The sequence below is a fragment of the Buttiauxella noackiae ATCC 51607 genome, assembly GCF_001654865.1.
Taxonomy (GTDB): Bacteria; Pseudomonadota; Gammaproteobacteria; order Enterobacterales; family Enterobacteriaceae; genus Buttiauxella; species Buttiauxella noackiae.
This window is the reverse complement of the sequence record NZ_LXEO01000064.1, coordinates 1-57,671: the sequence shown is the minus strand read 5'-3', so window position 1 is coordinate 57,671 and position 57,671 is coordinate 1. Positions and strand designations below refer to the sequence as shown.

At 49.1% G+C, this 57,671-nt stretch carries 57 protein-coding genes (1 of these 57 running past the window's edge); 26 read left to right on the top strand and 31 right to left on the bottom strand.

Going from position 1 to position 57,671, the window contains the following annotated elements:
• The 11 genes from M979_RS19540 to M979_RS19490 form a co-directional block, all read right to left on the bottom strand.
• Positions 1 to 1,414, bottom strand: partial view of an autotransporter domain-containing protein gene (locus M979_RS19540; protein ID WP_167350286.1) — the 5' portion only. The gene continues 1,343 nt to the left of window position 1, outside the view; 1,414 of the gene's 2,757 nt are visible here — the first part of the coding sequence; its start codon is at positions 1,412 to 1,414; the stop codon falls past the left edge of the window.
• 328 nt (positions 1,415 to 1,742) lie between these two features.
• Entirely contained in the window at positions 1,743 to 2,201 is a 459-nt protein-coding gene (locus M979_RS19535) for a GNAT family N-acetyltransferase (RefSeq protein WP_064556109.1), read from the bottom strand.
• Positions 2,202 to 2,297: 96 nt separating this feature from the next.
• Positions 2,298 to 3,419 carry a DUF4056 domain-containing protein gene (locus tag M979_RS19530; protein ID WP_064556108.1) on the bottom strand — a complete coding sequence of 374 codons (1,122 nt, stop codon included), beginning with the start codon at positions 3,417 to 3,419 and terminating at the stop codon, positions 2,298 to 2,300.
• Positions 3,419 to 4,552, bottom strand: a complete 1,134-nt coding sequence (locus M979_RS19525; protein WP_064556107.1) for a BamA/TamA family outer membrane protein — start codon at positions 4,550 to 4,552, stop codon at positions 3,419 to 3,421. The genes M979_RS19530 and M979_RS19525 overlap by 1 nt, the downstream gene beginning before the upstream one ends.
• Complete coding sequence (locus tag M979_RS19520; RefSeq protein WP_051880773.1) at positions 4,552 to 5,526, bottom strand: porin family protein; 975 nt, start codon at positions 5,524 to 5,526, stop codon at positions 4,552 to 4,554. The genes M979_RS19525 and M979_RS19520 overlap by 1 nt, the downstream gene beginning before the upstream one ends.
• A 47-nt stretch (positions 5,527 to 5,573) precedes the next feature.
• Complete coding sequence (locus M979_RS19515; RefSeq protein ID WP_064556106.1) at positions 5,574 to 6,710, bottom strand: BamA/TamA family outer membrane protein; 1,137 nt, start codon at positions 6,708 to 6,710, stop codon at positions 5,574 to 5,576.
• Entirely contained in the window at positions 6,710 to 6,892 is a 183-nt protein-coding gene (locus M979_RS19510; protein ID WP_064556105.1) for a hypothetical protein, read from the bottom strand. The genes M979_RS19515 and M979_RS19510 overlap by 1 nt, the downstream gene beginning before the upstream one ends.
• Before the next feature lie 459 nt (positions 6,893 to 7,351).
• Positions 7,352 to 7,564 (bottom strand): transcription antiterminator/RNA stability regulator CspE, encoded by a 213-nt coding sequence (gene cspE, locus M979_RS19505; protein ID WP_034461105.1) that lies wholly within the window; start codon positions 7,562 to 7,564, stop codon positions 7,352 to 7,354.
• A gap of 308 nt (positions 7,565 to 7,872) precedes the next feature.
• The gene (locus M979_RS19500; RefSeq protein ID WP_064556104.1) at positions 7,873 to 8,709 is read right to left on the bottom strand and encodes a shikimate dehydrogenase family protein; all 837 of its coding nucleotides are present in this window, start codon (positions 8,707 to 8,709) and stop codon (positions 7,873 to 7,875) included.
• A 59-nt stretch (positions 8,710 to 8,768) separates the two neighbouring features.
• Positions 8,769 to 10,085: an MFS transporter gene (locus M979_RS19495; protein WP_034461101.1), complete on the bottom strand. Its 1,317-nt coding sequence runs from the start codon at positions 10,083 to 10,085 to the stop codon at positions 8,769 to 8,771.
• Positions 10,086 to 10,160: 75 nt separating this feature from the next.
• Positions 10,161 to 12,026 carry a bifunctional sugar phosphate isomerase/epimerase/4-hydroxyphenylpyruvate dioxygenase family protein gene (locus tag M979_RS19490; RefSeq protein ID WP_064556103.1) on the bottom strand — a complete coding sequence of 622 codons (1,866 nt, stop codon included), beginning with the start codon at positions 12,024 to 12,026 and terminating at the stop codon, positions 10,161 to 10,163.
• Between the two features lie 193 nt (positions 12,027 to 12,219).
• On the opposite strand from M979_RS19490, the gene yghU reads away from it, so the two are divergent.
• Positions 12,220 to 13,086 (top strand): glutathione-dependent disulfide-bond oxidoreductase, encoded by an 867-nt coding sequence (yghU, locus tag M979_RS19485; protein ID WP_034461097.1) that lies wholly within the window; start codon positions 12,220 to 12,222, stop codon positions 13,084 to 13,086.
• 146 nt (positions 13,087 to 13,232) lie between these two features.
• Complete coding sequence (locus tag M979_RS19480; protein WP_034461096.1) at positions 13,233 to 13,625, top strand: hypothetical protein; 393 nt, start codon at positions 13,233 to 13,235, stop codon at positions 13,623 to 13,625.
• Between the two features lie 102 nt (positions 13,626 to 13,727).
• Here M979_RS19480 and M979_RS19475 read toward each other — a convergent pair whose 3' ends face one another.
• Positions 13,728 to 14,129 carry a Spy/CpxP family protein refolding chaperone gene (locus M979_RS19475; RefSeq protein WP_064556102.1) on the bottom strand — a complete coding sequence of 134 codons (402 nt, stop codon included), beginning with the start codon at positions 14,127 to 14,129 and terminating at the stop codon, positions 13,728 to 13,730.
• A 324-nt stretch (positions 14,130 to 14,453) separates the two neighbouring features.
• On the opposite strand from M979_RS19475, the gene M979_RS19465 reads away from it, so the two are divergent.
• Positions 14,454 to 14,837, top strand: a complete 384-nt coding sequence (locus M979_RS19465; RefSeq protein ID WP_064556101.1) for a hypothetical protein — start codon at positions 14,454 to 14,456, stop codon at positions 14,835 to 14,837.
• 339 nt (positions 14,838 to 15,176) lie between these two features.
• Here the strand turns inward: M979_RS19465 and M979_RS19460 are convergent, their stop codons facing one another.
• Together M979_RS19460 and M979_RS19455 are read right to left on the bottom strand one after the other, a co-directional pair.
• Positions 15,177 to 15,719, bottom strand: a complete 543-nt coding sequence (locus tag M979_RS19460; RefSeq protein WP_034461091.1) for a YfaZ family outer membrane protein — start codon at positions 15,717 to 15,719, stop codon at positions 15,177 to 15,179.
• Positions 15,720 to 15,897: 178 nt separating this feature from the next.
• Positions 15,898 to 16,527, bottom strand: a complete 630-nt coding sequence (locus tag M979_RS19455; RefSeq protein ID WP_034461090.1) for a winged helix-turn-helix transcriptional regulator — start codon at positions 16,525 to 16,527, stop codon at positions 15,898 to 15,900.
• 447 nt (positions 16,528 to 16,974) lie between these two features.
• On the opposite strand from M979_RS19455, the gene M979_RS19450 reads away from it, so the two are divergent.
• The 4 genes from M979_RS19450 to M979_RS19435 all read left to right on the top strand — a co-directional run bounded on the left by M979_RS19450 (position 16,975) and on the right by M979_RS19435 (position 20,442).
• Entirely contained in the window at positions 16,975 to 17,304 is a 330-nt protein-coding gene (locus M979_RS19450) for a DUF3302 domain-containing protein (RefSeq protein WP_034461088.1), read from the top strand.
• A gap of 16 nt (positions 17,305 to 17,320) precedes the next feature.
• Positions 17,321 to 18,460: an HlyD family secretion protein gene (locus M979_RS19445; RefSeq protein WP_064556100.1), complete on the top strand. Its 1,140-nt coding sequence runs from the start codon at positions 17,321 to 17,323 to the stop codon at positions 18,458 to 18,460.
• Between the two features lie 26 nt (positions 18,461 to 18,486).
• Positions 18,487 to 19,398 (top strand): DMT family transporter, encoded by a 912-nt coding sequence (locus M979_RS19440; RefSeq protein WP_064556099.1) that lies wholly within the window; start codon positions 18,487 to 18,489, stop codon positions 19,396 to 19,398.
• Positions 19,399 to 19,476: 78 nt separating this feature from the next.
• Positions 19,477 to 20,442 carry a GGDEF domain-containing protein gene (locus tag M979_RS19435; RefSeq protein ID WP_034461085.1) on the top strand — a complete coding sequence of 322 codons (966 nt, stop codon included), beginning with the start codon at positions 19,477 to 19,479 and terminating at the stop codon, positions 20,440 to 20,442.
• On the opposite strand, the gene yghX is transcribed toward M979_RS19435, so the two are convergent.
• From yghX to M979_RS19405, 6 genes are all read right to left on the bottom strand, one after another.
• Positions 20,439 to 21,326, bottom strand: coding sequence for a YghX family hydrolase (yghX, locus tag M979_RS19430; protein ID WP_064556120.1), 888 nt, complete (start codon positions 21,324 to 21,326; stop codon positions 20,439 to 20,441). The two genes, M979_RS19435 and yghX, sit on opposite strands and share 4 nt — an antisense overlap.
• A 144-nt stretch (positions 21,327 to 21,470) precedes the next feature.
• Positions 21,471 to 22,358 carry a DMT family transporter gene (locus tag M979_RS19425; protein ID WP_051880769.1) on the bottom strand — a complete coding sequence of 296 codons (888 nt, stop codon included), beginning with the start codon at positions 22,356 to 22,358 and terminating at the stop codon, positions 21,471 to 21,473.
• Between the two features lie 162 nt (positions 22,359 to 22,520).
• Complete coding sequence (gadC, locus tag M979_RS19420) at positions 22,521 to 24,041, bottom strand: glutamate/gamma-aminobutyrate antiporter (RefSeq protein WP_064556098.1); 1,521 nt, start codon at positions 24,039 to 24,041, stop codon at positions 22,521 to 22,523.
• 186 nt (positions 24,042 to 24,227) lie between these two features.
• On the bottom strand, positions 24,228 to 25,619 hold the full coding sequence (gad, locus tag M979_RS19415; RefSeq protein WP_157093275.1) for a glutamate decarboxylase: 1,392 nt from the start codon (positions 25,617 to 25,619) through the stop codon (positions 24,228 to 24,230).
• 44 nt (positions 25,620 to 25,663) lie between these two features.
• A complete protein-coding gene (gene hdeB / locus M979_RS19410; RefSeq protein ID WP_034461081.1) occupies positions 25,664 to 25,969 on the bottom strand; it encodes an acid-activated periplasmic chaperone HdeB in 306 nt (101 codons plus the stop codon).
• A 15-nt stretch (positions 25,970 to 25,984) separates the two neighbouring features.
• Positions 25,985 to 26,587: an HdeD family acid-resistance protein gene (locus M979_RS19405; protein ID WP_034461080.1), complete on the bottom strand. Its 603-nt coding sequence runs from the start codon at positions 26,585 to 26,587 to the stop codon at positions 25,985 to 25,987.
• Positions 26,588 to 26,818: 231 nt separating this feature from the next.
• Here M979_RS19405 and M979_RS19400 point away from each other — a divergent pair, with 231 nt between their 5' ends.
• Entirely contained in the window at positions 26,819 to 27,451 is a 633-nt protein-coding gene (locus tag M979_RS19400; RefSeq protein WP_064556096.1) for a YfdX family protein, read from the top strand.
• Positions 27,452 to 27,515: 64 nt separating this feature from the next.
• Here the strand turns inward: M979_RS19400 and M979_RS19395 are convergent, their stop codons facing one another.
• From M979_RS19395 to M979_RS19385, 3 genes are all read right to left on the bottom strand, one after another.
• Entirely contained in the window at positions 27,516 to 30,758 is a 3,243-nt protein-coding gene (locus M979_RS19395; protein WP_064556095.1) for an ATP-binding protein, read from the bottom strand.
• Between the two features lie 4 nt (positions 30,759 to 30,762).
• Positions 30,763 to 31,377 carry an acid-sensing system DNA-binding response regulator EvgA gene (gene evgA, locus M979_RS19390; protein WP_064556094.1) on the bottom strand — a complete coding sequence of 205 codons (615 nt, stop codon included), beginning with the start codon at positions 31,375 to 31,377 and terminating at the stop codon, positions 30,763 to 30,765.
• Positions 31,378 to 31,720: 343 nt separating this feature from the next.
• Positions 31,721 to 32,494, bottom strand: coding sequence for an SDR family NAD(P)-dependent oxidoreductase (locus M979_RS19385; RefSeq protein ID WP_064556093.1), 774 nt, complete (start codon positions 32,492 to 32,494; stop codon positions 31,721 to 31,723).
• Positions 32,495 to 32,681: 187 nt separating this feature from the next.
• Between M979_RS19385 and M979_RS19380 the strand changes: the two genes are divergently transcribed.
• Positions 32,682 to 33,590 carry a LysR substrate-binding domain-containing protein gene (locus M979_RS19380; protein WP_034461075.1) on the top strand — a complete coding sequence of 303 codons (909 nt, stop codon included), beginning with the start codon at positions 32,682 to 32,684 and terminating at the stop codon, positions 33,588 to 33,590.
• Between the two features lie 40 nt (positions 33,591 to 33,630).
• Here M979_RS19380 and M979_RS19375 read toward each other — a convergent pair whose 3' ends face one another.
• The 5 genes from M979_RS19375 to M979_RS19350 all read right to left on the bottom strand — a co-directional run bounded on the left by M979_RS19375 (position 33,631) and on the right by M979_RS19350 (position 40,259).
• Entirely contained in the window at positions 33,631 to 34,956 is a 1,326-nt protein-coding gene (locus M979_RS19375; RefSeq protein ID WP_064556092.1) for a PTS sugar transporter subunit IIC, read from the bottom strand.
• Positions 34,956 to 36,347 (bottom strand): glycoside hydrolase family 1 protein, encoded by a 1,392-nt coding sequence (locus M979_RS19370; protein ID WP_064556091.1) that lies wholly within the window; start codon positions 36,345 to 36,347, stop codon positions 34,956 to 34,958. Before M979_RS19370 ends, M979_RS19375 begins: the two co-directional genes overlap by 1 nt.
• A 9-nt stretch (positions 36,348 to 36,356) precedes the next feature.
• Positions 36,357 to 36,671 (bottom strand): PTS sugar transporter subunit IIB, encoded by a 315-nt coding sequence (locus M979_RS19365; protein ID WP_034461072.1) that lies wholly within the window; start codon positions 36,669 to 36,671, stop codon positions 36,357 to 36,359.
• 331 nt (positions 36,672 to 37,002) lie between these two features.
• Positions 37,003 to 37,896, bottom strand: a complete 894-nt coding sequence (locus tag M979_RS19355) for a diguanylate cyclase regulator RdcB family protein (RefSeq protein WP_064556089.1) — start codon at positions 37,894 to 37,896, stop codon at positions 37,003 to 37,005.
• Complete coding sequence (locus M979_RS19350) at positions 37,893 to 40,259, bottom strand: dynamin family protein (RefSeq protein ID WP_064556088.1); 2,367 nt, start codon at positions 40,257 to 40,259, stop codon at positions 37,893 to 37,895. The genes M979_RS19355 and M979_RS19350 overlap by 4 nt, the downstream gene beginning before the upstream one ends.
• Positions 40,260 to 40,766: 507 nt before the next feature.
• Between M979_RS19350 and M979_RS19345 the strand changes: the two genes are divergently transcribed.
• Both M979_RS19345 and yjdN read left to right on the top strand, forming a co-directional pair.
• Positions 40,767 to 41,102: a zinc ribbon domain-containing protein YjdM gene (locus M979_RS19345; RefSeq protein WP_064556119.1), complete on the top strand. Its 336-nt coding sequence runs from the start codon at positions 40,767 to 40,769 to the stop codon at positions 41,100 to 41,102.
• A gap of 111 nt (positions 41,103 to 41,213) precedes the next feature.
• A complete protein-coding gene (gene yjdN / locus M979_RS19340; RefSeq protein ID WP_064556087.1) occupies positions 41,214 to 41,651 on the top strand; it encodes a VOC family metalloprotein YjdN in 438 nt (145 codons plus the stop codon).
• 117 nt (positions 41,652 to 41,768) lie between these two features.
• On the opposite strand, the gene M979_RS19335 is transcribed toward yjdN, so the two are convergent.
• A complete protein-coding gene (locus M979_RS19335; RefSeq protein ID WP_064556086.1) occupies positions 41,769 to 42,983 on the bottom strand; it encodes a phospholipase effector Tle1 domain-containing protein in 1,215 nt (404 codons plus the stop codon).
• Between the two features lie 192 nt (positions 42,984 to 43,175).
• On the opposite strand from M979_RS19335, the gene phnC reads away from it, so the two are divergent.
• The 14 genes from phnC to phnP all read left to right on the top strand — a co-directional run bounded on the left by phnC (position 43,176) and on the right by phnP (position 54,147).
• Positions 43,176 to 43,958: a phosphonate ABC transporter ATP-binding protein gene (phnC, locus tag M979_RS19330; RefSeq protein WP_034457016.1), complete on the top strand. Its 783-nt coding sequence runs from the start codon at positions 43,176 to 43,178 to the stop codon at positions 43,956 to 43,958.
• A gap of 34 nt (positions 43,959 to 43,992) precedes the next feature.
• Positions 43,993 to 45,009: a phosphonate ABC transporter substrate-binding protein gene (gene phnD, locus M979_RS19325; protein ID WP_064556085.1), complete on the top strand. Its 1,017-nt coding sequence runs from the start codon at positions 43,993 to 43,995 to the stop codon at positions 45,007 to 45,009.
• Positions 45,010 to 45,127: 118 nt separating this feature from the next.
• Positions 45,128 to 45,910, top strand: a complete 783-nt coding sequence (gene phnE, locus M979_RS19320; protein WP_064556084.1) for a phosphonate ABC transporter, permease protein PhnE — start codon at positions 45,128 to 45,130, stop codon at positions 45,908 to 45,910.
• Positions 45,911 to 45,926: 16 nt separating this feature from the next.
• Positions 45,927 to 46,652 carry a phosphonate metabolism transcriptional regulator PhnF gene (gene phnF, locus M979_RS19315; RefSeq protein ID WP_064556083.1) on the top strand — a complete coding sequence of 242 codons (726 nt, stop codon included), beginning with the start codon at positions 45,927 to 45,929 and terminating at the stop codon, positions 46,650 to 46,652.
• Positions 46,653 to 47,114, top strand: coding sequence for a phosphonate C-P lyase system protein PhnG (gene phnG, locus M979_RS19310; protein WP_034455025.1), 462 nt, complete (start codon positions 46,653 to 46,655; stop codon positions 47,112 to 47,114).
• Entirely contained in the window at positions 47,111 to 47,695 is a 585-nt protein-coding gene (phnH, locus tag M979_RS19305; RefSeq protein WP_064556082.1) for a phosphonate C-P lyase system protein PhnH, read from the top strand. The genes phnG and phnH overlap by 4 nt, the downstream gene beginning before the upstream one ends.
• Positions 47,695 to 48,759, top strand: coding sequence for a carbon-phosphorus lyase complex subunit (locus M979_RS19300; protein ID WP_064556081.1), 1,065 nt, complete (start codon positions 47,695 to 47,697; stop codon positions 48,757 to 48,759). The genes phnH and M979_RS19300 overlap by 1 nt, the downstream gene beginning before the upstream one ends.
• On the top strand, positions 48,752 to 49,600 hold the full coding sequence (locus M979_RS19295) for an alpha-D-ribose 1-methylphosphonate 5-phosphate C-P-lyase PhnJ (RefSeq protein ID WP_064556080.1): 849 nt from the start codon (positions 48,752 to 48,754) through the stop codon (positions 49,598 to 49,600). Before M979_RS19300 ends, M979_RS19295 begins: the two co-directional genes overlap by 8 nt.
• The gene (gene phnK / locus M979_RS19290) at positions 49,597 to 50,355 is read left to right on the top strand and encodes a phosphonate C-P lyase system protein PhnK (RefSeq protein ID WP_064556079.1); all 759 of its coding nucleotides are present in this window, start codon (positions 49,597 to 49,599) and stop codon (positions 50,353 to 50,355) included. The genes M979_RS19295 and phnK overlap by 4 nt, the downstream gene beginning before the upstream one ends.
• A 131-nt stretch (positions 50,356 to 50,486) precedes the next feature.
• Complete coding sequence (gene phnL, locus M979_RS19285) at positions 50,487 to 51,188, top strand: phosphonate C-P lyase system protein PhnL (protein ID WP_064556078.1); 702 nt, start codon at positions 50,487 to 50,489, stop codon at positions 51,186 to 51,188.
• Entirely contained in the window at positions 51,178 to 52,314 is a 1,137-nt protein-coding gene (phnM, locus tag M979_RS19280; RefSeq protein ID WP_064556077.1) for an alpha-D-ribose 1-methylphosphonate 5-triphosphate diphosphatase, read from the top strand. The genes phnL and phnM overlap by 11 nt, the downstream gene beginning before the upstream one ends.
• Complete coding sequence (phnN, locus tag M979_RS19275; RefSeq protein WP_064556076.1) at positions 52,314 to 52,847, top strand: ribose 1,5-bisphosphokinase; 534 nt, start codon at positions 52,314 to 52,316, stop codon at positions 52,845 to 52,847. Before phnM ends, phnN begins: the two co-directional genes overlap by 1 nt.
• A 105-nt stretch (positions 52,848 to 52,952) precedes the next feature.
• Entirely contained in the window at positions 52,953 to 53,411 is a 459-nt protein-coding gene (phnO, locus tag M979_RS19270) for an aminoalkylphosphonate N-acetyltransferase (RefSeq protein ID WP_064556075.1), read from the top strand.
• Positions 53,389 to 54,147 (top strand): phosphonate metabolism protein PhnP, encoded by a 759-nt coding sequence (gene phnP / locus M979_RS19265; protein WP_034455034.1) that lies wholly within the window; start codon positions 53,389 to 53,391, stop codon positions 54,145 to 54,147. The genes phnO and phnP overlap by 23 nt, the downstream gene beginning before the upstream one ends.
• Here phnP and M979_RS19260 read toward each other — a convergent pair.
• Both M979_RS19260 and yjdP read right to left on the bottom strand, forming a co-directional pair.
• Positions 54,131 to 54,742, bottom strand: a complete 612-nt coding sequence (locus M979_RS19260) for a hypothetical protein (protein ID WP_064556074.1) — start codon at positions 54,740 to 54,742, stop codon at positions 54,131 to 54,133. The two genes, phnP and M979_RS19260, sit on opposite strands and share 17 nt — an antisense overlap.
• 236 nt (positions 54,743 to 54,978) lie before the next feature.
• Positions 54,979 to 55,320: a DDRRRQL repeat protein YjdP gene (gene yjdP, locus M979_RS19255; RefSeq protein ID WP_064556073.1), complete on the bottom strand. Its 342-nt coding sequence runs from the start codon at positions 55,318 to 55,320 to the stop codon at positions 54,979 to 54,981.
• Between the two features lie 536 nt (positions 55,321 to 55,856).
• Here yjdP and M979_RS19250 point away from each other — a divergent pair.
• Positions 55,857 to 57,635, top strand: a complete 1,779-nt coding sequence (locus M979_RS19250) for a sodium:solute symporter family protein (RefSeq protein ID WP_064556072.1) — start codon at positions 55,857 to 55,859, stop codon at positions 57,633 to 57,635.
• Positions 57,636 to 57,671 lie beyond the last annotated feature (36 nt).

Below are 57,671 nucleotides of genomic sequence, written 5' to 3'. Positions count from 1 at the left end.
CATTAAGTATGCCGCTATGGCTCTGTGAATAATCGCCTTTCACTTTCAGTGAGCCGTTGGATAAATCTATCGTCCCATTGTTATAAATCGAACTCACTGAACCAGAACCCGTTAACAACCCTTCTGGGGAAATGTTCACCGAGCCACGATCAATACTGCCACTAACCCATAGAGTGCCCTGATTAATCGTGGTCTTACCGCTGTAGCTGTTATTGCCCGCCAACTCCAGAATGCCGTTACCGTTTTTAATCAGCCCCGCATCACCTGATATATCGTTACTGAAGACGTAATGCGAATCGGGTACTTGAGCATTAAAGTCGCCAAAGAGAGAAGAAAACAGCATTGGGCCATTTTCTGCACGCAGAGCATTTAACTCACCCCAACCATAGGTCGCATTGTAGGGTGTCCCCAGTGGTGAACCATCAGACAGATAATTTGCCGTCGTTAATATTGTCTGTTTTACCTGCTTTGCGGTCATCCAGGGATATTTTTGCCATACATTTGCCGCCGCAGCCGTAACTTGAGGTGCGGCACCTGAAGTACCGTAGAAATAGACATAACCGTTGTTCTTATCGTTCAATAGTGGCCCAACAACATAATCTCCAGCAAGACACCAGGCCGCCGCCCTTCCGCATGCATTACTGCCTTTAATGACACCGTTTTCATCATATCCGCTATAGAGTTGCTTATTACTATCAAGCCCTACCACCGTGATTAATCCATTTTCTATCGATTTATCAATCAATGGCGTCAGGTTTTCTGATGAAGGGTTGTTAAGGAGATCATTTCCGGCAGAAAAAACTATTAAGCCATCACTATTTATCAGATATTTTAATACAGCAGTAATAGGTGAGCTCGCATCATATTTATTATAACTCCCCCATGAAGCATTAAATAAATTGACTCCATGATGCTCATGCAGGTCCATTATTGCGGCAAGTTGGTCATCAATGATTGAATGACCAAGAGGGTCATCGGTCGTTTTCGCTTCATAAAGCTGAACGTTCTGGCTACCAACATATGTTCCACCACTCCCGGTACTGGCAAGGATTTGAGAGACATAGCTTCCATGTCCAGAAGCATCCATATCAGCCAGCGCCAAAGATGCCGTAATATCCTCTGGAGTGAATGCACCTGAACCAAGATTCTTCCCCTGGCCAATATAATGCAAAATAATTGCAACCTTACCGGTTATATTGCTGAGGTTTTTATTAACACCTGAGTCCAGCACCCCAACTTTGACTTTATTATTATTTGCTCCCGGAGTTGGTACATCGGGTTTTATAGCAGGAGTATTTAACGGACTTTTTATTGTTTGAGGAGAGCCTGAACCGCTACCACCACCGCCTCCACCACATGCCGTTAACAAAAGAGGAATAAATAGTGCTATCTTTTTTAACTTTAATATATTCATTGTCTCAGTAATGTCTTTTTTTGGATATTTATTATGAGCTTTACGTGGACAATAAACATTACTGAATAGCTGTGTAAAAATCAAACGCATTATTGAATGGCCAACCGTTAAAAATATCAATTAGATTTATATAAATAGATAAATGCAATATTAATATTCTTAGAGAAAAAATATCACGATTAAAAAAATCTTGATTACTGAAAGAAAAATAAGATGAAGTAATTAAGCCAATAAATTAAAGGGAACATCGAATAATTCGATATTCCACTAAGACGTGCAATTTCAAAATAGTGGCTCAGGCCAAAATGGGTAGCCTTAGGTTAATCCGCTACAAAACCAACGTCATAAAGCGGCTATTCGGGTCGAGTTGATAATCAGCAAACGGTTCACAATCGACAAAGCCATGCTTGAGATAAAGTTGATGGCAAGCAGCAAAACCCGGCTGGGTCCCGGTTTCTAAGCTCAGACGCTGGAAGCCACGCTCACGCGCAACTTGCAAGATATGCAGCAAAAACTGGTTCGCCACACCACGACGTAAAAAGTCCGTCGCGGTACGCATTGATTTCAATTCACCATGCCCATCATCGAGCATTTTCAATGCACCAATTCCGGCTAATTGTTCCCCCTCCCACGCAGACCAAAATGTCACTGCCGGGTCACGGAGTTTTTGCACATTCAGCGCGTGGCTGCTTTCTGGCGGTGATTGTTCCAGCATCCCGGAAATATGGTAGGCCACGAGTGTCTGCACCGCCGGATGCGAAAGGTCGTCAATTTTGATTACGAACATACGAGATTTCCAAATGTTGGGTAGAGAGCAAGTAACATATTTGCAACATCAAAACGAACAATCACCTGTTCGTCCAATAACGATTACTTATAGCTCTCATTTCTTCAGTTGCTGCAGCTGAATCTGATCGGCGTATTTGGCTTGCTCTGCCAGCGCTGAAAACTGTGCCGGAAGATAAAAACTCTCCGGTACTTTAAGCCCACGCATATCGCTGCCGGTGTGGATTTGCAATTCTCCCAGCTGGCTTATCGTCACCCCTGCAACGGCAGCAGGCATCACTAAGCGGTAGGGCTTTGCCTTTTCAAATGGAACAGGAGTCGGGTAACGGTTCTCGCTGAGATCATAGTTACGGTTGAGCACCAAAAATTTATCCGGCACCCGCCGCTTGCTGTTCCACCAGTCACCGTCCACTTCGCGGAATTTTCTTTCTGATTCTGCTTTGCTTACCGCGCCAAGTTGCACCAACGCCTTGTGTAACGCCTTATCTATCGCATGATCGTAAGACTCAATTGACCTGGCGTGTCCGTGCAAAATCACGTTTATCGCAAGCCGTGCGCCCAATAAATTGGAATAGAGATCTTCGGGTGAAAAAGCAGATATCTCCTCAGAAAATCCTGGAACCGACTGAAATCCATACCACTGAGCAATCTCATGCCATTGCGCTAATTGAAAAGCGAGATGCCCCGCAAGCCAGGCGGCAATCGTATAACGTTCAACCATGGACGCAGGTGGATTAAACGCATGAAGCTGAATGCGTCGGACACCCAATTCTTCGCTATAGAACAGCCGCCAGTCCTGGCCAAGCCGTGAGTAGATCTGCGTGAAAAGGTAGAAGGTATTATCAGCAGTATCACGCACATGGGCGATATCAATAAAACCTCCACGGCGAGTGTAAATGAGGCCACTTTTCTCCTCACTCAAACCAACAATATTTTTGACAGCGCCCAGGGCGCTATCGTTGTAGCGATGATGCCCCAGGGTGGTCAGTGTCAGAATATTACCAATCTGGTAGACCGGAATGGGTACACCGATGGCTCGTACTTGCAGGTCATATCCAAAGGCACAGCAAGGCCGTAACGACTCAGGAGCAGTGAGCTCTTGTGTTATCGGCCACACTCGTCTCGCCTTCTCAATAGGCAAGATATCTGCCGATTTTGGTGACGCGCCAAAACTCAGGGATGCCACACCAAGCAGCAGAGAAAGGATCCAGCGCTGCATTAAAATGCCTCCGCAACTTGAAAGTAAAACCCGGCACTCTCTTTGCCAAACCCCAGATCGAGGCGAATATTCATGTCAGGCTTAACCTCGAAACGGTAGCCCGCACCTATAGTTGGCAATAGCGGATGGTCGGAAAGATTTTTCGGCGTGTCTCCCAACGCCCCGGCACCAACCCATAAAACATAGCCGTGCCGCCAGTTGAGTTTTTTACGGTATTCCAGTTGAGTACTGACAACGTCATTATCGCGATAGCGTCCCTGGTAATAGCCGCGCATACGGTTGTCATCTCCCGCCTCAGATAAGCGATCCCATGGTACATCGCCACGTGCAAACCGCCCCCAAAGATCAAACGCCAGAACATCCTGATCGTTGAGAGGGAAGTAGTAATTATATTGCAGTTGCAAAGCGGTGAAGTGGCTATCCGAACCAATAGCAGGATCAAAAAGGCTGTACTCGGCACTGAAAAATTGCCCGTGTCGTGGGCGCGTAATGACATCCCGCGAGTCAAAGTTGATATTTACCGTGACCCCAGAACTTAGCGTGTTGCCACCCGCGTCATAATGCGAAAAGTTATCGCCCGGGTGAGGATCTTTGATGCTTTTGGCATCAAAGGTTGAAAGATCCCATCCAAGACCTGCATACAAATTACCAACGACCTGGCGCATGATCTGTGGATGAAGACTAAACGACTGCTGAGTATATTTTTGCTCGTTACCTTGCGCCGCGCTATAGCCGATTCCCCAAAAACCAGTGGGGATCTTCGCAAGCGATCCATCAATAAACAGCCGCCATTCATCGCCCGTAAAGAAGGTGTAATTCTTCATGCCAAGCCCTAACGCGCCGCTAGTACTAAAAAAACCGGTAAACGACACTGACGAGTTTTGCGTGACATGATCGTTGGGATCAACGCGGTACACTCCCGCGATGGCAGTTCCCAGGCCAAGTTTCAATTCCGGGGTATAAAACGGCCCGGGCAACACGCTCCAGTCAATGCCTTTACCTGGATCATACTCATTATCAGCCCCTACCTTTCCCAGGAAACCGTCAATCTCCTCGCGCGTCATCGCAACCGCCTCAGTCGGTGTATTTATCAGGCTTAATAAGCCCAAAAATAGCGCGCCACGTTTATTCATTAGAATCGATATTCGCCTGCGATAAAGAAGCTATTTCGTTCGTTAAAACCAATTTCCGTCAGCAGGTTAAAGTTTTGAGTAAGTTCATATTGCGCGCCAATCAACGTGTTCCATGGCGAAGTAAGATGCTGTTTAACGTCAAAGCGCCCATCGTCATCCTTATTCACCGAATTGATAAGCGGCTGAAGTTCGGCGGGCATATGCAAGTCAGACAGATTGCCTTTGAACTCCTGCTGAACGTCCTGATACATCGCCCCTATCCACACGCTTAAATGGGATGGGCCGGAAATTTGTGGCATATCAAAGCGATAACCCACGCGTGGCGACACAGTCAGGGCTGAAATTTTGCCGTCCAGAATATCGAAATTAGTACGCGTGTAGTTGGTATCCACTAGCGTAAACCAGTTTTTATACCCACCCGCAAGCGTAATGCCGGTGCCATAAGTGACACCTTCAAAATCGAGTGTGAAATCGATGTTCTGTAAATCACCGCTCTGGTTCAGCCTGTGCACCGAGGAGGCAATAATCCGGTCAATGCCGGTATAACGCGACGGGTCGGCATCCACCGATACGTTCGAAATTGACGAGCCTTTGGTGTAACCCATCAGCCCATAAATATTTAAAAACGGGAATACCCACATATCGAGACGCAGGTTTTCAGTCTTACTACGCTCGCGCGTATGGCCCACGTCAATGGCAAACATATCGCTGGGAATCGGATGCGCGCCAAGTTTCAATCCGGAGAAGGTAATGCTATCAACATCAACATTCTGGCGAATATTCATATAGCTGAGATTCACACCAAACGGCAGCGGAATAGAATATCCGCGCGCACGCGCTTCATCTCCCCAGATGGGAAATGTGCTGCTATCTGTCGCTGTGTCAGTCGCTGCACCAAACGCCGCACTAGATAAAAACAGTAGCGGCAACGTAATAACCCGGCACTGTTGCACACCCCTTTCGATTTTATTCATGGCGTTCTCTTTAATATTTGCATTGTCAGTCAGGCGGCAAATTCCCTCTATAGCCCCGCCCCCACATTGAAATAAACGGCTTGTTCGCTGCCGCTAAAGGCCACATCAATCCCGGTATGCAACCCAAACTTGCGCGCAATCAGGTAGCGAAATCCGCCGCCATACGCCACTTCGGTTTGAGTAAAGAGATCGTCGGCTTCTTTGCTGGCGCTTCCTGCCCCTACAAAACCCTGTAACACCCAGCGCGGCGTCATTTGCCACTCCAACTGAGTTTGCACAGTGCTGACATAATCTCCCTGATAGCGATACTGCGAGATGCCTCGCAATTTGATATAGGGGCGTGCCATCGGTGGCAAATGCCGCTCATGGTTTGAAAGTGACTGATAATTCCCAGCCAGCACCAGCGTGAATTCGGTGCCGAGCGGTTGGAAATATTTACCGTCGAGCGTCAACATGTCGTAGCGATAATCACCCCCGAGGAAGCTGCTATAAAACTGGTATTCCGCCGTGGCTGACAACCCATTGTGCGGATAGAAGAAGTTATCTGTGGTGTCATATTCCATCAGCAACCCAACACCAGAGGTCGCACTTTTATCACCAAGAACTTGTTTGAATACTCGATTAACAATCGCGTTTTCGGCAGAGACTTCCATATTGGCGTAGAACTGGGAACCACCGACGAAAAAGGGTGTATCCGCTACGCGAAAAAGTAATTTTTGCATACCTCCGTACCCTTTTGTTTGGGTACTAATGCCCTTTCCGTGTTCAAACGCAGCAATATCACCAGAATAAATATCAATATTTACATCGGCATATCCGACAGCAGCCAAATAACGGATGCTGTCGTTGTTCCAGGTATGGCGGTGCCCTCCTCCGACAAACCAGGTGCCATTTTGCGTGGTTCCCCCACCAAACGCCGTGACTGCGGGGGGAATAGATTTCCCACCCTTCCGATTTTTTGCCGATTCACTATCAGCGGTATCATGCAAAAAAAGGCCAAACAACCCACCGCCGTAGCCTATTGCCGGTTCGGTGATAACCACTGGAACGGGTAAAAAACCGTAGCTGTTGCTCAGATTTTCGCTCATATCCAGCATGCCATCCGTCTCGTCAATCAGCCCGCTGGCATATGCAACCAGTGGCTGTATCAGCCACAAAAGTACCAACGGGTAGCTGGCCTTCATCACGAGGATTTCTCAGGTTGTATGGCCTGAGCGGCAAACCAGTTATTACGCGGCACCCTAATCTGCACGTTGGATTCGTTAAACACAGCATGAATATAACGATGCAATTCGCTCTTCATCCTCGCCAACGATTCGCCCACGCGTAATTTGAGCTGTAATTCGTACGCGATGTACCAGGCCATCAAATTGAGCCACCTTCAGGCGGGGTCAGGCCAAACTTTGCCTGCAACGTAATAATCGGGTGATGAAAGAATGGGATCGTGTGTGATTGATTTTGTCTGGAGGGCAATTGCCTGGGTTCAACTGCATGCCGCATACCTGTGGTTATCAAAGGTACCCATGCCAAGAGAAATAGCAGCGCCCTGGTCATATGTTTCACCCAAAAAGGAATGATTTTGTTTTATTTTTCAACGACACGAGCAATGTTCTGCCGAGTCATATCTGATTTGAGCATAGACCAGCATTAAGCATATTCAAGATAACAGGAGTGATATTAAAAGGTTGGACAGGAGTAGATATGAAGCAGGAGCGGGGAACTATCGTTGACCCAAAATTATGTATTCAGGAAACATCAAAACCATAAAAACGAAAAAACCCGCCGGAGCGGGTTTTTAAATTTCTGAGCTTAGTTAACGCTAACCTTACAGGCTAGTTACGTTACCAGCTGCTGGGCCTTTAGCGCCGTTCTCGATGGTGAAGGAAACTTTCTGGCCTTCATCAAGAGATTTGTAACCGTCGTTCTGGATTGCAGAGAAGTGAACGAACAGGTCTTTAGAACCGTCGTCTGGAGTGATGAAGCCGAAACCTTTATCAGCGTTGAACCATTTTACCAGACCAGTCATTTTGTTAGACATGTGTATTACCTTTTGAATTGAGTGTGCCTTACGGCGATTTGGTATGCTTTACAGATTTTATGAAGCGGTAGAGGAGCACACGACAAAGGGTATCCAGGGATGACTCTTGAAGGACTGCTTTACTAAGTTGCTTTAAAGGTCTGTACGTCAAACCGATGGGGCGTATTAACTCATGCTTAGGCGATGAATGACAAGGATTATTTTAGCCGTCCACAGCTCTGTAGTTAAATTACGTCTCATTTACCGCTTCGTTTTGGGGGTGCAAATGGCACTCTAGTACCCCCACCCACTGCCACGTTAACTATTTGTTAGTAATCAATTTTAGCTACGCGACGCAGTGCTTCTGGCGTCACTTCTGGCAGGCAAAAAAACTCCATATAAGCAGGAATCATCTCAAACAACATATCTGTTCCAGGTTGTATCTGGCAGTCTCTTTTCATTGCAGCCTGCAAAAATGGCGTGATTTCGCTCTTCATTACCACCTCTCCCACGAAGGTTCCGGGCGTTATCGCGCTAACATCCACCGGTAATTCGTCACTGGCATTCATACCCAGCGGCGTTGCGTTAACGACAATGGAAAACCCTTTCGGGTTGCGCAAACCGGTAAGCACCTTAAGAGACGGATAGTGGCTACGTAGACGTTTTGCCAGCCCTTCGCAGCTTTCCACGCGGCTATCAAACAGCGCCAGCGTATCAACGCCTGCGGCCGCCAGAGACGCAGCAATAGCCGAACCCACACCACCGCTGCCAATGACTAATGCACGAGCTCCCTCCACCTGAATGCCTTTGCGCAACACGCCCCGGACAAAGCCGTCGCCATCAAACATATCGCCACGCAACGAGCCGTCCGGCTCAAGGCGAATTGCATTACACGCCCCGGCAATTTGCGCCGTTGGGCTAATAGTGTGAACTAACTCACAAGTCGAAACTTTATGCGGCATCGTCACCAACGCACCAATAATATTGGTCATGCGGAATAGCGAAGGAATCAGTTGCGCATAATCTTCTGCTTTCACCCCCATCGGCACCACTTTGATATCGATGCCTTGCTCTTCAAACCAGGGGTTGTAAATCATCGGTGCTTTGAAAGTGTTTGTCGGGTAGCCCAGGTGGGCGATTAAACGGGTATTGCCACTCATATCCATTGCATCTACCTCTATCACAGCGACATCAGCTACCCGATGTCGCTGTGATGCATCATTAATTAATCAGCCAGTTCAATACGTTTGATATCGCCAAGAATGAAGACATACGCGAACACACCCAACAGTGCAGCACCGCCGATATACACCAACGCGTAGAAGAAGTTGCCGGTCGCCGCAACGATAAAACCGACAATCAATGGCGTAATGATGGAGGCCAGGTTTGAGCAGAAGTTAAATAACCCTCCTGTCAGACCCGCTAAATTTTTCGGTGCCATATCGGAAATCAGCGTCCAGCCAAGCCCCACCATGCCTTGCCCGAAGAACGCTACCGACATCACCGTAATCACCAGCGCATCGGTTGGCATCCAGTTAGCCGTAATGATAAGGCTTGCCATCAACAGCCCAGAAATGATTGGCAATTTACGGGCAATGTTTACCGAGCCGGTGCGTTTGAGAATTTGGTCGGACACCCAACCACCAAACATCACGCCCACAGCGGCGGCAAGGAACGGCAAAATGGCGAAGAAGCCCACTTTGAGCCATGGCATATGGCGTTCGGTGGCGAGATAAGTTGGGAACCAGGTCAGGAAGAACACCAGCGTCGTATTCCCGGCAAACTGGCCAATGCCCGCACCGAGGATTTGGCGGCATTTAACAAGCCTTGCGACGTTCGCCCAGCTAAAGTTCATCTTAGGTTCAGGCTCCGCCTCTTTTAGATCGTGGCCGATGTACTCAAGCTCAAGCCTGTTAGCCGTTTTGGACTCGTGTGGTTCGTGATAAAAGCGCCACCACACCAACACAAACAAAATGCCCACGACACCGACTGTGATAAATAACGCACGCCAGCCGAAGGTTTCCATAATAAAGAACAGCAACGGAGCAAACGCAGCAAGCCCAACGTATTCCCCGACGGTATACACAGCCGTCGCGCGCGCACGCTCATGCTGCGGAAACCACTTGCCAACCACCCGGCTATTTACCGGGAAGCATGGCGCCTCACTGATCCCTAAACCTAAGCGGCATAGCAGCAGCGTTTTCAGGCCGACGGTTAAACCATGGAACAGGGTAAATGCCGACCAGAAAAACAGTGCCAGCGCATAGGTAACTTTATTGCCGAAGCGATCAAGGAAGATGCCGCCGGGGATTTGCATTGCCGCATAAGTCCAGGCAAACGCCGAGAACACAATCCCCATCGTTGCCGCGCCAATACCAAGATCGGCACTCAGTTGCGGCGCCGCAATACCAAGCACTGTGCGGTCGAGATAGTTAATCATGGTTCCGATAGCCAGAAGGGTCAGGATAACCATTCGGGTACGGGTTCTTTTTACAACACCAGTTTTCTGGGCAGCGATGTCGCCCTGGCCATAACTCGCCATGGTTTATACCTCGGTTATTTGTAGGTTACAGGTGTCTTATTGAACCTTAAGGTTCATTTATTGTTGTAAATCGTATTAACGCATTTGCATTGCAGCCAGCCGCACAGCGGCGTTGGTTGCACCGTATTGTTGATAATCACCTCGCCGCTCAACTAATTCAAAGAAGAAACGGTCCGGGCGGAAAGGGGGTGTATAGGCATGCAAAAACTCATGCTGACGTGCATCTCGTTCATAAAGAATATCCAGGCGTTCAAGCCCTTGTAGCAATGGATTATTTGCCCCGTAGCGCGCCAGCAAATCGTCATAATAGTTTGCCGGAATCGGCAGTAATTTTAGCCCTTGTGATTGCAGGCCCTCGACCGTCGCAAGTAAATCATCACAGGCAAACGCCGCGTGTTGCAGGCCCGTTCCCTGATAGCTTGCTACCGAACGGGCAATTTGCGTATCAAGGCTGTGCGACATATTCAGCGGCAAGCGGATCGAGTGACAAGGGCTATGCATCACCTGGCTTCTGACCAGGCCGTACGGGTCCGGCACGCTCAGTTCATTATCCAGTTCAAAGCCGAACACCGCGCGGAAAAACATAATCCAGTTGTCACGGCTACCTTCTACTAGCCCTAACGCCAGATGATCAATTCCATTTAAGGTGCCCTGGTTGGCTGTTTCCGAAAGGTTGAAATCAGTTTGATAAATATCACTTTCACCCTGCTCTGGCGCCTCTATCAGATAAATCAGGCTACCGTCAGGCGCGCACACTGCCGCCAGCGCACGCTCATCTGGCCCATGCTTTTCATGCCAGATCGGGTAACCGTAATCCTGCGCCCGTTGCAGTACGTTTGCCGCCCCTTTAACACGCCACGCCATTGCGCACAGCGAAACACCGTGGCGACGGTGAAACTCATCGGCCCAACTGTGCGACTGATGGTTGAGAATGACATTCACCCCGCCGTTGCGCCACAGTGAAACATCCTTGGAACGGTGGTCACCCGCTTGTGCAAAACCCAGTGGTTGCAGTGCTTCACCCAATGCCTGTGCGTCTTTTGCATCGGTGGCAAATTCTAAAAACTCGATACCCTGATAACTGGCTTGTGGCGCGCTATGGAACAGCTGCGCATCAATTTGCGGATTACTATTCCAGGTTTGCTCTTCCAGCCAAAGCAGCGAGCGATAACCATCTTTGGCAGTTGGTGCGTTCGGTGTAGCACGGAAACTGTCGTTGAAAATCTCCAGCGACCATGGGCCGCGGTAGCCTTTTTCCGTCAACAAACGGGTAAATTCCACCACCGGCAATTCGCCCTGGCCTGGGAAGCAACGGAAATGGCGACTCCACTCAAGCACATCCATTTTCATCAACGGTGCATCGGCCAGTTGCAGGAAGGTAATTTTATCGACCGGAATGTCATCGAGATTAATCAGTTGATCGCCCAGCGAAAGCACATGGAAGCTGTCGAGAACCAACCCCAGCGCCGGGCTGTTTACCTGCTTTACGCGCTCCCACGCCTGGCGATAACGGTTCACATGGGTGCCCCATGCCAGCGCCTCATAGCCAACGGTTATTTCATTACGTTGTGCTAACTCAGCCAGATGCGCCAGGTCGCTGACCTGCAAATCAAGATTCGGCGAGCAATCGGGTGCCACGTTGCTACAAAGCAACATGGTGTTGCACCCCAGTTCGTGCATCAGTGCGAATTTGCGCCGCGCGCGTTCCAGATTACTGGCAAACTGCGGGCGAGACGCACCTTCAAAATCGCGGAAAGGCTGAAACAGTGTAATAGTGAGCCCGAGATCGGCCGCCATTTTCCGCACATCGGCAGGCGTACCGGGGTAATAAAGAAGATCATTTTCAAAGATTTCTACACCGTCAAAACCAGCAGCCGAAATTGCGGCCAGTTTTTCAGGCAACGTGCCAGAGATAGATACGGTTGCAATTGAACGCTGCATGATGGCTCCTGGTCTGTCGGGATAAGTCGGTTAATGTTGTATCATTTGGTTCATATTGCAAATTTATAGTTAATTTATTGTTACCCCAGATCACACCTCAGCAAGTTAAAAAAAATAGCGGGCGATTACCGAACAAAACAAAGTGGAGTTACACTTTTCAATCTCTCTACTGGCAATTAAAAGGCGACACAACATGTCAGATAATAACTATCAGCCCCCAAAAGTTTGGACATGGCAAAAAGGCGACGGCAGCACCTTTGCTAATATCAATCGCCCGATTGCAGGCCCGACTCACGAACGCACGCTGCCAATTGGCAAACATCCATTACAGCTTTATTCACTTGGCACACCGAACGGGCAGAAGGTGACGATTCTGCTTGAGGAGTTGCTGGCACTGGGCGTAAGCGAAGCCGAATACGATGCGCATTTGATTCGTATCGGTGAAGGAGATCAGTTCTCAAGCGGCTTTGTGGACGTGAACCCGAATTCAAAAATCCCGGCGCTCATGGACCATTCGGTGACACCACCGATTCGCGTATTTGAATCCGGCGCCATCTTGCTGTATCTGGCGGAGAAATTCGGTCATTTCCTGCCAAAAGATCTCGCCGCGCGCACTGAAACCTTGAACTGGCTGTTCTGGTTACAAGGCTCAGCGCCATATCTCGGCGGTGGCTTCGGTCATTTCTATAATTACGCACCAATGAAAATTGAGTACGCAATTAACCGCTTTGCTATGGAAACCAAGCGTCAGTTAGACGTGCTCGACAGGCAGCTGGCGACACATCGTTTTATTTCAGGTGATGAATATACGATTGCAGATATCGCCATTTGGCCGTGGTACGGCAGCCTGGCAAAAGGTGGGCTATATAACGCGGCTGAATTCCTCGACCTCGCTTCGTACAAAAACTTCGTGCGCTGGGCCGATGAAGTGGCAAGCCGCCCGGCGGTTAAACGTGGGCGCATTGTAAACCGCACCTTCGGTGAGCCGTCTGAGCAGTTGCACGAACGCCACGATGCATCAGACTTTGAGTTGCGTACCGAAGATAAGCTGGCGAAATAAATACGTTGTACTCGACTACGCCCTGCAAGTTGCACTATGCAGGGCGTAAAAATTTAAAATTAAACAAACTATGGGTGGTTTAAGCCTAACCGTTGCAGGTAAGTTGCCGTCTGAATTATTCAGTACGCAAACTGCAAGGAAATACCGTGTTAAAAAAATTCGTATTTATATTCACTTTCGTTATTGCCGGCTGTGCTAATCCAGGCGATGAGACGGTCGAAGCCCTAAATACTCTCGAATTCCATCCCGACACAATGTCCCAAGCACTTAATAGCACCCCGGAAGAATTACAAACTTTGCACTCTTCGAATAAAGAAGTGATTACCCGCCTCACTGTAGAAATAAAAGCAGCACGGGTCGATAACCTCAGAAGTGTAGATGTTTTTGATAATCGCTATGGTATTGATGATGTTTTCCAGGCACTGACTCGCCTCGAAGAATTTAATGAGCTGAACAACACTTATCTAAAAGATCAAAACAAAGATGGGTTAGTGCAGATTGGGAAAGCATTAAAACCAATAAAAGAGAAAACATCCTGAGCGAACTAAAATCAGTGGATGTCGCTTACGCTAGTCCACCTGCCAACGACTTACCGTAGTTCGGATAAGCGATGCGCCATCCGACTCTCGTTGACTCAATAATCAGTAAAGTTGCTTTTCAATTAGCATTTGCTGTAACTGCTTTTTTTGTTCCATGGTTAACACCTGGCTGACATTAAACAGGTATTTTGCTCGCTGGTAGCGCACCTTACTCTGAATATCACCGATGGCATTAAGTTGTTTCTTCGCTGCGCTATCATCCCAGACGCCAGAATGGAACATATCAACAATCGCATCTTGTGTTAAAGCATCGGTATTAATTTTTCCGATCTCTTTTTGCGCATCTTCACGTAGTGCTTTTACCTTCTGCGTTTGCTCAGGTGAGAAATTTAATTGCTTCGCCAACGAATCCTGCGGCAGTGTTTCTGTAGCAGAAGATGCAACAGCCATTCCTGAAAATGCCAGCACCGTCATCAACGTGGCAATTTTAAATACTTTTTTCATTCTATACCCTTAAACATAGTGTGTATTAATAGCATCTGAACACCCACATTATTAACGCAGTAACAACATCATTAGAAATCATTAATTATTTATTTTTAAACAAACCAATTAATTGTCTTTAAAAGTTTATTATTATAATAAAGGGTATATATCGCCTGGAGTCCCCAATGCTCATCACACAAGTTTTAACCTTGTTCTTATTCGTATTTTTGCAATGGATTATTGTCAAGCGTACCGGTCTTAAACCCTGGGTTTCACTTTTATTACTGCTTCCGCTAATCAATTTATTCGTATACTTTTATATCGCAACTGCACGCTGGCCTAATGAAAAAAAACCAAAATGTCCAGATTGAATCAAGTGAAAAACTACACCACAAAGAAAAACAGAACCGTCAAGGTTGGCTGGCAGGATTGTTTTCATTACTGTACACAATATTTACGGTGATATTTAATGAATACAGTAATTATATTGAATTGAAATACCTACAAACCCCTGTTGAATTTTTAGTTATTGCACTACTCACCTATCTTATCTTTATCAAGAGCAAGATTGGTGCAGTGCTTATGGTTATTTACTTCAGCGCACACAAGGTAATATTATTACTTTCTGGAATTTATCTCTCAGTAAGTAACATCATTATCGATATTGCTTTGTTTTACTGTTATTTTACTGCGGCTCGCAACATTAATTCCCCATACAAAACCTAATAAAAAGCCACACTATGTTGCCATAGTGTGGCTGCCGAGCGCTGACTATTTGATTATGACTTACATAGCCTACTTCCTTATTGGCTAACAACAGAATAGAACCGTTTCCTTCAGCGCTCAATTATCTTTTCATTTAAAAATAAATGTTGCCGCATGGATAAAAAAATACCCGCCGGACAGGCGGGCACATTGTATTGGCACAATAAAGTGCGCAAACAACATTAAAAAAATCTAATCACTCGGGATTGATAATATCAATGAGACTTGATGCATCAACAAAATAATTTTAATGCGCGCTTTGTTATTGGGCAATTGTCTTCGCATATAAAAATAAATTGATCAGAAGTTGAAATTAACCGCGGCATAGCCCCCATCGGCTAAGGTATTATCGCTATGACCATCTTTCCCCTGCATACCTACATAGCGATACCCACCTTCAACTGACAGAGTTGGGTTAACTTTCCAGCGAATGCCTGCATTAGCTTCCCCATACTGCTCAACCCCACTGGAGAGCGAATCAGGCGAATAATAGGCGTCACCAAACAGACTAAAATGATCACCTAGTGGAAGTTGCGCACCACCGCCAACGGCTACAGCATAACCTTCATCACCATCACTCGGATTGAGGTAGAGTGTTTTCCCGCCCAATGTCACCAAAACTGAGCCAAGTGGTATATTCCAGCCCATTCCCAGGCTGGCAATATCACCATCATTATCGCTGTGCGCCCAGTTACCATTAAAGGTAAAACCCGGCTCGTTTGCACCAAAACTCATCCCAAGATTAGTCCAATCGGCACCAGCCTCACCGTGAAATGCCACCGCATTGGCATTGGTTACTGCAAAGGTGTTAAAAACGATTAATGCAATAAGAGTCTTTTTCATCATAATCCTTGAAATCACTGCAGAGAGATAACTCTATGGTTTTGATATTTCAGGGATGGATGGTATTCAGACTCCCAGGATGAGGGAATTTGATTTTTGTTTAATTTTAAATTAAAGAATATTGGGCGAAAATCATTTCGCCAATGCTTTTCATTAATAGTCAGAATGTTAACTTGCCTCAGAATTTCTCCGGCAAGTTGATGACTTCCAGTAAATATCCGCCTCGCTTAATGTCGATGTACCCACCATTTTTTAGTGCAAACATCACATTCAAAATACTGCTGCGCGATAAATGAGTCCTTTCCTGAATGTAATCAAGAACAGATGTTCTTAATCGTGAATCTTCGGGTAGGCGACTCATCTCAATAAGATGTCCACGAATGATGGAATAGGTGCGTTGCTGCACCACTAAAGAATCACGATAGAAAAGATGGCTGGTGTAATAGGAGAGTATCACCGAAACATCCTTCCACATCCCTTCCTGAGTAATTATTTCATGAGCAAGGCTTGCATCAAGGCGCAGCATGGTACATTCAGTTTCTACACGCAAAATATGGCTACGCAATGGCTGGATACTTTCTGCAATACCAAACAGATTCTGTCCAGAAACGGTGGCGATAACCAAACCGTCAGTCGCTCGTAAGACAGAAATCTCACCTTGTTTGAAGACATAAAATTGCGGAATCTCTTTATATTCCCAATTTATTCGTTTACGGGGGATCACCTCCATCGGTGTTCCGTGGGGTTCGAGGACGGCAATCAGACGCTGGATAGCGGATTCCGGGCGGGTTGGAGGAGAGATAGTCATTATTTTTCCTGAAATTACTCACGGTATGCACAGGTTCCTTGAAGTATATACCCAAAATAATTCGAGTTGCGGCCAGGCGGCAATTGAGCTAATGCCAGGAGCTTACTTGAGTAAGTGACTGGGGTTTGCGTATGCAGCCAACACCCCTGCAACTTGAAATATGATAGGTATACCACGCCAAAGATCTCGCTGGGTGCAGTACATTGCTGTGTTTGGCTTATAGATACAACCGTGTTTATTAAAACTAAAACAATATTCAGCAACATTCTTACAACTATTTCCAGGATGCAAAGAATTGTAATTTTTGAGTTTTCCTCTTGCACACTATTATCTACTTTGTGCAATTGAATATTTACCCTCGGTTTATTTTTAAACAAAATAAAAGTGGAGCGATACACGCCTTATCTTTAGTGTCTCCGGACATTTCATCACGGGGGGAACCCATCTATGTTTCTCGATTACTTTGCCTTAGGCGCACTTATTTTCGTGGCATTGACGCTCTTTTATGGTGTTATTGTTGTACACGATATCCCCTATGAAATAGCAGTACATCGTAACCATCCCCATCAGGATGCTATTCATGCAGCTGGATGGGTAAGTCTCTTTACTTTGCATGTTTTATGGCCATTCCTGTGGATCTGGGCGATGTTATATCGTGAAGACAGAGGCTGGGGATTTGCCGTCAAAAATAATGAAATAGAAATGTTACGTGAAAGGTTACTCCGGCTGGAATCCCAGAATGAGAAAAACCAAAGCAAGTCATCAGTAACTGAATAATTGAGCAGGATTCATTGTGGATTTATTACTTATTCTTACATATACCGCAATTTGCTTTGGTATATTTAAATTCTTCAAAATTCCGTTAAATAAATGGAGTGTGCCTACCGCTGTGTTGGGTGGCATTATTCTTATTGGCTCGTTGTTATTATTAATGAATTATAACCATCCCTATACCGAACGAGCCCAGATGGTTACCGTTACGTTACCCATCATCCCTGAAATCCAGGGCGTCGTGATAGAAGTTACCCCTAATGCCAATAAAAAGCTGAAAAAAGGGGATTTCCTGTTTCGGGTTGACCCAACTGCCTATGAAGCCAAAGTCGAATCAATAAAAGGTGAGATAGAAAGCGCTCAGCAAAATGTAGAAATGCTCAAAGCACGCCTTGCTTCCGAAAACGCCGATATCGCGCAGGCAAAAGCAGAGCGCGATTTAGCCTTAAAAGATGCCGACCGTTACCGCAACGGCAGCCGGGACAAACTAAAAAGCCCGTTTACAGATCAAGAAGTGGTTCGCGCACAGCAGACATATCTGGCCGCACAAGCACAGTGGCGCTCTTCCCTATCAAAGAGAGATCAAACAGCGGCACAGCTTGATGCCATGATAAACGGTGAGAACGCCACAGTTTACCGGCTGAAAGCAAACCTCAAAGAAGCAGAATACTTCCTTGCAAAAACCGTGGTTCGCGCACCCAGCGATGGCTACGCGACACAGCTCTTCCTGAAACCCGGTATGTTCGTGCGCCCGTTGCCGCTGCGCCCGGTGATGGTGTTCGTTCCGGATCAAAAAACCAGTGTTTATGCCGTATTCCGCCAAAACTCCGCGCTGCGTTTAACCGCTGGAGACCAGGCCGAAGTGGTGTTTAACGGCCTTCCTGGCAGCGTGGTGAAAGGGAAAGTGAAGCAGATCCTCCCTGCGATTGCTAACAGCAGCTATCAGGCCCAGGGCCATTTGCAGGGCTTGAGCCTTGACCCAAAACTCGACGGAATCTATGCCGAAATTGAACTGAATAACGTTGCAGACGTGGAGAGATTACCCGCAGGAACCATGGGCCAGGTCGCCGTCTATTCCGGTTATTTCGAGCACGTTTCTATTATTCGCAAAATCCTGCTGCGCATGACCAGCTGGATGCACTATCTCTATATTGATCATTAATTTAAGGTGAAAAAGGGAGCCGCCCCATGCAGAAAACAAAAATGTTTATTCTTTTCGCCATCGTTATTCTGACCTGGGGAACAACCTGGCTTGCGATGAAATTTGCGTTGGTCAGCATGCCACCAATATTTGCCACCGGGCTGCGCTTCTTAAGTGCAGCACCTCTTTTGCTATGGCTGTTGCACGTTACGCGCTCATCACTGTTATTTCCTCCTGGGCACCGTTTTTTCCAGTTCTGCGTGTTCCTGTTTTGTTTCTGCCTGCCCTTTACGCTGGTGATTTACGGTGAGCAGTACGTTAATGCCAGCACGGCCGCGATAATCTTCGCCGGAATGCCCGTCGCCGTGCTTCTGATTTCTATTGTGGTACTCAATGCCCCCACCAGCCTGTTGCAGCTCATGGGGGCAATGCTGGCAATGCTGTCCCTGTTTTGTCTCTTGCAGGAAGAGTCCAGAAACAGCCTGAGTAATAACTGGAAAGGCGCTTTTGCTGTCGTGGCTGCCGTCGCCATGCATGCTTTTATGTATGTGCAATGCAAAAAGCGCAGTTGCCAGGTTTCGCTTTTCACGTTTAACGCCCTGCCTTGCCTGGCTGCGGGCTTACTACTCACATTAACTGGCGCAGTAGTGGAAAAGCCGGAAATTGAAAACATCACCTGGTTGTCTTTTTCTTCGATTATTTACCTGGGCGTCGTGGCTAGCGTATTCGGCATCTTGTGTTATTTCTCGCTGCAAAAACGCATTTCGACTTTTAATACCTCTTTGGTATTTATCTGTTTTCCCGTTATCGCGGTGATCCTGGAATGTGTAGTGATGGGCAGCGTGTTTTCTCATACATCGTGGATTCTGCTCGCGGGAATGTTATGCGGCGTGTTGCTATCCGTCATTCCTGTAGAGAGAGAAAAAATGGCCACAACACCAAAACGTCTGTGGAATTAGCACGATTTTTTCATCGCCATATTTACAAGTAATTAATAGCTGTTAAGAATGGATATTATTTGCTCATAATTGTGGTCAATGTCAGAAGAGATACTCAGGCAGCAGATTCAGAACCTCAAAAAGCACAATGCCCGACTCAAAAGAATTGCACACGACTCTCGCAATAAGCTCAGTGCAGCACTGGACGGGACAGGCTTATGTTTATGGCAACTCGATGTGCCAAGCGGCAAGTTGGTTATTTTCAACCGTCGCTGGGGTTCCATGCTGGGCTTTCAGCCCAAAGAACTTAGCGCTCATTTTGATGTGTGGCGTGAGCACCTGCATCCTGATGATAAAGAGATGGTGCTGTCCGCGTTTTATAACCACCTTGAAGGTAAAGCCCCATTTTATGAAGCACTGCATCGAATGCAGGCGAAAAATGGCACCATCACCTGGGTGCTCGACCGGGGCCGTGTGACCGAATGGAGCGATGACGGGAAACCGCTGAAAGTTACCGGCACCCACATTGATATGACCAAAGAAAAGCAGTACGAGCAGCAGCTGGCAAAACTTGCCAATCACGACCCCCTCACAGGCCTTGCCAACCGCCACGCCCTACAGTCGCAATTCGAGCTGTTAAAAAAGCTGGGCCCACTTTCGATAGCCTTTATCGATCTCGATGACTTCAAAAACGTTAACGATACGCTGGGCCATCGCAGCGGTGATGAAGTACTGTTGCAACTCAGTCAACGCCTGCACGAATCCTGCCCGCCAGAGGTCACCATTGGCCGCATTGGGGGAGATGAATTTATTCTGTTATTGCCCTGGTCGCTGGAACATCCTGAGATAAACCACATCGCCAGATGCTGTCTGGATGCAGCCATCACCCCGTTCGAATTAGATAACGGTTCCGCCAAAGTAGGTGCATCTATTGGGGTGAATGAATCCTGGGCGGATGACACTTTTAATAATGCGCTGATTCGAGCCGATGAGTCGATGTACTTGATTAAACGCACCGGCAAAAATGGCATCGCGTTAGGCGCCAGGATTATTATTCAGTCTTAAACCAGGTATTTGCGGAACCACTCAATGGTTCTCGTCCATGCAAGCTCTGCCGCGGCCTTGTCGTAACGTGGAGTCGAATCGTTGTGGAAACCGTGATTCACGCCTGGATAGATGTAGCCTTCATAGACTTTATTATTCGCTTTCAGAGCCGCTTCATACGCGGGCCATCCCTCATTGATTCGCGAGTCGAGCTCACCATAATGCAGTAATAAAGGTGCTTTGATACGCGGTACATCTTCAGTTTTTGGCTGGCGACCATAGAACGGTACGGCGGCAGCTAATTCCGGGTAAGCGACCGCTGCGGCATTGGCGACGCCTCCGCCGTAACAAAAACCGGTGATACCGACTTTTCCTGTCACTGCATCGTGATGCAACAAAAACTCAATCGCGGCAAAGAAATCATTCATCAGTTTGGTCGGATCAACCTGGGATTGTAGCTCGCGGCCTTTTTCGTCATTGCCTGGGTAGCCACCAACCGAACTTAATCCATCAGGGGCTAATGCAATAAAACCCGCTTTCGCAACACGGCGTGCCACATCTTCAATGTAGGGATTAAGCCCACGATTTTCATGCACCACGACCACCCCCGGTACTTTTCCCACGGCTTTTGCCGGGCGCACCATGTAGCCTCTCACCTGCCCATGCCCTTGTGGACTTGGGTACTCAATGTATTCAGCGATAATATCCGGGTCGGTGAACTCAACTTGCGTCGCGAAGGCATAATTTGGCGTCAGCAATGTACCAAGTGCCACCGCCGAAAAGCCACCCACAACAAATTTCCCCGCGATATCGAGAAACTCACGTTTGCTGATTTTGCCGTGTACATAAAAATCGAAGTATTCGAGTAATTCAGGAGGGAAGTCTTTTGCGGTAAGTCGTGTCATTTGCAGGCCCGTCATATTGGTCAGTTTGATGTCGGATGACGCTTCGCTTATCCGACCTACGCGAGCCGTTGTAGGTTGAATAAGCGAAGCGTCATCCACCAACGCCCCATAAATAATGGCCTGTATTTACTGATTTTGCCTGGTCTAATTTAATCGCGACTTAACCACGTTCACGCGCCAGATGCCGAAGCACACCAGCACTAACGCCAGTGCATAGCGCCACTCAAGAATGCTCTCTTGCAGGAAGATAGCCGACAATACCGCACCTGATACCGGGATCAGGAAGTTAAATGGCGCAATCATGCCCACACGGTTGTGTTTGAGCAGCAGGCTCCACAGTGCAAATGCCACGGATGATAACAGCGCCAGATAACCCAGAATGGCCACCGACTCCCACCCATGAAACGCAAGCGTACCGCCACAGGCATAGCCACCAGCCGTTAGCACAAGGCCACCAATAGCCAGTTGCCAGCCAGTCATAATTGTCGCATCCATGGTTTGCGAAATACGCTTACCGTACAACGACGCGGCAGAAAGAATAAACGCCGCCAGCACCACGAAACCGTCGCCCATCAGGCTGAAGCTAAAGTCCATCAACTGGCTGTTGAAGTTCACCACCATCACACCAGCAAAACCGAGCACGCAACCCACGACTTTGTTAATGCTGAGCTTGTCGTTTTGGTAGATAAAATGCGCCAGTAACACGCTAAAGAAAGTACCGGTGGCATTCATAATTGAACCTTTCACACCGGTGGTATAGGCGAGACCTATATAAAAGAAAATGTATTGAATCGCGGTTTGCGTGACGCCTAATACCGCCAGTTGGGAATACTGCTGGCGCGACAAACGCGCAATCGGCTTACCCTGTAAAAACGCAAATGCCAGCAACAACAAACCAGCAATCACAAAGCGGTATCCGGCAAAGACAATTTTGCCAGGCAGGTCATCCGTCGCTATCTGAAATATTTCATAGCCGTTTTTAATTGCCGGGTAAGCACTACCCCATAACAGGCAACAAAAAGCGGCCCCCATCCATGCGATTTTCTTATTAGTAAACCGTGAAACGTTATTGCTCACGCCTCTTCCCTTAACAAAAATTAAACTGTCGTTTCAGAATCGACCATTATCCTTCAATAAAGAAAAATAGCGATAGCGCCATCCACACTTTGCGGGGTGGATGGCACGACGTTTAATTTAAGGTTTAGGAAGATGCGAAGGACGCGCTTTCGGATGCACGGCAAAGTGCCCTTCTGGCGCATTGTCGACCTTCACATGAACCAGATCCGGAGCCTGACTTTTAATCGTTTTATCGCGGAATAGATAGACGTTGAACGGCAGAATAAACACCAGTACAAAGCAGACAATCAGCAAACCACCATACACATCATGTGCGTGGGCACCGGGTAGAGAACTTGGCGGAATAAATGACACAATAAACGCCAGCACTGACACCACCAACCCGGAACAGGCGATAGCCAGTTTAACCGGTTTACCACCCGGAACCTGGAAGGCACGTTTTCTATCACGCTGTTTACGCACCAGTTGGATATATCCCAGGAACAACATCAAATAACTGCACAGATAGATAACTACGGTGAGTGACAGAGCCACGAGGAATGACATATTGCTACCGCCGCCAGTATTGGTCAGGACAATCAGCGCAATGGAAGTGATGATCAACTGAGAGATCACCAGTGCTACAGGTACGCCGTTTTTATTCACTTTGGCAAAACGCGCAGGCAGCAGACCTTGTCGTGCTGTCACTAACATGCCGCGAGAAGGGCCGACAATCCACGAAGCAATTTCTGCTAACACACCCAACATCAGCAATGCCGCTATAACACGCACCGCCCACTCAAAGCCTGGGCCGTAATAACCAATCAACGTACTAAATGCCTGCATCACACCGGCAGAAAGGTTGATTTCATCATGCGGAATAACCGCCGCAACCGACAAACCACCAATCGAGCTAAGTACAATGGCGGCAATCACCAGCAGAATCATCGCCAGCGGATAATCACGCGCCGGATTAGTCATTTCATTGACGTGAGTCGCGGAGGCTTCAACGCCCATGTAACTGAGCACGAACGCCACAAACACCACTAATGTGCCAATTTGTGAAAAATCAGGGAAGAAAGTCGTGGCCGACATTTCAATCGCCAGCGGTTGGCCGTTATACAACCAGGCTACAGCCAGCCCCACCAACACGATCGCAGGGAATAAAATCCCGAAGAAGAACCCCGCTTTTGCGATACGCGCGGTGTAGCGTGTGCCTTTAAATTGTGTAAGAGCCAGGCCCCATAAAATAATCAGGGCTGCGACGGTTTTCACCAGCGGATCGGTATTTAGTGCAGGCCAGTTGAGGATGTATGAGAGCGCGCCGAGCACAAAATAGAGCATCGGAATAAAACCGATGGCGATTTGCAAATAGCTAAAGGAAATCGCCGCAAATCCCCAGCGCTCACCAAGCGTATTGGAAACCCAGGCAAATAAACCGCCCTCTTCCCAGCCTTCTACGGTCGCCATTTCAGCGGCACACAAACCAACCGGAATAAACCAGAAAACCCCGCCCATCAGCAGGAAGAAAATCAGGCTAAAACCTGAGGTAGCAAACGTTGGATATTCATAAACCGCCATCACCATTGAGGCAGTAATCGCGAAAAAGCCAAGCAAAGTCAGCGACCTTGCGGGGGCATTTGTCGTTGTGGTGGACATAAGTCTCTCCGCATCCGCAAGCAAATGCCTGCGGATGTTTTTGGTTAATAGATAAAAAGAGACTGATGACAAAGCTTATTTTGTAGGTTGGCTAAGCGAAGAGTCACCCGACAATACTGGGGGAATGGTGGATGGCGCTATCGCTTATCCACCCTACAAAACCTTTGTCCGCAATCTGAAAGTGTCTTATGCGTGGTTGAAGCCACCCGCTTCTTCGGCGGTCAGCGAGTGTGTAACCGGATTTTTTTCCAATGCCTGAAGAGTGCGTTTCAGATCGGCAATCAGCAATTCAGCCAGGTCGATGCTCATTCCGTGACGAACCAAAATGCGCTGCACCACTAAGTCTTCACGATGTGTTGGCATGGAATAAGCAGGCACCTGCCAGCCACGGCTACGTAAGCGGTCCGCCAGGTCATATAAGGTGTATCCATCATTCTGATGGTCAGCTTTCAGCGCCCAGGTCAGTGCCGGAATGCCGTTCAGGTGGCTGCCGTCAAAAATTATCTCGAATGGACCAATTGCGGCAATTTCTCGCGCCAGATACTGCGCTGTCTCGTAACAGGCCATGTGAATTTTGCGATAACCCTCGCGGCCCAGGCGCAAGAAGTTGTAGTACTGCGCGACAATTTGCCCACCAGGACGCGAGAAGTTCAGCGCAAAGGTCGGCATATTGCCGCCGAGGTAGTTAACGTTAAAGATAAGCTCCTCTGGCAGGTCCTGTTTTTCACGCCATACCACCCAACCGGCACCCAGCGGTGCAAGACCAAATTTGTGGCCAGATGCATTGATAGATTTCACACGCGGTAGACGGAAGTCCCAATCGATTTCCGGCGCACAGAACGGAGCAAGGAAACCACCGCTTGCGGCATCGACGTGCATTGGAATATCCAGCCCGGTCTTCTCGAACAGATCGTCCAGAGCATCGTGAATCTCTTTCACCGGCTCGTACTGGCAGGTAAAGGTAATGCCTAAAGTCGGCACCACACCGATAGTGTTCTCATCAACATATTTCAGTGCTTCTTCAGCCGTCATCATCAGGCGATCGCCTTCCAGTGGCACTTCGCGCAGCTCAACATCAAAGTAACGGGCGAATTTGTGCCAGCAGATTTGTACCGGGCCACACACCATGTTTGGTTTATCGGTGGATTTGCCGGCCAGCTCACGGCGTTTGCGCCAGCGCCATTTCAGCGCCAGGCCGCCAAGCATCGCGGCTTCCGAAGAACCGATGGTTGAGCAACCGAGCGTATCGGTGGCAGCCGGGGAATGCCAAAGATCGGCGAGCATATTCACACAGCGCTGTTCCAGTTCAGCGGTTTGTGGGTACTCGTCCTTATCAATCATGTTCTTATCGATGGAGAGATCCATTAACTGGCGAATCTCATCATCAACCCAGGTCTGGCAGAAGGTCGCCAGATTCTGGCGAGAATTACCATCGAGCATCAGTTCGTCATGAATGGCATGAAAAACATTGCGTGGATTGCTTTCTTGAACCGGGAATACATTTTTTGGCAGTGAGGTAGATAGTTCTACAGATGCATAAACATCATCATTTTCATTTTCGGCGGGCTGAATGAGCATAGTCATCATTAATCCTTTTCATATCAGATAAATTTATTATTCAGTTACTTTAGGGCTGGGGTTATTTCACCTAATTTGGCATGCGGTGTCTTTTGACATTGCTTGAATATTTTCGGCACCGCTACGGTTTCGACCTCATGCCAGTGAACATAATCGCCACCTTTAAAATCGGTATTTCTATTGACGACCCAAAAGGCAATTGGCGTCATGGACTTCGGATTCATATCCATAAATTCCTGACAGGTCATATTTTGTGGCGTCGTTTCCTGTTGCGCAGCAAAAGCAGAATTAAAAGTGGTAGAAAGAGCCGCTGCGGCAATAATTATCGAGATACTTGCTTTAATATTCATAAATTATTCCAGTGGTTATTTAGAATCTTTTACCGCCAGCCGTTTAGGTTGCGCCAGCGCCAACTTCTTACGTAAAGAGATAAAACTCCCGGCACTGAAGATCATCTCCAGACCAATAAAAACAGTGGTGAATAGATAAGACTGCTCAGGGTTCATGCCCAGCCAGATAGCGGCAATCAGCAAGTCAAAAATACCGATAAAAATGTTCCAGATGGCCCCGGAACGACCGCGCATGGTGAAGCCAGATACGATGCGCGAAACGCCACCGATAATGAACAGACAGCAAAATATTATCGATAAAGAGTTCATCCCAACCATCGGATTGGCGACGAAGCTGTAACCCAACAACAACCAGGCGAGAGCGAAAATCACGCTGACAAATTTGGATTTCCAGTGCTGCTGGCGAAAGACAACCAGGCTATAAAGTGTATAAAAGCCGCAAATCATAAACATCATGCCAATTATATAACTGAGATACAGTCCGGACATAAATGGATAGATAAGACAGCAGGCACCACATATAAGTAGCAGAACAGCCATGACCAGAGCATGTTTTTTATAATAAATACGAGAGGCTTCACTCAGCGCCTTCATTCTATATTGGTTAAAGATGAACATATTATCTCCGCCGTAGTTTCAATAATTGAAATGGTAGTCCCCACGTGACTGCGGAGTAAATAAGAGTGAAGAGCCATTTTTATACGCTGAGTCTGACATCTGTCTGTCTCTTCTGACATATGTAAGACTGTGCTTGCATTATTAATCCGGCGCTCTGATTTTCATTATGATACTTATTTTTTATTCTGGTGGCGTTTGGTGATGAACACCCATTTTATTAAGGAGAAGATAATGAAAAAATTAATTCTGGCAGGCCTGTTGGCAACTATGATGAGTTCTGCACCTGTATTAGCAGCAGCAACTGCAACCCCAGCACAGACCGCAGCGGCAACCGCACAAATCCAAAAAGAAGCGGCTGATGTCATGCAAGTTGCGGTTCAGGGTGCCAATGCAATGCGTGATATTCAGTTTGCACGCCTGGCGCTATTCCACGGTGAACCTGCCAGCGCGAAGAAATTGACCGACGACGCAGCAACCTTGCTGAAAGATGACAGCGCTGACTGGAAGAAATTTGTCAAAACCGACGCCAAAGCGAAAATGATCGACGATCAATACGTGATCATTAACGCAACGGTAGCGCTGTCTGAAGACTACATTGCGACCCCAGCAAAAGAGAGCGCCATCAAATCTGCTAATGAAAAAATGGCCAAAGGCGACCAGAAAGGTGCGATGGATACCTTACGTCTGGCCGGAATTGGCGTGATGGAAAATCAATATCTGATGCCACTGAACCAGACCCGTAAAGCGGTTGCTCAGGCCCAAAAACTGCTGGCAGACGGCAAATACTACGAGGCGAATTTGGTACTGAAAGGTGCTGAAGACGGTATCGTGGTTGATAGCGAAATGTTTGCTGCTAGCAATTAATCTGCGTTTGTATTGAGAGTGCGCGCGGGGAATGGTCGGGCAATAACTGCCCGACCATTCAATCTCAGTGGCTCATCAAGCTCTCTATCTCCACCTCAATTTCTCGCATAACCGTAGTAATTTCCTCTAATGCCTCCCGTCGCTCCTCAAGCGGTAGCGAATCATGTCGGCGTGACTCAAAGGGTTCACAAAGTTTCTGTAAAGCTGTGATTTCCAGTATTTGAGCCGAGCCATGCAGACGATGTAGCGCATGCAAAAACATTTGCGGCTCATCTTCTTCTATTGAATGCACAGCTGCCTGCAAATCATTTGCCGAAGCTTCGCGGAACGTTTCCAGAATTTCATTCATCAACTTCCGATCTCCCCCCGTATTCTCGGTCAAAATGCTGAGTTTCAGATGCCGGGTAACACAAGGCATTGAACGGCCAACATCCAGTTTACTGAGCTCATGGGTCAGCGTTTGAATCGACACCGGCTTAAACAGACATTGATTCATCCCACTTTCCAGACACTGTTCGCGTGACTGAGACAAGGCACTGGCAGTAAGCCCCCAGATTTGCAGCCGCTGATTTTGACGACGTAACGACGCCGCCAGTTCGAGGCCATCTTTTTTCGGCATATTCACATCCGTTATCAACAAGTCGTACTGCTTGCTGAGGATTTTGGCTTCAGCCTCCTCGCCATCACAAGCTTCATCAACATTGAAACCAATGGTATTTAACTGCCGTTTGAGTAGCAGGCGATTAGTCGGGTTATCGTCCGCAATCAGAATCGATAAGCGTGGCAATGGCGACAACGCCGCAGGCGTATCGCGCGTTGGCGTTAGCGATTGTTGAGCCGTTTCAACCGCAAGCGTTATCGTAAAAGTGGTACCCAGCGACTGGCGGCTGCTCATTTCAAGCGTACCGCCCATCAGCGTGACCAGCTCTTTACAGATAACCAACCCCAGACCAGAACCCGTTTGCTCACGCCCCTGACGCGCCTGAACGTAGCGGTGGAATAACGTTTCCTGCTCTTCCGGGCTAATTCCACAGCCGGTATCACTTACCGTAATCACTAACGTGCCGTGTTTATCCATTTCGGGGATCAGGCGAGCAGACACCTGAATATGCCCCTGTTCAGTAAACTTCAACGCATTGCCGACCAAATTGGTGAGGATTTGCCGCAAAGCCTGCGGATCGACCAGTACCCGATCTTCGGCTGCCAAATGGCTGATGCAGCGCAGCGTAATGCCCTTTTGCTTCGCCAGTGCATCAAACGAGTGACATTGCAGGTCGATAAGCTGAGTTAAATCAGTCCACTGTGGGGCAATTTGATATTTTCCTGACTCAATTTTATCGACATCAAGAATCTTACCGATTAACCCCAATAGCGATTGGGCCGTCGCCCCGGCAAGTGCTATCGCCTCTTTACGTTGGCTGGAGCTAAGATCCGAACTCGACAGCAATTCTAAAAAACCCACAATCGAACTGACGGGTGTACGTAACTCATGGCTCATACTTGCAAGGAAACGACTTTTTGCTTTAGTGGCCTGAATCGCTTTATCTTTTTCAGCCTCCAGCTCGCGGGACAGTGCCTCTTTCAAATGCAGTTGCTCTTCGAGTTGCCGCTGCGATTGCTTTCTTTTACGCACTTCCCGGGAAAGCGACAGCCCCCAGCCCAGGCTGATGGCGATAAGCACCAGCGCGAAGAGAACCAACTGATAGAACTGTTTGCTGTAAAGGCTCCAGGTATCAATCTGCACGCTGGAAATCTTCGACCACTTCTCCGTCATTTGCAGAATTTCGCGTGGAGGAATCGCTTGCAGCGCCTTACTCAAAATGGATTTGAGTTCCGGCTCATCGCGCGACATCGCAAAGCTGATTGACGCAACGGGCGTACCGGGCAGTCGCATGTAATGCATATTTTGCGGGTAGTAATGATCAATCATGTAGCGTGCTGAAAGCTCGGTGGTGATCGCCGCATCCACCTCGCCTTCCTCAACCATTTTCATCGCCACGCTAACATTATCTGTCTCAACCCAGGTTGCCTGCGGATACCTCTGCTTTAAATCGTGCGCCAGGATATGCCCCGCAGCCAGAGCGATACGCATCGGTCTTGCCTGCAATGTGGCCGCCGTTTCGCGATGTGCGGTGACAATCACGAACGAGACATTCATTAGCGGATCGCTAAACGAGACAAATTTCTGTGCTTCATTACTGAAGGTGGCCGCGGGGATCATATCCCAGTTCCCCTGCGCCATTTTTTGCGCCATTTCGCCGTTGGAATTGACGATAATCGGCTTAAATTCCAGCCCAGTTTGCAACTGGATGATATTGAGCAAATCCGCCATGATGCCGCGCAACTCACCGTCATGATCGACTAGCGTAAAAGGGGGATAATTGGGGTTAATCAACACCCGAACTTCATGGTGATTTTTAAGCCAGCTTTTCTCTTCATCGCTGAAGGGAATTGGCTTATTCAGATAAGCCAGATTGCCGCGATTTAACCAATTCTGCATCACCCGCATATGGGTTTCATTGCTGATAGAGGTAATAAAGCTCTCAAGGATATTTCGCAACAGCGGTTGATGCTGGCTGGTGACAAAATAATTGTATTGTTGCTGCTTGTTAAAGTAGTGCGTAATAACCAGTGATTGCGAAAAATATTTAGAGATACAATTCGCAGTCGTGACGTTATTACCAATGAAATATTGATTCTGCCCGGACATAACAGACGACATCGCCTGGTAATCGCTATCGTAAAAGGTAATTTTTGCATTAGGAAAAGCCGCCTTAGCCACATCCAGAAACGCACAATCTTTCACGCAGGCCAGGGTAACCTCTTTACGCGTGGTCAGCGGTAGCAAAGTGTTTTTGAGTGAGGTAACCAACGTCGGCCAGGTCTTTATCAATGCCGAAGTGCGCAGCAAGTCACTGCCCACTCTTTTATGCTGGGATAGCTGAGTCAACAGCGTATCGACTTCATTTCGTGAGAGTGCCGCCAGCGCCTCTTGTTCGTTATCGTACTGTTTGATAGCAATTTTAATGTTCAGATTCTTTTGCATTAGTGCAAGATAATCTGCATTGACGCCCTGGTAATGTTTACCCTCGCTTTTATAATCAATAGGTGAAACTTCAGGCAACCAGGTGCCGACTGTCAGAGTATTATGATGTGCCAGCCAGCGCGATTCATCGGCGCTTAAACGAATATCCAGTGCCGCTGGTTGATAATTACTTTTCAGCTCAATTAACTGAGCGGCACCAGAAGCCGAAAAAACGCTCAAGAAAAACATTACTGCCAAATAAATATATAATCTAAACCGCATATCACTATCCTATTTTATTTCTTTGCGCATATTCATAAAGTTCCATTAATGAGGAGCAATCTAACTTTTCCATTAAGCGACTTTTATAAGTACTGACGGTTTTATTACTAATATTCATTTTGCTGGCAATGGTTGTGTAATCAATGCCATTGAGGATATAGCGTAATACTTTCATTTCCTGGGTAGATAACGTATCCAGCTTGTCCTGTTCTGTCGTCGCGGCACCGCTGAAGCGCTCGAGTGAGAATGGGAAATAGCTGTAACCATTTTTTGCCGCCTCAATAGCCGCGAGGATGTTGTTCATGCCCTCTTTTTTGCTAACAAAGCCATTAGCACCGCATTCAGCGCTGCGTTTACCGTAGAACAGTTCATTCTTGGCTGAGATGATAATAATGATGCCAACGTAGTGCCGTTTACGTAGCTGTTCCAGCACTTCAATACCACTGATGCAGGGAATATCTACATCGATAATTAATAGTTCAGGCTTGAGTTTCTCGACGGTTTGTACCGCATGCTCACCGCTATCGAGCTCAGTGGTGACCGTAATACCGTTGGTATCGAGCAAATTGCGAATGGCGATACGCGCCAATGGGTGGTCGTCAACGATTATCGCGTTCATTGCGTTAAAACATCCTGGTGTAGTAAAGAATAGCGAGGCCGGTAATATTATTACGTTTAGAGGTAATTCTGAGTTAGATTAAATTATAACTTGTCCGACCAAGTGTTCTAAAATATTTACACCATGAGTAAACAACGAACAGAAAACCAATTTTATTGATTTAGTCTATCTTTTTAATAAATAGGTTAATCAGGGTATAGATGATACTGATCATATTTTGACTACATGTGTAGGAATGGGATTTCAATTACTCAGGCGGGTTCTTAAATAAAAAGTGTTAATTATTTCAATATTATCCCCTCATCCCTTCCCATTGGGAGAGGATGAGGGCGGTACTTAAAGATTAGTTACGGCCAGCCATCACACCACCATCCACATCCCACAACGCGCCGGTTACCCAACCCGCTTTATCGGAAAGCAGGAACCCGACAGTTTCAGCGACATCACGTGGTGTACCTACGCGGCCAATCGGGTGGAAGCTATTGAAACTGTCCATTACGCCGTGAACTTCGTCTTTCGGAATAAAACCTTCATAAATGGGTGTTTGTACTACCGCTGGCGATACTGCATTCACGCGAATCCCGTTACCACCCAGCTCAATAGCTATATTCCTGGTCAGCGCATGCAAGCCTGCTTTTGCCATGGAGTAAGCAGAAGAAGGTGTTGCACCAATCGCTTGTTGCGCCCACATAGAACCGATATTTACGATAGAACCCTGAATGCCTGCGGCAATCATGTTTTTCACAACATCACGGGTGATAAAAAACGTCGCGCGGTTAATGTTCATATACATGTCGTAATCGGCTTCTTCATGTTCAGTAAATGCTTTAGGGAAGAAGACCCCAGCGGCGTTAACCAGCAGATCAATATCCTGATGCTCAGCATTTACTGTTGCCATCACATGCTTCATACCTTCAGTGGTTATCAGGTTGGCAATGATGGTGTCGACCTTACCCAATGGTGAAAGTGCTGCACGCGCTTCATCTGCTTTTTCCTGGCGATTACCCACCAACACCACACTACCGCCCTGTTCCAGCACCAGACGTGCAGTTTCCAGACCCATGCCGCTTGTGCCGCCAACAACCAAAAGTTTTTTACCTGCGAATACGTTGCTCATGATTCTCTCCACAATAATTTCTATGTTAGTTGATACAAGGAGAAGCTTGTCTCCCTGTCGATGAGCAAAGAATGCCAGCTTAGTACGGCATCCACGAACCATAAGAAATAACGCACCGAGAAAGAAAAACTATCTCACTAGCTTCTCCTGCGCTACGCTAATTGCCTGCTAATGAAAAGGCGTATACATGCGAACATTGAATAGACTGAAATGGCTGCAAGCCTTCGAGGCTACGGCGCGCCACGGTAGTTTTACCGGTGCGGCAAATGAATTAGGCGTCACGCCTGCCGCCGTGGGCCAGTTGGTGCGCGCACTGGAAGAGTGGGTTGGACATCCCTTACTCAACCGCAGCCGCTCCGGGAATGAGCGTTTGACGCTGATTCATGAAGCTCAGGAAGCGCTCGACGATATTTCCCTCGGGCTGGATAAACTCGAAATGGGGTTAAAAAAACTTCGTGGCCGCAAAGCACGTTCAGTGTTGGTGATCACCGCGTCGCAAGTATTAGTGATGAACTGGCTAATGCCACGGCTCAACCGCTTTTCCGAACGTTATGAAACGATAGATGTGCGCCTTGATGTCGCAGACCGACTTATCGATCTGACACATGGTGAGGCCGATATTGGTATCCGCTGCGGCCCTGGGAGCTGGCCTGGACTGGTCGCTGACTGGATGATGGATGAAGAGGTGGTGATGATTTGTAGCCCGTCATTACTTCCCGCTGAGGGCGATGCCAATGCCGCCTGGCTGTCTTATCAAAAGTTGATTCAGGATGATACGCCACACCCTGGGGCCAACTTCCCATCATGGGAGAATGTGTTGATGCAAATTGGGCTGGATAATCTTTACCAGACTCGCCAACACATTAACTCGACCGCTACCGTGATTCAGGCTGTACTCACTGGTCGAGGGGTTGCGTTAGTACGCAAGGCGCTGGTGCAACAGGATTTAGATATTGGCCGTCTGGTTCAGCTATTCCCAAAAAACCGCTGGCCGATTAACTGGTCTTATTATGTTGTTTGTTCAAGTGCTTCATTGAAACGCCCGGAAGTTCAGGCGTTTCATGATTGGATTTTGGATGAGGTTCGGGTTAAGTAGCAAATTGGCCCTCTCCTGGAAAGGAGAGGGCCAGGAGGGTTTAAGCATTCGCCAACTGTTTCGCCTTCTCTTCTTCTTCGCGCTGTTGCTGCTCGGTTTCCAGCATCTTCTTCTCGTAAACCTTGAAGAATGGATAGTAGATAGCCAATGAAATAAAGAAGCAGACGAACACCAGCCCACAGGCAACCAGATTCCAGTTAGAGGTGATCAACGCCCCTAACGGAGCAGGAATAGTGAACGGTGGTTTCACCATCATGCGTGGAATAATTCCGGTGATGGTAAACAGATACACCACTACAGTGTTTGCCATCGGCGCAAGAATAAAGGGAACAGCCAGAATCGGGTTCATCACTATTGGTGCACCGAAAATCATCGGTTCGTTGATGTTAAACAGCCCCGGAATAAACGACAGTTTCCCCAACGATTTCAAATAAGCCGCTTTAGAACGGATAAACAACACGACCAGCGCCAGTGTCGAGCCCGTACCGCCCATCTGCGCATACCACTGGAAGAACTGCTCGGTGAAAATATTTGGCAGTTCGTAAGCGCTGGTGCCCGCCTGGAACATCTCCATATTCTGCACAATCGCCTGATCCCAAAGCGGGCGAATCAATGGCCCCATCACCGCATGGCCATGAATACCGAATACCCAGAACAGATCGATAAAGAACTGCGTAACAATGCCGCCGAACAGGTTCGTACCGGTCATAAACCCTTTGAGCGGCATGATGATGTAACTGATGATGGCGTTAATATCGATATTCAAAAAGTGACGCGGGATCCAGAAGATCAACACTACCGCCAGAGTCGGAAATAACGCGGAAAACGAACTAGCCACCACCGGTGGCACGCCCTCTGGCATTTTTATTTCAATATTTCTGACTTTAATAAAACGGTAAATCTCAATAGCAATCAGTGAGGAAATAATCGCGCCAAATAGCCCCTGAGAACTTAGCGAAGTAATGGGAATATAACGTCCGGAAACCGCGTCTCCGGCAACGGTAATGCCTTGTTTGATGTTGACGGGCACAATCATCAGCAATGTCGCCAGCATCGCCAACAGCCCGCTGGTAATATCGTTGAGCTTGTAACTTTTACCGAGGAACGAACCGATAGTAAAAGCAGCATACAGCGACATTAATCCCACGGTAAAACGGAACGGCACATCCAGCATATCGCGATATGGCGCGATGAAATCCATATAACCTTTTATCGGGATATTGAGCAAAATAACGAAGAATGACCCGACAATAGTCAGCGGTAAAATTGAGATAAGCCCATTACGGATTGCCTGCATATGCCGCTGGTTGCCAATGGCATTTGCCACCGGCAGCATTTTTTCAGCCAGTTGTTCAAAGTAAGACATTATTGCGCCCCCTCGAATCCGTTATTTTCAATCACAGCCTTAAACCACAGGCCCGATTTTTTAAGCGAACGCTGCTGAGTTTCTAAATCCAGACGATAAAAACCATAGCGATTTTTATAAGCGTTTTGCCATGACCAACAGTCGATAAACGTCCACATGTGATAACCCAGGCAGTTACTGCCATCGGCAATGGCCTGATGTAAATAACTCAGGTGTTCCTGAAGAAACTCAATGCGGTAATCATCCTGCACCTGGCCGTTAACCATGAACTGTTCTTCGTCAGAAATACCGATGCCGTTTTCCGAGACAAACCACGGCAAATTGCCGTAGCGATCTTTCACCACCATCGCGATGTCATAAAGTGCCGCAGGATAAATCTCAATGCCGCGCGAGGTATTCATCCTGCGCCCCGGCATAATGTATTCTTCAAAAAATCGCTCTGGCACAAAACCGTGCGGTTCTTCGAGCAGGGTTTCACGCGCTTTAACACGGCGCGGGCGATAATAATTAATTCCCAGTAAATCAATACGCGTGTTGGCGATAAGCTCACAATCACCTGGCTGAATTACCGGCAATTGATCGTACTCTTTCAAAATGGCGATCAGTTCATCCGGGTAGCGTCCAAGCAAAATCGGCTCGTTAATACTGCGGGTATAAAATAGATCGGCCATTTCTGCGGCGTGTAAGTCCTCCGGTGTATCGCTGCGTGGATAAACCGGAATAACATCCATAATGATGCCAATCTGCCCGGCAATATTCAGCTCACGCCAGGCAGCAACCGCTTTGCAATGGGCCAGAACGATATGATGCAACACCTGCGCAGCACGGCGGAAACTGGTCACATAAGGGTAATGGCGAGGATGCAAATAACCTGCTTCAGCAGGAATTAGCGGTTCGTTAAAGGTGAACCAGTAGCGCACCCGGTCGCCAAAATGCTCGTAACAAATTCGCGCGTAGCGGGCAAACGCATCTACAACTTCACGGTTTTCAAAACCGCCTTTTTCCTGGAGCGCCATCGGCATATCGAAGTGATAAAGATTAATAAACGGCTCGATGCCCTGAGCATTTAGCTCATCAATCACTGCGTTATAAAAATCGACTGCCTGAGGATTAATTTCCCCGTCACCATCAGGAATAAGGCGTGACCAGGAAATTGAGGTTCGAAATGAATTCAGACCAATATCTTTGGCGCGTTGAATGTCTTCCCGATAGTTCTGGTAAAACGTTGAGGTATCGTCCGCGGTTACGCCACCCAAGAAGCGTTCGTTAAAATGATGTGAGGCATAATCCCAAATATTTTCGCCTTTGCCATCTCCGGCCTGGTGCCCTTCGGATTGTGTTGCGCTGGTTGCTGTACCCCACCAGAAATTCTCAGGAAAACGGTATTTCATGACCCATCCTTATTGTGCGTTTTTTAATAAAGACAGGGCCTGATCCAGCACCTTATCGCCCTGCATTGAGCCGTACAGCATCATATCAATCGCTGCCACCGGCACGCCGTGTGGCGCGGCTGCGCTGGATATACTCTGTAACTGGAATTTCACCTGTGGCCCAAGCAAAATGACATCAGCGTCCGTGATGATTTGGTCAAATTCAGACACCGGCACCGCCGTAATTTCTACTTCAATATTTCGGCTGGCGGCGGACTGTTTCATTCTTTCGACTAACATGCTGGTGGACATTCCGGCGGCACAGCACAAAAAGATCTTTTTCATCACTTCTCCCTGGCGTAGTAAATGAGGTCATCCGCAGCATGCGGCAAAATATATTCTGAGGAGTGGGGGAAAAAGCAGCAAGTGAGGCGCGACACAGAATTGGTTTTATTGTCTGGTACTTTTGCGGGGCTAAATGATACAAAGCATAGTTTAGTGATGATAAACAGAAAGATAGCGCTGTTACTTTTTAGGATGACATTGAAATTTAATATCTAAATTTGCGACATAATAAGAAAATCTTCCGCGTTTAGATATATTTCAAAACCGGTGTAAACGCTGTTTTTAAATCATATTGTATTCATCAGCAACCTCACACCGGAATAATAAGATTTTATTTGGTAAATCCCCCATCAATAAACACTTCATCGACCATCGCACTTCCTAAACGCATTGCGGAACAAATACGTGGCATACCGAGTGAAACGCCCTGATGTGTTTGGGTAGTGGCAAAACTAACGGGCTGATGTTCACTGTCACAATCATCACCAAGCCATGCCATGGCTTCTTTGCTTTCCATCATTCCTGCGGTTGAAGGAAACTTCAGCCACTCGTAGTAGTAATGGCGCGTGCGGGCTGAAGCATTTACATCGTGGGCGAGTTGGCTGATTGCCAGCGCGCGAGCTTGCTCAATTAGCTCTGTGCCCTGCGATAAACGGCCAAAGCGCAGCGCATCACCAAACGCGCCCCAGTACAGTTCCTGCAACGCGACATAACAACGACCAGCAGGAGAAAAGGTAAAATAATGCCCAGCCTGCCAACGTGCAAAAACTTGCTCGCAATGTACGGAACCCAGATGAGCGAGGTCGGTGCCCTGCAATTGTGTTTCCAGTTTGCCGACACGCTGCGCCAGTTGCTGCTGAACCTGAACGAGCTGCATGCGGGCTTCTGAAGCGTCACTGGTCACCCTTGCCGAAGTTAACGCCATAGCAGAGATGCTTTCATACACTTTCTCAATAGCATGGTGTTTTTTCGCCACCCGCTGGCAAAGGTGCCCAAGCATCGCCAGCATAACTTCTGGTTTTTCGAGCAAAACCTCATCCACTGCCCATTTCTGCAACTGACTCTGGCCGATAAACTCCCCGGTCAGCCTCTGGTAATACGCTTTGCTTTGCTGGGAGCGCCATGGCTCACGAGAGATACCGCTATTTCTGGCAAAATCAACGACAAACTTCTCTGCAACACACTCTAAAGCGCCAGTTTGAGTACCTAGTAATACACTGCTCATTGCTGTTCTACCGTAAAAAGCGTCTGAATATCATCCCGCAACAGGCGGGAGTCCTCATGGATGTAACGTGTGATTCTTACGCACTGCTGCAGCTGTTGGCGCAAAGCGGCCACCGCGTCTTCATTTTGCTGACGCACATTCAGGCTTTGCTGCAGGTTCAGACGTATCGCTTCCAGTGCGTGGGAAAAATCGGCAAAGAACGCCGCCATTCCCTCAGTCACAGACATTTCAATTTGCGTGGCCATATTCTGATTAAGCTGCAGCAGAAAATCGCTGACGTGCTGACACAGTTTGTGTTGTACATCGGCTAAAGAAATGACGTAGCGGCTTTGCATCACGGTATATCCTTCCCAGCCCCAATCCTCGCTATTAAGCCAGCGCGCAACCGTTCCACGCATCCCGGCCTGGCGTCGCAGTTGGGAGACAGGAATATCCTGCTCTTCAATGAGTTCATTAAATGCCTGATTAGCATTGAAGTTTAATAAGCCGACGTGAAATACCGGCAGACTGATATTGGTTCGAAATCCTGCTTGCGCTAACCCTTGTGCAACGCGAGCCTCTATCGGTTTTAGGGTGTTACGCAGCGTATCTGCCAGCTCAACTTCCAGATAACTAAAAAGATGAGTTAACTCTTCAGTCATCTTTTCCTGCGCGGCGGTCAGGATGATTTCGCAAGAAGCGCGGATCCTGTGCAGCGCAATTTGTGCCGATTCTTCATCGTCAAAACTGAGCGTTTCATAGCGCGCATCAAAGTCATGACCGCGCTGAGTCCCAAACGACAGAGCCTGCCGTGTCAGCTTTTCAGGCACTTTTCCATGCTGAAAATAGTCCTGAATATTGTCATTAATCTGCTGTTCGTAACGTCGAATAAAATCACTCATTGCTTCAACAGCCAGCTTCATATTGCTCTGGGAAACGACGTTTGCGGCCTTCTGACTGGAAGCGGCAAGACTCATGTCATCTTCAAGGGCTGCGATATTATGCTGCAACTGCTGGCTGGCAATACGCAGGCCCTGGCAGCGGAAATTAAGGTAATCCTCCGCGCCCTGGGTGTAATTCAGCAATTTCTGGCAGGCAGAACGCAGTGCGTACATTGAAGCATTGGCATGTGCAGCATGAAGTACCGTCTGGATGGGCTCAGCAAACTGCGAGTCCTCCCACAGCAACTCAGCTGCCTGGCGCAGCGCACCAACATCGGCCAAATCCTCACTTTGCCAGCGACGCCCCAAAGCAATATCGGCAAAATCCTGCACCCAACGTTGTTCATTCGGGTCCGGTAATTTGCCGTGCAATGCCAATTCATGGCGGGCACGGTTAGCCAGATATCCCCACATCGATGACACAGGGAAGACATGGTGAGGCTCAATCGTTCCTTTCATCAACGTGCCAGAAATTAACGCTTTAACCTGTTCTGCATCGTCACCATTTCTGTCTTTTTGGTCGAACTTATTCACCAACGCATAGAGCGGGACAGATGACGCGGTGCCCAATATCGCTTTACGTACATCTTCGTCAGAAACGGATTTTAATTGGGTGTAATCCAATACCGCCAACACAGCAGACGCCTGCGACAACTGCTCCTGAAGCATTTTTTGCAGATGCGGCTGCCCGGCTTCGTTTGGCCCAGGAGTATCGAGTAATGTCAGTTGCCCGTAGGCTTCATCCATTCCTGCTAAATGGACAAACTCCACTTCAATAACAGGGACATGTTCAATAGCGGCATAGGCCTTAAATGGAAAAGCCACATCCAATGCTTTCGATAAACGCACTAAATCATTAAGGCTTTTCAGGCAATGGAAAATAGGTTGAGCACCAAGATAATGCTTAGCGAAAGATTCCCCCTGGGAAATACGGGTTAATAATCCCGCCATATCCCGATCAATTTCCAGATGCTTTGACAGCGTTTCGCGATCGGTTTGTTGCAAACGAATTTGCAACGTATTCATAAGCTGTTCGATGGGTTGAACATAGGGAAAATGCAGCACGGGCTCACGCTGGCCAGGGGTATGGCGAATGAGTGTCGGTAATGCTGTCATAGGGCGATTACGGTTAGGTAAGACCTCAGTCCCAATAATGGCATTAATGGTGGTTGATTTTCCCGCTTTTACTGTTCCGACAATCGCCAATACCATTTCATGCTGAGTTATTTTGCGTAACTCATTTTGCAGCATAGCCTGCTGCGCCAGGATGCTTCGTGGGCTAAATTTTGCAGGGACAGCCCCTCCAGTTTGGAACTGCCCAAAATAATTAACGTCATGCTGTGTAGTAAAAGAAACTGTTTTTAGTGTATTCAGATTTTGCAGGGCAAGTTGTAATAACCGCTCGGCTTCCTGACTTAACTCAAATATTGCTTGTGTGTGCATAAAAAATCCTTACTTAAATAAAATTCTCCGGATTTTTAAAAACCTTTATACTCATCATTCGTTAAGTTTTTGATGCGTTGGCTGCTCGCCTTCGCCCCAGTCACATAGTTAACTACGCTCCAGGGACGCACGCGCTTGCCGCCTTACCATAACTCGAATTATTTTGGGTATATATTTTGTGTGTCTACTCAGTACCGGAAATTATAATTACGCGCGGAAATCATTTATTCGACAATATTATAATCAGGCTTATTTTTTCATAGAGTGAGTTTCTGGCTAAATAACCAGAAAGAGAGACCATAGCGTATTTTTATAAACTTATTCTGTATTTTCGTCGCGAATTTAGCAATTGATTAACGTTTAAAAATAGCATTTTCTTATTACGATATTCTGGCTGGTGCAAGGCATAGCGGCAATCCTCCCCACAAAAGTAGGGTTTTAATGTATAATCACGCCACTTTTGGCGGGAAACCGCTATTTTTAAAGCTTATTTTTGAGGATATGACGATGACACTCCCTCATTGCCCTAAATGCAATTCCGAGTACACCTACGAAGACAACGGTATGTTTATCTGCCCGGAATGTGCGCATGAATGGAATGATGCCGAACCTGCAGCAGACAACGATCAACTGGTTGTTAAAGATGCCAACGGTAACCTGTTAGTTGAGGGTGATAACGTCACTGTAATTAAAGATCTGAAGGTCAAAGGCAGCTCTTCTATGTTGAAGATTGGTACTAAAGTAAAAGGTATCCGTCTGGTTGAAGGCGACCATAACATCGATTGCAAGATTGATGGTTTCGGCCAAATGAAGCTGAAATCTGAGTTCGTTAAGAAGAACTAAGTAATTTTTCCTCTCCCCCCGGGAGAGGAGAAAAACCACCCTCCCCCGCCTGGCTTGCCCAACTTCCCCCAACTAAACTTCTTGTGCACTCCGCATTATGAGGAATTAGTCATGTCTGTAAGCCCCTACATCTTTTTTGACGGCACCTGTGAAGAAGCGATTGAGTTCTACAAACAAGCCATCGGTGCTGAGCTGTTGTTTAAAATGACTTTTGGTGAAATGCCAAAAGACGAGAATCAGTCGGCTGAAGGATGCAGCAGCGGTTTTAACTGGCCGGACGATAAAATCATGCATGCCAATGTGCGCATTGGCGATGGTGAAGTGATGATGAGCGACGGCAATATGTCCGCCGATAAAGTAAAACACGCGGGCTACTCGCTGAGTTTATCCAGCAAAGATGTCAGTGAGGGAAAACGTTGGTTCGACAACCTTTCCGCAGGTGGTGATGTCACCATGCCATGGAGCGAAACATTCTGGGCAAAAGGCTTCGGTATGTTTACCGATAAATACGGTATTCCATGGATGGTGAATGTCGAAAAACCGATGTAGCCGGTTCGACCTGATGCCAAACGTAGGTCGGATAAGCGCAGCGTCATCCGACAAATCTGACGAAAATGGTGGATGACGCTTGCGCTTATCCACCTACGCAACCCATTCTCAATCTTTTTACCGCGCAATCGCCCAGTTAATGGGGATAGCACCTTCCCCGCGCAGATAATCCTGCAAAGGCTGCGGGCTATATGAACCACTCAGCCATTCCCCATTGATTGCCGACTGCTGAAGTAACGTTGCACCACCACTAAGACGCTCAATCACCGACTGGTGAACCATCATGGATGAAGTGATCGGTGGCGGAAGTTGCCGGGGCATAATGCGCAGATAGCGCGTGGGTGGATACCAGTCACAATGCAGCGGCCCAAGGGGGTCAGCCACCACTTCGCTGGGTGCCAGATTAACGCCCAAATCGTCGAGTGCATCGTGCATCCAAAGGTATGCGCCATTCGACAAGCTGCGGTCCTCGTCCGTGCCAATATAGCCCCCACCGACATCATGATGAATACCGGGAAACATCACCTGCAAAATACGATCGCGGTTATCCCACAACACCGGTGCTAAATCGAGACGTTGCTCGTCAATGGCAATGGCCTGAAGGCCGTATTTAACCCGTGAATGCAGCTCAGTATTGTTAAAACGAAAAACGTTATACCGCTTATCATTGAAATACTTGGGAATGCCCATCTGCCCAACGGTTTCCCACACCGCTACCGCTTCGATGCTCGCCGGTCGAGTTATGCAGGTTGGGTCTACGCTGTCACAAAAAAATCCCGGCAGCTCACGCACCACACCGCCCAAAAGGCTGGGGCTCATATCCGGGGAATGAGCAAGATATTGCGCCCATACGGATGAAGCAAAACGCCACGCTTCATCTTTATTGCGAGCATTTAAATTCAGCTTTTCACGATTTAATAAACCACGGTCGATAATCATCTGTGCCAGCACTCGCGCGGTATAAGCACCCTGGCTAAATCCCACCAGATAGATACGATCGCCCGCCTGCCAGTGCCGACTAATAAAGGTATACCCGCGAATGATCGGCACGATCAACTCGGCGCCAAAAGCACCTCCGAGGCGTTTCACCAGACCATTATGCGGATCGCCCCTACCATAAATGTACTTGGCAACTTGTACGATCCCGCCACTGCTATTGGTCAGGATCTTTTCTTGCTCATTGGCTAACAACAAACTTTGCTTATCAACTGTCCCTTTTAAATCAACAAACAATTGATAAACGTTACTCGCTGCGGCTTCGTCATCCGCTTGATTTTCTACACCGGGAGCGGTCCATGTGCCATCGGCACAAAAAATAATGTTTTTGCTCATCGCTGCTTTCCCAACGACCGACGGGTATCTGTAAGCAAAGACAAAAACGAAGCGTGAAACAATACGACAAATAGTTGATTAGCCTGATGACTTCCAGGCTCCCGCTCACTCTTCATCATATCGAAACTTATCTTTAACAAAATCGTCACATTCTATCGGCACCATGAGGCAACTTTTTAAGGAGCCTGAATGATGCAAACAATTATTCGCGTCAACAAATTGAGCAAAACCTTCAACCAGCATCAGGCATTAAATGCTGTTGATTTGGAAGTAAATGAAGGTGAGATGGTCGCTCTGCTGGGGCCGTCAGGTTCAGGCAAATCCACCCTCTTACGCCATCTGAGCGGTCTGATTACTTCTGATAAATCAGCTCATTGTCACGTTGAATTGCTAGGCCGCACCGTCCAAAAAGCGGGCCGCCTGGCAAGTGATATTCGTAAGAGTCGAGCTCACACCGGCTACATTTTCCAGCAGTTCAACCTGGTGAACCGCCTGACAGTACTGGAAAACGTACTGATTGGCGCACTGGGTTCCACGCCGTTCTGGCGCACCTGTTTTAACTGGTTTACCCGCGAACAAAAGCAACGTGCGTTGCAGGCGCTGACCCGCGTCGGCATGACGCAATTTGCGTATCAACGTGTATCCACCCTGTCCGGTGGGCAGCAACAGCGCGTGGCGATTGCCCGTGCGCTGATGCAGCAAGCAAAAGTGATTCTGGCCGATGAGCCCATTGCCTCACTCGATCCGGAATCTGCACGCATTGTTATGGAAACGCTACACGACATTAACCGCCTGGATGGCATCACCGTAGTGGTGACGCTGCATCAGGTGGACTACGCCCTGCGCTACTGCGAACGCATCGTCGCTCTGCGTCAGGGTCATGTGTTTTACGACGGAAGCAGCTCTGAGTTCGACAACGAACGTCTGGGCAATCTTTACCGCAGCATGAATCGCGTTGATGCGGTTGCTGCTTAACAACTTTGTTATCTCTTTCAAGGAACAGTCAGCCATGAGCTACAAAAAAGTTGCCGCCCTCGCCTTTACCAGCCTGCTAAGCGTCAGCACTCTGTTCAGCACCGCCCATGCGGATGAACAAGAAAAGTCCCTGAACTTCGGCATCATCTCGACTGAATCACAACAAAACCTGAAACCGCAGTGGGACCCGTTCCTGAAGGATATGGAGAAGAAACTGGGCATGAAAGTGAATGCTTTCTTCGCTCCGGACTACGCAGGGATTATCCAGGGGATGCGCTTTAACAAAGTTGATATCGCCTGGTACGGCAATCTTTCGGCCATGGAAGCAGTTGACCGCGCTAACGGTCAGGTATTTGCTCAGACGGTAGCAGTAGATGGCAGCCCGGGTTACTGGAGCGTGCTTATCGTTAACAAAGACAGCCCAATCAACAACCTGCAAGACATGCTGGCAAAACGCAAAGAGCTGACTTTCGGTAACGGTGACCCGAACTCTACTTCTGGTTACCTCGTCCCGGGATACTACGTTTTCGCCAAGAACAACGCATCGGTGAGCGAGTTTAAACGTTCTGTGAATGCCAGCCATGAAACCAACGCCCTGGCAGTGGCTAACAAGCAAGTCGATGTAGCAACCAACAACACCGAAAACCTCGAAAAGCTGAAAACATCCGCACCGGAAAAACTTAAAGAACTGAAAGTCATCTGGAAATCTCCACTGATCCCAGGTGACCCAATCGCATGGCGTAAAAACCTGTCTGAAGCCACCAAAGACAAGATCTACGACTTCTTTATGACTTACGGCAAAACACCGGAAGAGAAAGAGGTCCTGACTCGTCTCGGTTGGGCTCCGTTCCGTCCATCCAGCGACCTGCAACTGGTGCCGATTCGCCAGTTGGCACTGTTTAAACAAATGCAGGGAGTGAAGGACAACAAAGGCATGGATGACAAAGATAAAACAATCAAAGTCAGCGAGTTGCAGAACCAACTTAGCGATCTGGATCGTTTGACTGCGGCACTGTCTGCCATGAGCAACGTGAATAAAGCAGTTCAGTAAATTCACGATTATTCCAGGCCTTTGTAGGGCGGTTAAGCGCAGCGTCACCCGACAATTTGGTAGATGACGCTACCGCTTATCCACCCTACGAAAAGCACAATCCGTAACGGAGCACCCCATGCAACAAACCATTCAAGTCGCCACACCAAAACGTAGCTGGTTCTCGCTACTCGCCTGGGCGATTTTGTTAGCGGTACTCGTTGCCTCCTGGCAAGGCGCGGAAATGGCCCCGCTCACCTTGATTAAAGATTCCGGCAACATGGCCACCTTTGCAGCCGACTTCTTCCCGCCTGATTTCAGCCAGTGGCGCGACTATCTGGGCGAAATGTCTATCACTTTGCAAATCGCCGTCTGGGGCACAGCCCTTGCCATCGTACTTTCCATTCCTTGTGGCCTGATGTGTGCCGACAACCTGGTGCCATGGTGGGTTTACCAGCCAATGCGCCGCCTGATGGACGCCTGCCGCGCCATCAACGAAATGGTCTTCGCGATGTTGTTCGTGGTCGCCGTCGGTCTGGGTCCATTCGCCGGTGTGCTGGCGCTGTTTATCCACACAACTGGCGTCCTTTCCAAACTGCTTTCTGAAGCGGTTGAAGCTATTGAACCCGGCCCGGTGGAAGGCATTCGTGCAACCGGCGCAAACAAGCTTGAAGAAATTCTCTACGGCGTGCTGCCACAAGTGATGCCACTGCTTATCTCCTACTCGCTCTACCGCTTTGAATCGAACGTCCGTTCAGCAACGGTGGTTGGCATGGTAGGTGCTGGCGGGATTGGCGTAACGCTTTGGGAAGCGATTCGTGGATTCCAGTTCCAGCAAACCTGCGCGCTGATGGTCATCATCATCGTCACAGTCAGTCTGCTGGACTTTATGTCGCAACGGTTACGTAAGCATTTCATTTAACGAGGCTTTGTTGAAAATGCACTTATCCAGACATCCGACCAGTTACCCGACGCGTTACCAGGAAATCGCCGCCCTGCTTGAAGTGGAGCTGCGCAAAAACTACCGCAGTGGAGACTATCTGCCAGCCGAAAGCCAACTGGCTGCACGCTATGAAGTGAATCGCCACACGCTGCGCCGCGCCATTGATCAACTTGTGGAGAAAGGCTGGGTGCAGCGCCGCCAGGGAATTGGTGTGCTGGTGCTGATGCGTCCATTCGACTACCCGCTAAATGCACAAGCACGCTTTAGTCAGAACCTGCTCGACCAGGGAAGCCACCCCACCAGCGAGCGCTTACTCGCGGTACTGCGTCCGGCCTCCAATAGTGTGGCAGACGCGCTCGGCGTCACCGAAGGCGAGAACATCATTCACCTGCGCACACTGCGCCGCGTTAACGGAATCGCGGTGTGCCTGATAGACCATTACTTTGCAGAACTTGCGTGGTGGCCCGCGCTGCAACAGTTCACCAGCGGTTCGCTGCACGACGTGATTCAGACCCAACTCGGTATCAACCTCACACGCACCCAAACACGCATCAGCGCACGCCGCGCACAGTCCAAAGAAAGTCGCCTGCTGGAGATCCCGAATATGTCTCCGCTGCTGTGCGTGCGCACCCTCAACCACCATGAAGGTGACGCCTCTCCTGCGGAATACTCCGTCAGCCTGACGCGTGCCGACATGATTGAATTCACCATGGAGCACTAAATGGACGCACCGCATTTTGACACCGCACAGCGCCAGCAGTGGATGGCCGTGCTCGCCCACAGCCTGCCTCAAGAACTGGCAGCACTTTGGGCAGAACAAAAACTCAATCCCGACTATCAGGTAATACGCCAGCCAGAAACCGGCCTGGTACAAATTCAGGCGCGAATGGGTGCCACCGGGCAACGTTTTTTTGCCGGTGATACCACGCTGACCCGTGCGGTCGTACAACTTGCCAACGGGACTTACGGTTACAGCTACATATCAGGGCGCGATAAAGCCCACGCCGAACGCTGTGCCGTAATCGACGCGCTAATGCAAGAACAAGTTCAGTTCAGGACATTGCAGGAAACCTTAATTGCCCCACTGGCGGCCAACCGCGAACAACGCCTGGCCGCCCGTCGCACCCAAATTAACAGCAGCCGAGTCGACTTCTTCACTCTGGTTCGCGGAGATAACGCATGACCCTGATGACCGCTTTTAACCTACCCGTGCAGGATGCACAACAGAGCTTCCGCCGCCTGCTCAAAGCGATGAGCGAGCCGGGCGTTATTGTGGCTCTGCATTCGCTGCAACATGGCTGGAAACCACTGAACATTGCCTCCACCAGCGTGCTGCTGACCCTTGCCGATAACGACACACCTGTGTGGATCAGTGACGCTCTGAGCAACGACGTGACTTTGCAAAACGTCCGTTTTCATACCAACGCCCCGGTTTCCACAACACCTGAGCAAGCGCAGTTTGCCGTTGCCGACAGCGCAATTTCAGCCGGGCAGCTTAACGCGCTGGCACAGGGAACAGACGTGGCACCCGACACCAGCGCCACGCTGATATTGCAAGTGCCGAGCCTGAGTGGCGGCCGCATGTTGCGCTTAACGGGAGCCGGGATTCGCGAAGAACGCATGATTGCTCCACAACTGCCTGATTGTGTCATTCATGAACTCACCGAGCGCCCGCACCCGTTCCCATTGGGTATCGACTTGATTCTGACCTGTGGCGAGCGCCTGCTGGCGATCCCTCGCACCACTCATGTGGAGGTGTGCTGATGTACGTCGCCGTCAAAGGGGGCGAGAAGGCGATAGCCGCCGCCCATCAACTTCAGGAACACAACCGCCGTGGCGACCAAAATCTCGCGGAACTGGGTGTAGCACAAATCGAGCAGCAGCTAGGCCTGGCCGTTGATCGCGTCATGACCGAAGGTGGCATCGCCGACCGCGAACTGGCGGCACTCGCCATCAAGCAGGCCAGCGGCGACATGGTTGAAGCCATTTTCCTGCTGCGTGCTTACCGCACCACGCTGCCACGCCTGGCGGTGAGCGAGCCGCTAAACACCGCCGAGATGCGTTTAGAGCGTCGAATTTCTGCGGTTTATAAAGACGTGCCAGGCGGCCAGTTACTTGGCCCGACTTACGATTACACCCACCGCCTGCTGGATTTCACTTTGCTGGCGAATGGCGAAACGCCAACGCTTAAAACCGCTGACGAGCACAGCGAACCCGCGCCGCACGTTTTCAGCCTGCTGGCAAAACAGGGGCTGGCAAAAGCGGAAGAAGATAACGGCGAAAAGCCCGATGACATCACCCGCCAGCCGCCGGTTTACCCATGTTCCCGCTCTTCGCGCCTGCAACAACTGGTGCGCGGCGACGAAGGCTATTTGCTGGCTCTCGCCTACTCCACACAACGCGGCTACGGGCGCAACCACCCGTTCGCGGGGGAAATTCGCAGTGGCTATATCGATCTGGAAATCATTCCGGAAGAGTTGGGATTTGCGGTGAACATCGGCGAACTGCTGCTGACCGAGTGCGAAATGGTTAACGGCTTTGTCGCGCCGGAAAATGAAGATCCGCACTTTACACGCGGCTACGGGCTGGTGTTCGGCATGAGCGAACGCAAAGCGATGGCAATGGCGCTGGTGGACCGCGCCCTGCAAGCCCCTGACTACGACGAAACCGTGGCAGGCCCGGCGCAGGACGAAGAGTTCGTGCTGGCCCACGCCGATAACGTCGAAGCCGCCGGGTTTGTCTCGCACCTGAAACTGCCGCACTACGTCGATTTCCAGGCCGAACTGGAACTGCTTAAACGTCTGCAAAAGGAACGTCATCGTGACTAAGGCACTCTCCGGCTACAACTTTGCTTATCTGGATGAACAAACCAAACGCACCCTGCGTCGTGCGATTCTGAAAGCGGTAGCAATCCCAGGTTATCAGGTGCCGTTTGGTGGGCGCGAAATGCCGATGCCCTACGGCTGGGGCACAGGCGGTATCCAGATCACCGCCAGCGTGATTGGCGAAAACGACGTGCTGAAGGTGATTGACCAGGGTGCAGACGACACCACCAACGCGGTGTCGATTCGCAACTTCTTCAAGCGCGTGACGAACGTGGCGACCACTGAATCCACCGCCGATGCCACGCTGATTCAGACGCGCCACCGCATTCCGGAAACACCGCTGACGGAAGATCAGATCCTGATTTATCAGGTGCCGATTCCTGAGCCGCTGCGCTTTATCGAACCGCGCGAAACCGAAACCCGCACCATGCACGCGCTGGAAGAGTACGGCGTAATGCAGGTGAAACTGTATGAAGACATCGCCCGTTTCGGCCATATCGCCACCACATACGCCTACCCGGTGAAGGTGAATGAGCGCTACGTGATGGACCCGTCGCCAATCCCGAAATTCGACAACCCAAAAATGGACATGATGCCTGCACTGCAACTGTTCGGTGCCGGACGTGAAAAACGTATCTATGCGGTGCCGCCGTTTACCCGCGTGGAAAGCCTCGATTTTGAAGACCATCCGTTTACCGTCCAGGAGTGGGAAGAGCCTTGCGCGATTTGCGGCTCGCACCACAGTTACCTCGACGAAGTGGTGCTCGACGATGCCGGCAGCCGCATGTTCGTCTGCTCCGATACCGATTTCTGCCGCCAGAACAGCGAGGCCGCATCCAAATGACTCAACCGTTACTTTCCGTCAATAACCTGACGCACCTTTATGCTCCCGGCAAAGGCTTCAGCGATGTGTCATTCGAGCTTTATCCTGGGGAAGTGCTGGGTATTGTCGGCGAATCTGGCTCTGGCAAAACCACACTCCTGAAATCTATTTCTGCCCGCCTCGCCCCGCAAAATGGCGAAGTGGTTTATCTCGACTCGTCGCTGTATGGCATGAGCGAAGGCGAGCGCCGCCGCCTGCTGCGCACCGAATGGGGCGTGGTGCATCAACATGCGATGGACGGTCTACGCCGCCACGTTTCCGCTGGCGGCAACATCGGCGAACGTTTAATGGCAACCGGTGCACGGCACTATGGTGACATTCGTGCCACCGCCGAGCACTGGTTAGAAGAGGTGGAAATTCCGGCCTCACGCATCGACGACCTGCCGACCACCTTTTCCGGCGGTATGCAGCAGCGCCTGCAAATCGCCCGCAACCTGGTGACGCACCCGAAGCTGGTGTTTATGGATGAGCCGACGGGCGGGCTGGATGTTTCCGTGCAGGCACGCTTGCTCGACCTGCTGCGCGGCCTGGTGCGCGAACTGAATCTTGCGGTGGTGATTGTCACCCACGATTTGGGCGTGGCGCGCCTGCTGGCAGACCGCCTGCTGGTGATGAAACAAGGCCAGGTAGTGGAAAGCGGCCTGACCGACCGCGTGCTGGATGACCCGCATCATCCGTATACCCAGTTGCTTGTTTCTTCAGTTTTGCAGAACTGACTTTCGTCATCGTCGGATGGCGCTATCGCCTTATCCGACCTACGAACCACGAATTACGAACGACGCACCTGTAGGTCGGATAAGGCGTAAGCCGCCATCCGACGCCATGGCATACGTATTAAGGAATCAATATGTCCCTCTTACGGGTTGAAAACTTAAGCAAAACCTTTGTGTTACACCATCAACACGGCATCCGTTTGCCGGTACTGGCCAATGCCTCGCTGGAAGTCGAATCCGGGGAATGTGTGGTGCTGCACGGCCATTCCGGCAGTGGGAAATCCACTTTGCTGCGCTCGCTCTACGCCAACTATTTACCCGATGAAGGGCATATCTGGGTCAAACATAACGACGAATGGCTGGACATCGTCCAGGCTCCGGCGCGTGACGTGCTGGCGGTGCGCCGCCAAACCATCGGCTGGGTTAGCCAGTTTTTGCGCGTTATCCCGCGTATTTCAGCACTTGAAGTGGTGATGCAACCGCTGCTGGACCTGGGCGTGTCGCGTGAGGTCTGTGAAGACAAAGCGTCAATGTTACTGACTCGCCTGAACGTCCCGGAACGCCTGTGGAACCTGGCTCCGTCGACGTTTTCCGGTGGCGAACAGCAGCGAGTAAACATCGCTCGTGGCTTTATCGTCGATTACCCGATTTTACTGCTTGATGAACCCACCGCGTCGCTGGATGCAAAAAACAGTGCCGCCGTGGTGGATTTAATTCTGGAAGCCAAAGCACGAGGCGCGGCGGTGGTCGGTATTTTCCACGACGAAGCGGTGCGCAACCAGGTAGCAGACAGACTGCATTCTATGGCAACCATCGAGGCTAAAAATGATCATTAATAACGTCAGGCTGGTGCTGGAAAATGAAGTGGTTAATGGCTCACTGGAAGTGGCCGACGGTGTGATCCGCAACTTTGCCGATAGCCCAAGCCAGCTCCCGCAGGCGCACGATGGCGCAGGCGGCTGGTTGATGCCGGGACTTATTGAGTTGCATACCGACAACCTCGACAAATTTTTTACCCCGCGCCCGAAAGTGGACTGGCCTGCCCATTCCGCAATGAGCAGCCATGACGCATTAATGGTCGCGAGCGGCATTACTACGGTGCTGGATGCGGTAGCGCTGGGCGATGTGCGCGATGGCGGCGACCGCCTGGAAAACCTCGAGAAGATGATCAATGCGGTAATGGACAGCCAGGCGCGCGGTGTTAACCGTGCCGAGCATCGCCTGCATCTGCGTTGCGAACTGCCACATCACACCACGCTGCCGCTGTTTCAGCAGTTAATCGAGCGCGATGGCGTGTCGCTGGTGTCATTAATGGACCACTCACCGGGCCAGCGCCAGTTCTCCAACCTGGTGAAGTATCGTGAATATTACCAGGGAAAATATTCGCTCAGCGATGCGCAGATGAACAGCTACGAGGCGGAGCAACTTGCGCTGGCTGAGCGTTGGTCACAGCCCAATCGCCTGGCGATTGCCGCTGAATGCCGCGCACGCAATATCGCCCTCGCCAGCCACGACGACGCAACCAGCGCCCACGTGGTGGAATCCCACGATCTGGGTAGCGTAATCGCTGAATTCCCAACCACGCTTGAAGCCGCACAAGCCTCACGCCAGCATGGTTTAAGCGTGCTGATGGGCGCGCCGAATATCGTGCGCGGCGGCTCGCATTCCGGCAATGTGGCAGCACATGAGCTCGCACAAGCTGGCCTGCTGGATATTCTCTCATCCGACTATTACCCGGCAAGTTTGCTGGACGCCGCATTCCGCGTGGCGCACGACGAATCGAACAGTTTTACCCTGCCACAAGCGGTGGCACTGGTCACACGCAACCCAGCTAAAGCATTGAATCTCGATGACCGAGGCGTGCTCGCAGAAGGCAAACGTGCCGATATGGTGCTGGCGCATCTTCACGGCGACCATGTCCATGTCGGCCACGTCTGGCGTCAGGGAATACGGGTGTTCTGATGAGCAAAATAGTCTGGTTGATGGGGCCGTCAGGTTCCGGGAAAGACAGCCTGCTGACGGCACTGCGCCAGCAGGAGAATAATCAACTACTGGTGGCGCACCGTTACATCACCCGCGCCGCCGACGCCGGATGTGAAAACCATATCGCTTTGAGTGAAAAGGAGTTCGCTCAGCGTCAGAAACAAGGGCTGTTTGCCCTGTGCTGGCAGGCACATCGCCAGAGTTATGCCGTAGGCATTGAGCTGGATATCTGGCTCGATTCGGGGCTCGACGTGGTGGTGAACGGCTCGCGCCAGCATCTGGTGCAGGCGCGGGCACGTTACGGCGATGCGCTGGTGCCGATTTGTCTGCACGTTTCAACGGACGTTTTGCGTAAGCGCCTGGAAGCTCGCGGGCGCGAAACCGCGCAGCAGATTGAACAACGTCTGCAACGTGCAGCTTTGTATGCCCCGGATTTGGATAATTGCATGATACTCAATAACGACGGTAGTCTGGATGAGTCTGTTTCGTCGTTTATACATTTGATCTACTGAGCTGCTTTAATGCCGGATGACGCTTCGCTTATCGGACCTGTGACTCGGGTTTTGTAGGGTGGATAAGCGACAGCGTCATCCACCAAATTCACAAGGAAACGCGCCATGTTGGAATTTCGCCCCGCCACGCTTGCCGATACCGATGCCGTCTACGCTCTGATTTGCGAATTAAAGCAGGCGGAATTTAATCGCCAGGCGTTTAACGCTGGATTTGCGGCAAACCTCCAGGACAACAACTTATGCTATCAACTCGCCGAACTAAACGGCGAGGTGGTGGGCATGATTGGTTTGCATATGCAGTTTCATCTGCACCATGTGAATTGGGTAGGTGAAATTCAGGAACTGGTGGTCATGCCGCAAGCGCGTGGTTTTGGTGTGGGCAGCAAGTTGCTGAGCTGGGCCGAAGAGTACGCCCGGCTCGCTGGCGCTGAATTAACCGAGCTTTCCACCAGCACCAAACGATATGACGCCCACCGTTTTTATGAGCGTGAGGGTTATCAGCAGACCCATTTTCGTTTCACCAAACCGATGGAGACAAACAGTGACTCTGACGCTAACTCTTAGCGGAACCGGCGGCGCACAACTTGTTCCGGCGTTCGGCTGTTTTTGTGCTGCCTGCGAGCGTGCGCGTAGTCATCCGCAACACCGCCGTAAACCCTGTAGCGCGGTGGTGAAGTTTAACGATGCGGTGACGCTACTGGATGCGGGTATTCCCGACTTAATGGACCATTGGCAGCCTGGGGAATTCCAACAATTTTTGCTGACCCATTACCATATGGACCACGTGCAGGGATTGTTCCCATTGCGCTGGGGCGTAGGCGAAAAAATCCCAGTGTACGGCCCCGCTGATGAACAAGGCTGTGATGATTTATTTAAGCACCCAGGGATTCTCGATTTTAGCCACACTCTTGAGCCATTCGTCTGGTTTACTCTGCAAGCGCTGCGCGTAACTCCCCTGCCGCTCAACCATTCAAAACTAACGCTCGGATATTTGTTTGAAACGCCGCACAGCCGCGTGGCGTGGTTAAGCGATACCGCGGGCCTGCCAGAGAAAACGCTGAAGTTTCTGGCGAACAATAAGCCTGATGTCATCGTGATTGATTGCAGCCATGAACCGCGCGCCGATACGCCCAAAAACCATTGCGATTTAAATACCGTTATTGAGCTTAACAAACAGATTGGCTGCCCGCGCGTTGTCCTTACCCATATCAGCCACCAGTTTGATTGTTGGTTGATGGAGAATGCGTTACCCGCAGGATTTGAGGCTGGATTTGATGGGATGGTTATTCGGGTGGATTAGCCGATTTAATCTTGCTGATCACTAACAGTCGATACTGATGAATTTCAGGATCGGTTCCCCAGGCGTACGGTGACCATTTACTGATGAACTCAGTTTCACTCGTAATGCGTTGTAATTCGTTATCTTCTTTTGTGCCATCCCAAATCATGACTTCGTATTCAGGATCGGCAATGGCTTCGGAAATGCGGTATTCCCAAAAACGACGACCATCAGCGGTTTGCTCATTATCAGAAACAACAATCTCATACGTTTCCAATAACCAGGCAAAGATCAATTTTGCTAATCCGTTTAACGCAGCCTGGTGCTCAGCAATAAACGTGCGCCATACCATGACCTGCGTACAGTGCTGTTTGCCTGGCACCACAAATTTCCCGGTAACAATTTTTACCGCGTAGGCGGTGATATCGTCTTTTAGCAGGCGGTATTGTTTACCGTCTGGCGACATCACCAGACGGTATCCCGCCGGAGGAATGTAGCCGGGTAAGCTAAAAGGTTTAACCCCTTTGGCGAGGAACGCCCGGGTGTGTTCCCGGTTACGATCCGGGGCGTTGAGCTTTCTGTTGAAATCCGCGTCGCTTATCAATCTCGGTGCCATCAGCTGTGAAATCCTTATCCCAAGTATGCTTGTTTCTCCCTTTAAAGCCAGCTTAAAAAAACCACATTTCTCCCGATATTACGGGGACTTGTAGTAACAAAAACTAAGCCTGGAAAGAAAATTAACACACTAAATGAATAAGGTTTCACCACTTTTTTGTTTGCTTTTAGTTTTCAGAAGACAACTCGCGAAACGCAAATTTAATGCGCTTTTTATCACTCGACGATTTTCAAAATTTACCGAAAATCATCATCCAACCGGCGCTCGTCATCTTCAAGCTGGCGACGCTGTTGATCCAACTGACGCTGTTGGTCGTCAAGCTGGCGTCGACGGTCTTCGAGCTGACGGCGCCGGTCTTCATACTGGTGGCGATCGTCATCATTTCGGCGCTGGCTTTCATCCCAACGGCGGTCGTCGTTGTCGTCATTACGGCTGTCATTCGGATTGTAAGCGTCGTTAATCGCCTGCGAAATAGACCCCACAATGGAGTTATCAAACAGACCATCCAACGCATCTGCGTGGGCAATGGTTGTCATGGTCAGGGTGCCGAGCAGTAGCACGGTGGAGAGTCGATTCATAAGCCCATCTCATGAAATTTGAGTCTCTGGAAGATAAGAAAAACGCCTCTTTTTCAATAGAGGAGAATTCTCAATTTTCATGCCACACATAATTAACAAATAATCTTTATATTAAACAAATCCACACACGATGAAATTAACGCCTTTGCACTACTCACCTTTGCCTGGCAAACAATTCGAAAATTCCTGTGCATTTTTTTTATTTTAAGGAAATCATATTGATTTAGATTAAAAAACAAACAAGATCATTCTTATTCGTTCGGAAAAACCGCAACTTCAAGATAATGAAATTAAAAAACATGATCGTCATCGGTTATTTTAAATAAAAAATAAAACGTTATTTCAACTTATATGAGTGGTGTGTTTTAATCTTTCCAATTCTAACTAACCCTAAAGAATTAGAGTTACATCGCGGCGGCAATGGAATGAATCCCGATGAGCTTACTCAGGTAAGTCATTCAGACGAGTGAAAACAGCCAACAAAGATGCTGCTTGAAAGATAAAGGGTTTAACTCATACGGACATGGGGCACTCATATGTCTTACGACTACATAGTAATAGCGGGTTATTTCTTATTAATGGTAGCCATTAGTCTGCTATTTAAAAAAATGGCCAGCAACAGTACCAGCGACTACTTCCGCGGAGGCGGCAAGATGTTGTGGTGGATGGTTGGGGCGACCGCGTTTATGACGCAGTTCTCAGCCTGGACGTTCACCGGTGCTGCAGGTAAAGCCTTTACCGATGGCTTCGCAGTACTGGCTGTATTTATCGGCAACATGTTTGCCTATCTTCTGGCGTGGGCTTACTTTGCGCGTCGCTTCCGCCAAATGCGTGTTGATACGCCAACTGAAGCGGTACGTCGCCGTTTTGGCCCGGTCAACGAGCAGTTCTTTACCTGGGTTATTATCCCACTTAGCGTGATTAACGCCGGTGTATGGCTAAATGGCCTTGGCGTGTTCGCCTCCGCTGTATTTAACGCTGACATCATCAGCACTATCTGGATTACCGGCCTTGCGGTTCTGGCCATCTCCATGCTGAGTGGCGCCTGGGGCGTGGTAGCGTCCGACTTTATTCAGACGCTGGTTATCGCAGTTATTTCCGTCGCTTGCGCCGTGGTTGCCTTGTGGGCAGTCGGTGGCCCGGCAAACATCGTGACTGAGTTCCCATCCGGCTTCTTTACTGGCCCGGATATGAACTACCCGTTACTGATGGTCGGCACCTTCCTGTTCTTCATCGTGAAGCAGTTGCAAAGTATCAACAACATGCAGGAATCCTACCGTTTCCTGAATGCTAAAGACTCCAAAAACGCCAGTAAAGCCGCCCTGATGGCGCTGCTGATGATGCTGATTGGCGCGGTGATTTGGTTCATCCCACCATGGGCAACTGCGATTCTGTACCCGAATGCCGGCGCGCAATATCCAGAGCTGGGCGCGAAAGCACGTGATGCGGTTTACCTGGTGTTCGCTCGTGAAGCAATGCCGCTGGGTACTGTAGGGCTGCTGATGGCGGGTCTGTTTGCGGCAACCATGTCTTCAATGGACTCCGCACTGAACCGTAACTCCGGTATCTTCGTACGTAGCTTCTACGCAACGATTGTGCGTAAAGGCAAAGCAACAGATAAAGAACAGCTGCGTGCGGGTCAAATCGCCTGCCTGGTTAACGGCTTGCTGGTTATCTTCATGGCGCAGTTCTTTAACTCGCTCAAGCACCTCAGCCTGTTCGACCTGATGATGCAGGTAGCCACACTGCTGCAATCACCGATTCTGGTTCCACTGTTCTTCGGTATGCTGATTCGCAAAACACCTTCATGGGCACCGTGGGCAACCGTAGTATTCGGCCTGGGCGTCTCCTGGATGGTTGTTGATGTGTTCACGCCACAGTATGTCATGTCCTGGTTCGGTGTTGAGAAACTGACTGGCCGCGAAATTAGCGAACTGAAAACTATCATTCCAATCGTTGCACACCTGGTGCTGACCGGTGGCTTCTTCTGCCTGAGCGCGCTCTTCTATAAGCCGCAAACAGACACAAACGTCGAAGCGGCCAATGCATTCTTTAAAGATGTTGAAACCGAGTGTGTTGAAGATGACGCGCAAGACATCGTTGACCGTATGCAACGTAACAAGCTGGGCGACCTGACCATCTACATGGCAATTGGCTTGTCTGCAATGGTGTTTATTCCAAACCCAATGTGGGGCCGGTTACTATTCCTGTCCTGTGCAGCGGCGGTGTTTATTGTCGGGTATGCGTTAAAACGCAGTGCGAAGATCGACCGCGCAGCGGTGGTGTTCAGGCCAGCAACGCAAAATAATCGGTAACATTATTCCCTGAGCTAAAAAGCCACCGAAGTTTGC

Excerpts from the sequence above, each read along its gene's own strand:
- M979_RS19535 (WP_064556109.1), bottom strand. The coding sequence starts at position 2,201 with ATGTTCGTAATCAAAATTGACGACCTTTCGCATCCGGCGGTGCAGACA.
- M979_RS19530 (WP_064556108.1), bottom strand. The coding sequence starts at position 3,419 with ATGCAGCGCTGGATCCTTTCTCTGCTGCTTGGTGTGGCATCCCTGAGT.
- M979_RS19525 (WP_064556107.1), bottom strand. The coding sequence starts at position 4,552 with ATGAATAAACGTGGCGCGCTATTTTTGGGCTTATTAAGCCTGATAAAT.
- M979_RS19520 (WP_051880773.1), bottom strand. The coding sequence starts at position 5,526 with ATGAATAAAATCGAAAGGGGTGTGCAACAGTGCCGGGTTATTACGTTG.
- M979_RS19515 (WP_064556106.1), bottom strand. The coding sequence starts at position 6,710 with ATGAAGGCCAGCTACCCGTTGGTACTTTTGTGGCTGATACAGCCACTG.
- M979_RS19510 (WP_064556105.1), bottom strand. The coding sequence starts at position 6,892 with ATGGCCTGGTACATCGCGTACGAATTACAGCTCAAATTACGCGTGGGC.
- cspE (WP_034461105.1), bottom strand. The coding sequence starts at position 7,564 with ATGTCTAACAAAATGACTGGTCTGGTAAAATGGTTCAACGCTGATAAA.
- M979_RS19500 (WP_064556104.1), bottom strand. The coding sequence starts at position 8,709 with ATGGATATGAGTGGCAATACCCGTTTAATCGCCCACCTGGGCTACCCG.
- M979_RS19495 (WP_034461101.1), bottom strand. The coding sequence starts at position 10,085 with ATGGCGAGTTATGGCCAGGGCGACATCGCTGCCCAGAAAACTGGTGTT.
- M979_RS19490 (WP_064556103.1), bottom strand. The coding sequence starts at position 12,026 with ATGCAGCGTTCAATTGCAACCGTATCTATCTCTGGCACGTTGCCTGAA.
- yghU (WP_034461097.1), top strand. The coding sequence starts at position 12,220 with ATGTCAGATAATAACTATCAGCCCCCAAAAGTTTGGACATGGCAAAAA.
- M979_RS19475 (WP_064556102.1), bottom strand. The coding sequence starts at position 14,129 with ATGAAAAAAGTATTTAAAATTGCCACGTTGATGACGGTGCTGGCATTT.
- M979_RS19465 (WP_064556101.1), top strand. The coding sequence starts at position 14,454 with ATGAAAAAAAACCAAAATGTCCAGATTGAATCAAGTGAAAAACTACAC.
- M979_RS19460 (WP_034461091.1), bottom strand. The coding sequence starts at position 15,719 with ATGAAAAAGACTCTTATTGCATTAATCGTTTTTAACACCTTTGCAGTA.
- M979_RS19455 (WP_034461090.1), bottom strand. The coding sequence starts at position 16,527 with ATGACTATCTCTCCTCCAACCCGCCCGGAATCCGCTATCCAGCGTCTG.
- M979_RS19450 (WP_034461088.1), top strand. The coding sequence starts at position 16,975 with ATGTTTCTCGATTACTTTGCCTTAGGCGCACTTATTTTCGTGGCATTG.
- M979_RS19440 (WP_064556099.1), top strand. The coding sequence starts at position 18,487 with ATGCAGAAAACAAAAATGTTTATTCTTTTCGCCATCGTTATTCTGACC.
- M979_RS19435 (WP_034461085.1), top strand. The coding sequence starts at position 19,477 with ATGTCAGAAGAGATACTCAGGCAGCAGATTCAGAACCTCAAAAAGCAC.
- yghX (WP_064556120.1), bottom strand. The coding sequence starts at position 21,326 with ATGACACGACTTACCGCAAAAGACTTCCCTCCTGAATTACTCGAATAC.
- M979_RS19425 (WP_051880769.1), bottom strand. The coding sequence starts at position 22,358 with ATGGGGGCCGCTTTTTGTTGCCTGTTATGGGGTAGTGCTTACCCGGCA.
- gadC (WP_064556098.1), bottom strand. The coding sequence starts at position 24,041 with ATGTCCACCACAACGACAAATGCCCCCGCAAGGTCGCTGACTTTGCTT.
- gad (WP_157093275.1), bottom strand. The coding sequence starts at position 25,619 with ATGCTCATTCAGCCCGCCGAAAATGAAAATGATGATGTTTATGCATCT.
- hdeB (WP_034461081.1), bottom strand. The coding sequence starts at position 25,969 with ATGAATATTAAAGCAAGTATCTCGATAATTATTGCCGCAGCGGCTCTT.
- M979_RS19405 (WP_034461080.1), bottom strand. The coding sequence starts at position 26,587 with ATGTTCATCTTTAACCAATATAGAATGAAGGCGCTGAGTGAAGCCTCT.
- M979_RS19400 (WP_064556096.1), top strand. The coding sequence starts at position 26,819 with ATGAAAAAATTAATTCTGGCAGGCCTGTTGGCAACTATGATGAGTTCT.
- M979_RS19395 (WP_064556095.1), bottom strand. The coding sequence starts at position 30,758 with ATGCGGTTTAGATTATATATTTATTTGGCAGTAATGTTTTTCTTGAGC.
- evgA (WP_064556094.1), bottom strand. The coding sequence starts at position 31,377 with ATGAACGCGATAATCGTTGACGACCACCCATTGGCGCGTATCGCCATT.
- M979_RS19385 (WP_064556093.1), bottom strand. The coding sequence starts at position 32,494 with ATGAGCAACGTATTCGCAGGTAAAAAACTTTTGGTTGTTGGCGGCACA.
- M979_RS19380 (WP_034461075.1), top strand. The coding sequence starts at position 32,682 with ATGCGAACATTGAATAGACTGAAATGGCTGCAAGCCTTCGAGGCTACG.
- M979_RS19375 (WP_064556092.1), bottom strand. The coding sequence starts at position 34,956 with ATGTCTTACTTTGAACAACTGGCTGAAAAAATGCTGCCGGTGGCAAAT.
- M979_RS19370 (WP_064556091.1), bottom strand. The coding sequence starts at position 36,347 with ATGAAATACCGTTTTCCTGAGAATTTCTGGTGGGGTACAGCAACCAGC.
- M979_RS19365 (WP_034461072.1), bottom strand. The coding sequence starts at position 36,671 with ATGAAAAAGATCTTTTTGTGCTGTGCCGCCGGAATGTCCACCAGCATG.
- M979_RS19355 (WP_064556089.1), bottom strand. The coding sequence starts at position 37,896 with ATGAGCAGTGTATTACTAGGTACTCAAACTGGCGCTTTAGAGTGTGTT.
- M979_RS19350 (WP_064556088.1), bottom strand. The coding sequence starts at position 40,259 with ATGCACACACAAGCAATATTTGAGTTAAGTCAGGAAGCCGAGCGGTTA.
- M979_RS19345 (WP_064556119.1), top strand. The coding sequence starts at position 40,767 with ATGACACTCCCTCATTGCCCTAAATGCAATTCCGAGTACACCTACGAA.
- yjdN (WP_064556087.1), top strand. The coding sequence starts at position 41,214 with ATGTCTGTAAGCCCCTACATCTTTTTTGACGGCACCTGTGAAGAAGCG.
- M979_RS19335 (WP_064556086.1), bottom strand. The coding sequence starts at position 42,983 with ATGAGCAAAAACATTATTTTTTGTGCCGATGGCACATGGACCGCTCCC.
- phnC (WP_034457016.1), top strand. The coding sequence starts at position 43,176 with ATGCAAACAATTATTCGCGTCAACAAATTGAGCAAAACCTTCAACCAG.
- phnD (WP_064556085.1), top strand. The coding sequence starts at position 43,993 with ATGAGCTACAAAAAAGTTGCCGCCCTCGCCTTTACCAGCCTGCTAAGC.
- phnE (WP_064556084.1), top strand. The coding sequence starts at position 45,128 with ATGCAACAAACCATTCAAGTCGCCACACCAAAACGTAGCTGGTTCTCG.
- phnF (WP_064556083.1), top strand. The coding sequence starts at position 45,927 with ATGCACTTATCCAGACATCCGACCAGTTACCCGACGCGTTACCAGGAA.
- phnG (WP_034455025.1), top strand. The coding sequence starts at position 46,653 with ATGGACGCACCGCATTTTGACACCGCACAGCGCCAGCAGTGGATGGCC.
- phnH (WP_064556082.1), top strand. The coding sequence starts at position 47,111 with ATGACCCTGATGACCGCTTTTAACCTACCCGTGCAGGATGCACAACAG.
- M979_RS19300 (WP_064556081.1), top strand. The coding sequence starts at position 47,695 with ATGTACGTCGCCGTCAAAGGGGGCGAGAAGGCGATAGCCGCCGCCCAT.
- phnK (WP_064556079.1), top strand. The coding sequence starts at position 49,597 with ATGACTCAACCGTTACTTTCCGTCAATAACCTGACGCACCTTTATGCT.
- phnL (WP_064556078.1), top strand. The coding sequence starts at position 50,487 with ATGTCCCTCTTACGGGTTGAAAACTTAAGCAAAACCTTTGTGTTACAC.
- phnM (WP_064556077.1), top strand. The coding sequence starts at position 51,178 with ATGATCATTAATAACGTCAGGCTGGTGCTGGAAAATGAAGTGGTTAAT.
- phnN (WP_064556076.1), top strand. The coding sequence starts at position 52,314 with ATGAGCAAAATAGTCTGGTTGATGGGGCCGTCAGGTTCCGGGAAAGAC.
- phnO (WP_064556075.1), top strand. The coding sequence starts at position 52,953 with ATGTTGGAATTTCGCCCCGCCACGCTTGCCGATACCGATGCCGTCTAC.
- M979_RS19260 (WP_064556074.1), bottom strand. The coding sequence starts at position 54,742 with ATGGCACCGAGATTGATAAGCGACGCGGATTTCAACAGAAAGCTCAAC.
- yjdP (WP_064556073.1), bottom strand. The coding sequence starts at position 55,320 with ATGAATCGACTCTCCACCGTGCTACTGCTCGGCACCCTGACCATGACA.
- M979_RS19250 (WP_064556072.1), top strand. The coding sequence starts at position 55,857 with ATGTCTTACGACTACATAGTAATAGCGGGTTATTTCTTATTAATGGTA.